General features: G+C 48.7%; 48 protein-coding genes (1 of these 48 running past the window's edge). 26 read left to right on the top strand and 22 right to left on the bottom strand.

Annotation, left to right across the window (positions count from 1 at the left end; genetic code table 11):
- Nucleotides 1-248 precede the first annotated feature (248 nt).
- Nucleotides 249-863: an RHS repeat-associated core domain-containing protein gene (locus NJR55_RS03410; protein WP_253617854.1), complete on the top strand. Its 615-nt coding sequence runs from the start codon at nucleotides 249-251 to the stop codon at nucleotides 861-863.
- A 353-nt stretch (nucleotides 864-1,216) separates the two neighbouring features.
- On the opposite strand, the gene NJR55_RS03405 is transcribed toward NJR55_RS03410, so the two are convergent.
- The gene (locus NJR55_RS03405) at nucleotides 1,217-1,516 is read right to left on the bottom strand and encodes a hypothetical protein (RefSeq protein ID WP_253617853.1); all 300 of its coding nucleotides are present in this window, start codon (nucleotides 1,514-1,516) and stop codon (nucleotides 1,217-1,219) included.
- Nucleotides 1,517-1,786: 270 nt separating this feature from the next.
- On the opposite strand from NJR55_RS03405, the gene pdhR reads away from it, so the two are divergent.
- The 8 genes from pdhR to NJR55_RS03365 all read left to right on the top strand — a co-directional run bounded on the left by pdhR (nucleotide 1,787) and on the right by NJR55_RS03365 (nucleotide 15,594).
- Nucleotides 1,787-2,533: a pyruvate dehydrogenase complex transcriptional repressor PdhR gene (gene pdhR, locus NJR55_RS03400; RefSeq protein ID WP_110013587.1), complete on the top strand. Its 747-nt coding sequence runs from the start codon at nucleotides 1,787-1,789 to the stop codon at nucleotides 2,531-2,533.
- Nucleotides 2,534-2,558: 25 nt separating this feature from the next.
- Nucleotides 2,559-5,231, top strand: coding sequence for a pyruvate dehydrogenase (acetyl-transferring), homodimeric type (aceE, locus tag NJR55_RS03395; RefSeq protein WP_253617851.1), 2,673 nt, complete (start codon nucleotides 2,559-2,561; stop codon nucleotides 5,229-5,231).
- A gap of 12 nt (nucleotides 5,232-5,243) precedes the next feature.
- Entirely contained in the window at nucleotides 5,244-7,028 is a 1,785-nt protein-coding gene (gene aceF, locus NJR55_RS03390; RefSeq protein WP_253617850.1) for a dihydrolipoyllysine-residue acetyltransferase, read from the top strand.
- Nucleotides 7,029-7,139: 111 nt separating this feature from the next.
- Complete coding sequence (gene lpdA, locus NJR55_RS03385) at nucleotides 7,140-8,567, top strand: dihydrolipoyl dehydrogenase (protein ID WP_253617848.1); 1,428 nt, start codon at nucleotides 7,140-7,142, stop codon at nucleotides 8,565-8,567.
- 134 nt (nucleotides 8,568-8,701) lie between these two features.
- On the top strand, nucleotides 8,702-10,771 hold the full coding sequence (locus NJR55_RS03380) for a M13 family metallopeptidase (RefSeq protein WP_253617845.1): 2,070 nt from the start codon (nucleotides 8,702-8,704) through the stop codon (nucleotides 10,769-10,771).
- A 77-nt stretch (nucleotides 10,772-10,848) separates the two neighbouring features.
- Complete coding sequence (locus NJR55_RS03375) at nucleotides 10,849-11,202, top strand: hypothetical protein (protein WP_253617843.1); 354 nt, start codon at nucleotides 10,849-10,851, stop codon at nucleotides 11,200-11,202.
- 43 nt (nucleotides 11,203-11,245) lie between these two features.
- Nucleotides 11,246-12,484: an efflux RND transporter periplasmic adaptor subunit gene (locus tag NJR55_RS03370; RefSeq protein WP_253617841.1), complete on the top strand. Its 1,239-nt coding sequence runs from the start codon at nucleotides 11,246-11,248 to the stop codon at nucleotides 12,482-12,484.
- An 8-nt stretch (nucleotides 12,485-12,492) separates the two neighbouring features.
- Nucleotides 12,493-15,594: an efflux RND transporter permease subunit gene (locus NJR55_RS03365; protein ID WP_253617839.1), complete on the top strand. Its 3,102-nt coding sequence runs from the start codon at nucleotides 12,493-12,495 to the stop codon at nucleotides 15,592-15,594.
- Between the two features lie 355 nt (nucleotides 15,595-15,949).
- Here NJR55_RS03365 and NJR55_RS03360 read toward each other — a convergent pair whose 3' ends face one another.
- On the bottom strand, nucleotides 15,950-16,828 hold the full coding sequence (locus NJR55_RS03360; RefSeq protein ID WP_253617836.1) for a LysR family transcriptional regulator: 879 nt from the start codon (nucleotides 16,826-16,828) through the stop codon (nucleotides 15,950-15,952).
- Between the two features lie 106 nt (nucleotides 16,829-16,934).
- Here NJR55_RS03360 and NJR55_RS03355 point away from each other — a divergent pair, with 106 nt between their 5' ends.
- From NJR55_RS03355 to acnB, 3 genes are all read left to right on the top strand, one after another.
- Complete coding sequence (locus tag NJR55_RS03355) at nucleotides 16,935-18,002, top strand: efflux RND transporter periplasmic adaptor subunit (protein ID WP_253617834.1); 1,068 nt, start codon at nucleotides 16,935-16,937, stop codon at nucleotides 18,000-18,002.
- Nucleotides 18,002-21,055, top strand: a complete 3,054-nt coding sequence (locus tag NJR55_RS03350) for an efflux RND transporter permease subunit (protein WP_253617832.1) — start codon at nucleotides 18,002-18,004, stop codon at nucleotides 21,053-21,055. Before NJR55_RS03355 ends, NJR55_RS03350 begins: the two co-directional genes overlap by 1 nt.
- A gap of 141 nt (nucleotides 21,056-21,196) precedes the next feature.
- Complete coding sequence (acnB, locus tag NJR55_RS03345; RefSeq protein ID WP_253617830.1) at nucleotides 21,197-23,785, top strand: bifunctional aconitate hydratase 2/2-methylisocitrate dehydratase; 2,589 nt, start codon at nucleotides 21,197-21,199, stop codon at nucleotides 23,783-23,785.
- A gap of 468 nt (nucleotides 23,786-24,253) precedes the next feature.
- Here acnB and NJR55_RS03340 read toward each other — a convergent pair whose 3' ends face one another.
- Entirely contained in the window at nucleotides 24,254-25,996 is a 1,743-nt protein-coding gene (locus NJR55_RS03340; protein WP_253617828.1) for a DUF885 domain-containing protein, read from the bottom strand.
- 116 nt (nucleotides 25,997-26,112) lie between these two features.
- Here NJR55_RS03340 and NJR55_RS03335 point away from each other — a divergent pair, with 116 nt between their 5' ends.
- Complete coding sequence (locus NJR55_RS03335; RefSeq protein WP_253617826.1) at nucleotides 26,113-27,078, top strand: Dyp-type peroxidase; 966 nt, start codon at nucleotides 26,113-26,115, stop codon at nucleotides 27,076-27,078.
- On the opposite strand, the gene argR is transcribed toward NJR55_RS03335, so the two are convergent.
- Complete coding sequence (gene argR, locus NJR55_RS03330) at nucleotides 27,054-27,527, bottom strand: transcriptional regulator ArgR (protein WP_011233732.1); 474 nt, start codon at nucleotides 27,525-27,527, stop codon at nucleotides 27,054-27,056. The genes NJR55_RS03335 and argR overlap by 25 nt on opposite strands.
- Before the next feature lie 187 nt (nucleotides 27,528-27,714).
- Here argR and mdh point away from each other — a divergent pair, with 187 nt between their 5' ends.
- Nucleotides 27,715-28,647 (top strand): malate dehydrogenase, encoded by a 933-nt coding sequence (gene mdh, locus NJR55_RS03325; RefSeq protein WP_253617824.1) that lies wholly within the window; start codon nucleotides 27,715-27,717, stop codon nucleotides 28,645-28,647.
- Nucleotides 28,648-29,240: 593 nt separating this feature from the next.
- On the opposite strand, the gene ispB is transcribed toward mdh, so the two are convergent.
- Nucleotides 29,241-30,212, bottom strand: coding sequence for an octaprenyl diphosphate synthase (gene ispB / locus NJR55_RS03320; protein ID WP_253618057.1), 972 nt, complete (start codon nucleotides 30,210-30,212; stop codon nucleotides 29,241-29,243).
- 192 nt (nucleotides 30,213-30,404) lie between these two features.
- On the opposite strand from ispB, the gene rplU reads away from it, so the two are divergent.
- From rplU to NJR55_RS03280, 8 genes are all read left to right on the top strand, one after another.
- Nucleotides 30,405-30,716 (top strand): 50S ribosomal protein L21, encoded by a 312-nt coding sequence (rplU, locus tag NJR55_RS03315; RefSeq protein WP_253617821.1) that lies wholly within the window; start codon nucleotides 30,405-30,407, stop codon nucleotides 30,714-30,716.
- 15 nt (nucleotides 30,717-30,731) lie between these two features.
- Nucleotides 30,732-30,989, top strand: coding sequence for a 50S ribosomal protein L27 (rpmA, locus tag NJR55_RS03310; protein ID WP_011233737.1), 258 nt, complete (start codon nucleotides 30,732-30,734; stop codon nucleotides 30,987-30,989).
- Between the two features lie 116 nt (nucleotides 30,990-31,105).
- A complete protein-coding gene (gene cgtA / locus NJR55_RS03305) occupies nucleotides 31,106-32,263 on the top strand; it encodes an Obg family GTPase CgtA (protein WP_253617819.1) in 1,158 nt (385 codons plus the stop codon).
- Nucleotides 32,264-32,334: 71 nt separating this feature from the next.
- Entirely contained in the window at nucleotides 32,335-32,835 is a 501-nt protein-coding gene (gene folA / locus NJR55_RS03300; RefSeq protein ID WP_253617816.1) for a type 3 dihydrofolate reductase, read from the top strand.
- 110 nt (nucleotides 32,836-32,945) lie between these two features.
- The gene (locus tag NJR55_RS03295) at nucleotides 32,946-33,320 is read left to right on the top strand and encodes a DUF3718 domain-containing protein (RefSeq protein ID WP_011233740.1); all 375 of its coding nucleotides are present in this window, start codon (nucleotides 32,946-32,948) and stop codon (nucleotides 33,318-33,320) included.
- 146 nt (nucleotides 33,321-33,466) lie between these two features.
- Entirely contained in the window at nucleotides 33,467-34,912 is a 1,446-nt protein-coding gene (locus tag NJR55_RS03290) for an alpha/beta hydrolase (protein WP_253617815.1), read from the top strand.
- A gap of 3 nt (nucleotides 34,913-34,915) precedes the next feature.
- Nucleotides 34,916-35,650, top strand: a complete 735-nt coding sequence (locus tag NJR55_RS03285; RefSeq protein WP_253617813.1) for an ATP-binding cassette domain-containing protein — start codon at nucleotides 34,916-34,918, stop codon at nucleotides 35,648-35,650.
- Nucleotides 35,650-36,795: an ABC transporter permease gene (locus NJR55_RS03280; protein WP_253617811.1), complete on the top strand. Its 1,146-nt coding sequence runs from the start codon at nucleotides 35,650-35,652 to the stop codon at nucleotides 36,793-36,795. Before NJR55_RS03285 ends, NJR55_RS03280 begins: the two co-directional genes overlap by 1 nt.
- 121 nt (nucleotides 36,796-36,916) lie before the next feature.
- Here the strand turns inward: NJR55_RS03280 and NJR55_RS03275 are convergent, their stop codons facing one another.
- The 7 genes from NJR55_RS03275 to folE2 all read right to left on the bottom strand — a co-directional run bounded on the left by NJR55_RS03275 (nucleotide 36,917) and on the right by folE2 (nucleotide 43,974).
- Nucleotides 36,917-38,236: an NAD(P)/FAD-dependent oxidoreductase gene (locus NJR55_RS03275; RefSeq protein ID WP_253617809.1), complete on the bottom strand. Its 1,320-nt coding sequence runs from the start codon at nucleotides 38,234-38,236 to the stop codon at nucleotides 36,917-36,919.
- Between the two features lie 130 nt (nucleotides 38,237-38,366).
- Nucleotides 38,367-38,936, bottom strand: coding sequence for a GNAT family N-acetyltransferase (locus NJR55_RS03270; protein ID WP_253617807.1), 570 nt, complete (start codon nucleotides 38,934-38,936; stop codon nucleotides 38,367-38,369).
- Entirely contained in the window at nucleotides 38,936-40,315 is a 1,380-nt protein-coding gene (gene ahcY, locus NJR55_RS03265) for an adenosylhomocysteinase (RefSeq protein ID WP_253617805.1), read from the bottom strand. Before ahcY ends, NJR55_RS03270 begins: the two co-directional genes overlap by 1 nt.
- A gap of 48 nt (nucleotides 40,316-40,363) precedes the next feature.
- Entirely contained in the window at nucleotides 40,364-41,374 is a 1,011-nt protein-coding gene (locus NJR55_RS03260; RefSeq protein ID WP_253617803.1) for an adenosine kinase, read from the bottom strand.
- A 49-nt stretch (nucleotides 41,375-41,423) separates the two neighbouring features.
- Nucleotides 41,424-42,380, bottom strand: coding sequence for a cobalamin biosynthesis protein CobD/CbiB (locus NJR55_RS03255; protein ID WP_253617802.1), 957 nt, complete (start codon nucleotides 42,378-42,380; stop codon nucleotides 41,424-41,426).
- 24 nt (nucleotides 42,381-42,404) lie between these two features.
- Nucleotides 42,405-42,956, bottom strand: coding sequence for a DUF2726 domain-containing protein (locus NJR55_RS03250; RefSeq protein WP_253617801.1), 552 nt, complete (start codon nucleotides 42,954-42,956; stop codon nucleotides 42,405-42,407).
- Nucleotides 42,957-43,047: 91 nt separating this feature from the next.
- Nucleotides 43,048-43,974, bottom strand: coding sequence for a GTP cyclohydrolase FolE2 (gene folE2 / locus NJR55_RS03245; protein WP_011233750.1), 927 nt, complete (start codon nucleotides 43,972-43,974; stop codon nucleotides 43,048-43,050).
- 199 nt (nucleotides 43,975-44,173) lie between these two features.
- Here folE2 and NJR55_RS03240 point away from each other — a divergent pair, with 199 nt between their 5' ends.
- Entirely contained in the window at nucleotides 44,174-44,524 is a 351-nt protein-coding gene (locus NJR55_RS03240) for an Hpt domain-containing protein (RefSeq protein ID WP_253617800.1), read from the top strand.
- Here NJR55_RS03240 and arcA read toward each other — a convergent pair.
- From arcA to NJR55_RS03200, 8 genes are all read right to left on the bottom strand, one after another.
- Nucleotides 44,518-45,240 (bottom strand): two-component system response regulator ArcA, encoded by a 723-nt coding sequence (gene arcA / locus NJR55_RS03235; protein WP_034818483.1) that lies wholly within the window; start codon nucleotides 45,238-45,240, stop codon nucleotides 44,518-44,520. The two genes, NJR55_RS03240 and arcA, sit on opposite strands and share 7 nt — an antisense overlap.
- A gap of 100 nt (nucleotides 45,241-45,340) precedes the next feature.
- Nucleotides 45,341-46,960, bottom strand: coding sequence for an ATP-binding protein (locus NJR55_RS03230; protein ID WP_253617799.1), 1,620 nt, complete (start codon nucleotides 46,958-46,960; stop codon nucleotides 45,341-45,343).
- 95 nt (nucleotides 46,961-47,055) lie between these two features.
- Nucleotides 47,056-48,060, bottom strand: coding sequence for a class I SAM-dependent methyltransferase (locus NJR55_RS03225; protein WP_253617798.1), 1,005 nt, complete (start codon nucleotides 48,058-48,060; stop codon nucleotides 47,056-47,058).
- 16 nt (nucleotides 48,061-48,076) lie between these two features.
- Nucleotides 48,077-49,783 carry a DUF342 domain-containing protein gene (locus NJR55_RS03220; protein ID WP_253617796.1) on the bottom strand — a complete coding sequence of 569 codons (1,707 nt, stop codon included), beginning with the start codon at nucleotides 49,781-49,783 and terminating at the stop codon, nucleotides 48,077-48,079.
- Nucleotides 49,784-49,861: 78 nt separating this feature from the next.
- Nucleotides 49,862-50,218 (bottom strand): Hpt domain-containing protein, encoded by a 357-nt coding sequence (locus tag NJR55_RS03215; protein ID WP_253617794.1) that lies wholly within the window; start codon nucleotides 50,216-50,218, stop codon nucleotides 49,862-49,864.
- The gene (locus NJR55_RS03210) at nucleotides 50,208-51,230 is read right to left on the bottom strand and encodes a succinylglutamate desuccinylase/aspartoacylase family protein (RefSeq protein ID WP_253617792.1); all 1,023 of its coding nucleotides are present in this window, start codon (nucleotides 51,228-51,230) and stop codon (nucleotides 50,208-50,210) included. The genes NJR55_RS03215 and NJR55_RS03210 overlap by 11 nt, the downstream gene beginning before the upstream one ends.
- 1 nt (nucleotide 51,231) lies before the next feature.
- Nucleotides 51,232-52,137, bottom strand: coding sequence for a 30S ribosomal protein S6--L-glutamate ligase (gene rimK / locus NJR55_RS03205; protein WP_253617789.1), 906 nt, complete (start codon nucleotides 52,135-52,137; stop codon nucleotides 51,232-51,234).
- Nucleotides 52,134-52,556, bottom strand: a complete 423-nt coding sequence (locus NJR55_RS03200; protein ID WP_253617787.1) for an ATP-dependent zinc protease family protein — start codon at nucleotides 52,554-52,556, stop codon at nucleotides 52,134-52,136. Before NJR55_RS03200 ends, rimK begins: the two co-directional genes overlap by 4 nt.
- A 153-nt stretch (nucleotides 52,557-52,709) precedes the next feature.
- Between NJR55_RS03200 and NJR55_RS03195 the strand changes: the two genes are divergently transcribed.
- Nucleotides 52,710-53,444 (top strand): EAL domain-containing protein, encoded by a 735-nt coding sequence (locus tag NJR55_RS03195; protein ID WP_253617785.1) that lies wholly within the window; start codon nucleotides 52,710-52,712, stop codon nucleotides 53,442-53,444.
- A gap of 48 nt (nucleotides 53,445-53,492) precedes the next feature.
- On the opposite strand, the gene NJR55_RS03190 is transcribed toward NJR55_RS03195, so the two are convergent.
- Both NJR55_RS03190 and mutH read right to left on the bottom strand, forming a co-directional pair.
- Nucleotides 53,493-54,155 (bottom strand): DUF2982 domain-containing protein, encoded by a 663-nt coding sequence (locus NJR55_RS03190; RefSeq protein WP_253617783.1) that lies wholly within the window; start codon nucleotides 54,153-54,155, stop codon nucleotides 53,493-53,495.
- A 145-nt stretch (nucleotides 54,156-54,300) separates the two neighbouring features.
- Nucleotides 54,301-54,975 carry a DNA mismatch repair endonuclease MutH gene (mutH, locus tag NJR55_RS03185; protein WP_253617781.1) on the bottom strand — a complete coding sequence of 225 codons (675 nt, stop codon included), beginning with the start codon at nucleotides 54,973-54,975 and terminating at the stop codon, nucleotides 54,301-54,303.
- Nucleotides 54,976-55,069: 94 nt separating this feature from the next.
- Here mutH and rppH point away from each other — a divergent pair, with 94 nt between their 5' ends.
- Entirely contained in the window at nucleotides 55,070-55,582 is a 513-nt protein-coding gene (gene rppH / locus NJR55_RS03180) for an RNA pyrophosphohydrolase (RefSeq protein ID WP_011233763.1), read from the top strand.
- 5 nt (nucleotides 55,583-55,587) lie between these two features.
- A protein-coding gene (gene ptsP, locus NJR55_RS03175; RefSeq protein WP_253618055.1) for a phosphoenolpyruvate--protein phosphotransferase crosses the window boundary here: on the top strand, nucleotides 55,588-57,671 show its 5' portion. Its footprint extends 187 nt past the window's final position; the window shows 2,084 of its 2,271 coding nt (coding positions 1-2,084); its start codon is at nucleotides 55,588-55,590; its stop codon lies beyond the right edge, outside the window.

The following is a 57,671-nucleotide window of genomic DNA, read 5'->3' as shown; positions in this document are numbered from 1 at the left end:
GTCAGAAAAACCAAGTAATTCGCTCATTTCTTAGTTATCGACTTCCAAAGGCGGAATGCTACTCTTGCAACTGTAAGTTAGAAAAGGAAAATTAATTCTAGCGTGTCGATTTGAATCCAAAGCCTCGCCCTCGCGGGGCTTTATTTTTTGACATCAACCGTGCGGACTCCAAAGACTCAGCTATACTTTTAAGTTACTGTATCAGTTATATTTTATTGACAATGTACTATGGCTCGTAGTGTCGATTAATGTATATGCAGGCACGATATTATGATCCCGTGATTGGGCGGTTTTATTCGAATGATCCTAAGGGTACAGCATCTTTCCTTTCTGAAGGTAAAATTCAAGGGTTCAATAGATATGCATACGCGGCTAACAATCCTTATAAATATGTTGACCCAGATGGAAGAGACTATGAAGAAACCTTCTTGTCGCTAAAAGTACCGTTCGTAGGAGCTGTAGATGTTGGAACTGTAGGCTTTAAACCTAATGCTAGCGGCCAAGGGAATACTACTTCTGGGTTGTTCGTGCGATTTAGCACGAGTGCTTCAAATGTTGATTCAGATGTCACCAAAGGCGTTATAAAGCAGAAAGGAGCGATTGCTGGATTGACATTTGGCAAGGGAGCTGGAAGTAATACCGATCAGAACTTTGATGATCCGTCAGCTTCTCTTGATGTGGGAGTTGGTGTAGGGACAGTCAGTATTGGGGATGCATCTAGCTCAGAATCTAGCGCCACAGTAGAAATTGGCCCCTCACTAGGCGCTGACGCCACCGTCAGTAAATCTTTTACATTAACAGGAAATGATGTCAAACAGGCGGCTCAGGAAGTAAAGTCAAAAATAGAAGAATTAATTAGGTGATACTATGGCAAGACACAATCAATTTAAAGCGATTTTGATAGCTTTAATAATCTGTATTATTGGTTTTAACTTTGTAAAAATCGGGGGAGAGTTTTTTTTCAATCCCTTTTATATATTGAGCTTTGTATTCGCAATAACACTGATTGTTAAGTCAATAAATTATGTTTGTCCTAACTGTCAGAAAAACCAAGTAATCCGCTCATTTCTAAGTTATCGACTTCCAAAAGCTGAATGCTATTTTTGCAATTGTAAGTTAGAAAAGGAAAATTAACTCTAACTTGATCGATTTGAATCCAAAGCCTCTCATTTGCGGGGCTTTTTTCTTTGATCACATCAAGACAAGTCGTCGCTGTTCAATATTCAGATGAGGCGGTGCAAGGTTTCGTGTCAATGCCATGCTTGGTGGCAAAAGCCATCAGTTTCTTATCGTAAAAGTTCATATCCCGTTGGTAGCGGCAAAAGAATTTCATGACTGCATTCTCTTCATCATAGATAGCCCGAATATCGTTTTCCCCGGCATCAATCGAGAAAGTGACATCGTCTAGCCGATAAGCAACCTGCCCTCCGACAAAGCATTCTCTCGTGAAAGTAGACAGCACGTTTTCAACCTGCTCTGGCTTCACAAGCTTAAATTCGGTGCGGCAATAAGGCATGACTCAGGTCTCTTTTAGTACTTATGCTTGAGTATAGCAGAAGGAAATATTGCTCGGTGGGTATGCGGAGCTTTTGGAACATTCTGTGAGCGAGACGGAACACGCTAATGAGTCTCACCGGAACATTTGAAGAGTTCAGGTGAACGTTTTCATGAGCGTAATCATTAATTTGAGCCATTGAAAAGAGGTTGTACCAGCTGAGAAAAATTTGGGCTCAGCGGGTAAATGATTTAGAATAACCGCATCATTTGGTCTGACCAATTTACCGTTATGCCGGATTTACCCATAAAACAAACGAAGTTATCTGACACTATCGTCGCTCATCTTGAGCAGATGATCGTGGACGGACGGCTTGGTGCCGGGCAAAAACTTCCGTCAGAACGACAGTTGGCTCAGCAGTTCAATGTGTCACGCCCGTCGTTGCGTGAGGCCATTCAAAAATTGGAAGCAAAGGGTGTTTTAGAGCGTCGGCAGGGCGGTGGCACTTATGTTATTAACAGCATGAATGAGCAACTGACCGAACCTTTATTTGAATTACTGGCCAAACACCCAGAGTCGCAATTTGATTTGCTCGAGTTCCGTCATGCACTGGAAGGCATCTCGTCCTTTTATGCGGCATTACGAGGCACCGAGGCCGATCTGGATCGGATTTCCGAGAGTATAAAAGACTTAGAGAATAGCCGGGCTAACAGCATTGATGATCAGGTCAATGCAATAGTGGAATTCTACCACCGTATTGCAGAGGCCTCGCACAACGTTATTTTGTTGCATGTCATTCATGGCATGCAGGAATTACTGGCCGAAAATATTAGGCAGAACCTGGAAATACTGGCGGGTCGTGACGACTTGCTGGGAAAACTGAATCAACACCGTCAGCAGCTGGTTAGTGCCATTGTTGCCGGTAAACCGGAGCAAGCGCGGGATGCGTGTCACCAACATTTGGCCTATATTGAACAGACATTGTTAGACTTAGGCAAAGAACAGTCACGCATTCAACGTTCGCTACGACGTTCCTGAATTGATAAAAAGGTAAGGAATAGCTATGAGTGAAGAATTAAACAAAGATGTCGATCAGCAGGAAACTCAGGAGTGGTTAGACGCTCTTGAGGGTGTGCTTGAGGCCGAAGGCCCGGAAAGAGCACACTACCTGTTAGAACAACTGGTCGACAAAGCTCGTCGCAATGGCGCTTATTTACCCTATAAGCCAACCACCGCATATCTGAATACCATTCCTGCCAGCCAGGAACCCACCATGCCGGGTAACCAGACGCTGGAGTCGCGCATTCGTTCAGCTATTCGCTGGAATGCCGCCATGATGGTGTTGCGGGCATCGAAAAAAGGCGAAGAGCTGGGCGGACACCTTGCCAGTTTTGCCTCTTCAGCCATGTTGTACGATGTAGGCTTTAACCATTTCTTCCGCGCACCAAGTGAAGGTGACGGTGGTGACTTCCTGTTTATTCAGGGCCATGTGTCACCCGGTATTTATGGTCGCGCTTTCATTGAAGGGCGCTTGACTGAAGAGCAACTGAATAACTTCCGTCAGGAAGTCGACGGTAAAGGCTTGCCTTCTTATCCGCACCCGAACTTAATGCCGGACTTCTGGCAGTTCCCGACAGTCTCTATGGGCTTAGGTCCAATTCAGGCTATCTATTTAGCCCGTTTCCTTAAGTATCTGACGGATCGCGGCATTAAAGACTGCTCGAAACAACGCGTTTACTGCTTCTTAGGTGACGGTGAAACCGATGAGCCAGAAAGCTTAGGTGCTATTGGCCTTGCCGCTCGCGAAGAGCTGGACAACCTGACCTTTGTTATTAACTGTAACCTGCAGCGCTTAGACGGTCCGGTACGTGGTAACGGTAAAATCATCCAGGAACTGGAAGGTAACTTCCACGGTGCTGGCTGGGAAGTGATTAAAGTTATCTGGGGTCGCTACTGGGATCCGTTGTTGTACCGCGATACCGAAGGTAAATTACAACAGTTAATGGAAGAAACCGTTGACGGTGATTACCAGAACTTTAAAGCCAAGGGCGGTAAGTTCACCCGTGAAAACTTCTTTGGTAAGTACCCTGAAACCGAAGAAATGGTCGCCAACTTGTCTGACGAAGACATCTGGCGCTTAAACCGTGGTGGTCACGATCCGGTAAAAGTGTACTCGGCTTACCACAAAGCGGTAAATACGAAACGTCGCCCGCAGGTTATTTTAGCGAAAACCGTTAAAGGTTATGGCATGGGCGCCGCGGGTGAAGGCAAAAACATTGCCCACCAGGTTAAGAAAATGGATTTAGACGCGGTTAAGCACATGCGCGACCGTTTCAATATTCCGTTTGAAGACAAAGAGCTGGAAGACCTGCCGTACTACAAATTTGATGACGACAGCGATGAAATGAAGTACCTGAACGAGCGTCGCGAGAAGCTCGGTGGCTATATGCCGGTACGTCGTCCGGAAAGCGATGTAGAACTGGAATTACCTGCATTGAAAGCCTTTGATGCGGTTCTGAAAGGTTCAGGAGATCGTGAAATTTCGTCAACCATGGCCTTTGTTCGTGTACTGACAGCGCTGCTGAAAGACAAGAAAATTGGTAAACGTATTGTGCCAATTATTCCGGATGAAGCTCGTACCTTTGGTATGGAAGGCTTGTTCCGTCAGGTGGGTATTTACTCGCACCATGGCCAGAAATACACGCCGCAGGATAAAGACCAGGTGGCTTATTATCGCGAAGATAAAAAAGGCCAGGTTATTCAGGAAGGCATCAACGAGCTGGGTGCTATGGCATCCTGGGTTGCCGCGGGTACCAGTTACTCGTTAAACAACGAGCCGATGATTCCGTTCTACATTTACTACTCTATGTTCGGCTTCCAGCGTGTCGGTGACTTAGTCTGGGCAGCAGGCGACAGCCAGACCCGAGGCTTCCTGGTCGGTGGTACTGCCGGTCGTACAACGCTTAACGGTGAAGGTCTGCAGCACCAGGACGGACACAGCATGGTTCACTTTGGCACGGTGCCAAACTGCATTAGCTATGACCCGACTTACGGTTATGAAATTGCAGTTATCGTGCACGATGGTCTGAAGCGCATGTTTGGCGATCAGGAAAATGTTTTCTATTACCTCACCGTAATGAACGAAAACTACCATCAACCAGAAATGCCGGAAGGTGTCGAAGAAGGCATCATCAAAGGTATTTACGAACTGGATAAAGTGAAGGCCAAGAACAAAGCTAAAGGCGATGTTCAGTTGTTAGGCAGTGGTACCATTTTGCAGCAAGTACGTGAAGCAGCGACAATCTTGTCTGAAGAGTACGACGTGAACTCAACAGTTTACAGCGTAACTTCATTCAATGAGCTGGCGCGCGATGGTCTGGATACTGACCGTTGGAACATGCTGAACCCTGAGAAGAAAGAAAAAGAAGCTTATATTACGCAAGTAATGAAAAAGGCGAAAGGACCGGCGGTAGCGGCAACTGACTATATCAAGCTGTACGCTGATCAGGTTCGCGCCTGGGTACCAACCTCTTACCGGGTATTAGGTACCGACGGCTTTGGACGCTCAGACAGCCGCGCTAACTTGCGTAAGCACTTTGAAGTGAATCCGCATTATATTGTGGTTGCAGCACTGAAAGAGCTGGCAGACCAAGGTGATATCGATAAGAAAGTGGTAGCTAAAGCTATCAAAGACTACGATATCGACACTGACAAGCTGAACCCGCGTTTAGCATAAGGAGGTACTGAGATGGCCGATCAAATCGAACTCAAAGTCCCCGACGTGGGCGGCGAAGAAGTAGAAGTCATTGAAATTTTGGTCAGTGAAGGCGATACCGTTGAGCAGGAAGACGGTATCGTTACTGTCGAAAGCGACAAAGCTTCCATGGATATTCCGGCATCTTCAGGCGGTAAAATTACCGAGCTGAAAGTAAAAGTTGGCGATACCATTAGCGAAGGCGACGTGCTGGCTATGATCGAAGCTTCCGGAGGAGCCGACGAATCGGATGAGTCTGACAGCGAGGAAGAAGCTGAAGACAAAACCGATGACAAAGTGGACGAAGAAGAAAGCGACGATAAAGAAGCCGATGACAAAGCTGAAGAATCGGAAGATAAACAGGAAGAGGAGAAAGACGAAGATTCTGAGCCTGAGAAAAAATCTTCTGGTGGTGGCAGCAAAGTTATCGACGTAGAAGTACCGGATATTGGTGACGAAGAAGATGTTGAAATCATCGAAATCCTGGTGTCTAAAGGTGATTCAGTCTCTGCTGAAGACGGCTTAATTACGCTGGAAACGGATAAGGCGACTATGGACGTGCCTTGCCCGCAAGACGGCGAAATTGAAGAAATGCTGGTGAAGGTCGGCGACAAGGTGTCGCAGGGCTCAGTTATTGCCAAGCTGAAAGTTTCCGGCGGCGCTGATGACTCTGAAGCTGAAGAGAAAGACTCAGCGAAAGAAGAGAAATCAGAATCTAATAAAGAATCTGATAAGAAGTCCGAAGACAAAGATCAGAAGAAAGATAAAGACAGCGGCAGTAGCGTTAAGCCAAGTAGCGAACGCCAGCCGCCAGTTCCTGATCACCCAAGCCAACGTAGCGATCGTAAAGAAGGCATTCTGCATGCGTCGCCTGCGGTACGCCGTGTGGCTCGTGAATTTGGTGTCGACTTATCGCAAGTGAAAGGCTCGGGCCCTAAAGACCGTATACTGAAAGAAGACGTTCAGGAGTTTGTTAAATACGAACTGTCCCGTCCAAAAGCAGTTGCTGGTGCAACCGGCCAGGGCGGCGGTGGACTGCAGGTGATTGACCCACCTAAGGTTGATTTCAGCAAGTTCGGTGAAGTGGAAGAAGTCCAGTTGTCGCGCATTCAGCGTAAATCTGGACCGAACCTGCACCGTAACTGGGTGACTATCCCTCACGTAACACAGTTCGATGAGGCTGACATTACTGAGCTGGAAAACTTCCGCAAGTCTGAAAACGAAGTGGCTAAGAAGAAAGATTTGGGCTTCAAGATAACGCCGTTAGTGTTTATTTTGAAAGCGTGTGCCAAAGGCCTGCGTGAGTTTCCAACTTTCAATTCGTCCTTGTCAGAATCCGGTGAATCACTGTACATGAAAAAGTACGTGAACATTGGTGTTGCGGTTGATACGCCAAATGGTCTGGTGGTTCCGGTTATTCGTGATGTCGACAAAAAAGGCATTTACGAGCTCTCGGAAGAGCTGGTGGAAATTAGCTCGAAAGCGCGTGACGGTAAGTTGAAAGCAACCGATATGCAAGGCGGGTGTTTCTCAATTTCCAGTCTGGGCGGTATTGGTGGTACAGCCTTTACGCCTATCGTGAATGCTCCTGACGTGGCCATTCTTGGGGTTTCTCGTAACGAGATGAAACCGAAATGGAACGGCAAAGAGTTTGAACCACGTCTGACTCTGCCATTATCGCTGTCCTACGATCACCGTGTTATTGATGGTGCTGAAGCCGCGCGTTTCACTGCCTATTTAAGCGGTGTACTGGGAGATATCCGCAAATTGGTGCTTTAAGCACCAATTGGGGTAGGAAATACGAAAAAATTCGCGCTACAATAGCGCCACATTTAGCGTTGACTGAGCGCAGCCGGTGGCTCAACTGGCTGTGACAAAAAAGGGGTTAACATGAGCGACAAAATTACAACACAGGTAGTGGTGTTAGGTTCGGGCCCGGGCGGATATTCAGCAGCTTTCCGTGCAGCTGACTTGGGTCTGGATGTTGTTTTGATTGAGCGTTACAGCACCTTAGGCGGTGTTTGCCTGAACGTTGGCTGTATCCCGTCAAAAGCATTGCTGCACATGACCAAGCACATTGAAGAAGCTCAGCACCTGGCAGAAGAAGGTATTGAGTTTGGCGAACCGAAAATTGACCTGGATAAACTGCGTAAACACAAAGAAAAAGTGGTTGGACAGTTAACCGGTGGCCTTGGCCAGATGTCAAAAATGCGCAAGGTAAAAATCGTTAACGGTTACGGCAAATTTACCGGCAGCAACACCATTAAAGTTGAAGGTGACGACGGCGAAACTGAAGTTAAATTCGATAACGCCATTATTGCTGCAGGTTCTCAAGCCATTAAATTGCCGTTCATTCCACATGACGACGACCGCGTATGGGATTCCACCGACGCGCTGGAACTGAAAGAAATTCCTAAGAAAATGTTGTTGTTAGGTGGTGGTATCATCGCTCTGGAAATGGGTCAGGTATACGGCTCATTAGGTTCTAAAGTTGATGTGGTTGAAATGACCGACCAATTAGTGCCTCCAGCAGACGCTGACATCATTAAGAGCTTCAACAAGCAAATTAAAGGTCGCTTCGAAAACGTTATGCTAAGCACCAAAGCAACCAACGTTGAAGCGAAAAAAGACGGTATTTACGTTACTTTTGAAGGCAAGAACGCGCCTGAAAAACCGGTTAAATACGACGTGGTTCTGGTTGCTGTTGGTCGTGCACCAAATGGTAACAAAATTGACGCCGACAAAGCTGGCGTGAACGTTGACGACCGTGGCTTTATCAAAGTTGATAGCCAGATGCGCACTAACGTAGACCACATTTTCGCTATCGGTGATATCGTTGGTCAACCTATGCTGGCGCACAAAGCGGTACATGAATCGCACGTTGCGGCAGAGGTTATTGCCGGTAAGAAGCACTTCTTCGAACCTAAAGTGATTCCTTCTATCATGTATACCAACCCGGAAGTTGCATGGGCAGGTGTTACTGAGAAAGAAGCGAAAGAACAGGGCATCGAATACGATGCAGTGACTTTCCCCTGGTCAGCTTCAGGCCGTGCTATTGCTTCAAACGCACAGCAAGGCATGACGAAGCTTATCTTTGATAAGAGCAACCGTATTATCGGTGGTGCCATGTGTGGTACTAACGCCGGTGAGTTGCTGGGCGAAGTTTGCCTTGCCATTGAAATGGGCTGTGATGCAGAAGACATCGCTCTGACTGTTCATGCACACCCAACCTTGCATGAATCAGTTGGTTTAGCTGCTGAAATTCAGGAAGGCTCTATTACCGATATGCCGAATCCTAAGGCGAAAAAGAAGAAGTAACATTTTGTTACGATAAATCATCGGTAAAACGGCTGCATTCATCGCGAATGCAGCCGTTTTTTTTGCGCTGAATTTAACAATGCGCTAGTTTAGTGGGGTTAAAATAATGAACACTAAAGAAAAGGTAACAACCGATGAAAAAATTAACCGCTGTAGCGTTTGGCGTATCTATGGCTTTAACTCTGGGCGCCTGTTCTCCGCAGCAGGAAGAATCAAAACAACAAACCCAGCAGGCCGAAGAAGCAAAACAAGAACTGAGCTCGGGTGTTGTACTTGAGAACTTTGATCACAGTGTTAAACCGCAGAACGACTTATTCCGTTATGTAAACGGTACCTGGATTGATAAAACAGAAATCCCTTCTGACCGTTCATCGGTAGGTTCGTTTTTCGATTTACGTGAACAAAACCAAAAGCGTTTACGCGATATCATTGAATCAGCAGCCTCTTCTAACCCTGAACCAGGCACAAACGAGCGTAAAATTGGCGACTTCTTCAATGCCTTTATGGACGTTGAAACGTTGAATGAGCTAGGTGCAAAACCAATTGCGAGTGACTTAGACGCTATTCAGGCACTGGAAGATTACGACTCAGTTGCTGAACATATGGCTCGTATGTTCCGTGGTGGCGTTTCAATTCCATTTGGTTTTTATGTGTACCCTGATGCGAAAGACCCGCAAATTAACGCAATGTATATTTCTCAGTCGGGTTTAGGTCTGCCTGATCGTGACTACTACCTGAAAGACGACGAAAAGTTCGAAGAGTTCCGTAACGCTTACGTCGAGTACGCGGAAGACATTCTGGGTATGGTTGGGGTCGAAGACGCAGCAGGCGCTGCAGAGCGTATTCTGAAATTAGAAACTCAACTGGCAGAAATTCAGTGGAGCCGCGTAGAAAGCCGCGATGCGAATAAAACCTACAATAAAAAATCAGCCGACGAAGTTGCTGATATGCTTAACAACTTCGATTTCAAAAAGTTTATCGAGACTTCTGAGTTATCTGATGTAAAAGAAATGGTTATTCGTCAGCCATCTTACTTTGAAGAATTTGGTGAACTGTTTAACGAAGTGGACTTACAGGCGTGGAAAGACTACTTGAGCTTCCGTCTGGTTAACGAATACGCTTCTGCATTGAGTGAAGACATAAGCCAGCGTCGCTTTGATTTTTACGGCACAACCTTACGTGGTACACCTGAGCAGGAACCTCGCTGGAAGCGAGCGGTTGATGCAACAAACAGCGTGTTAGGTGAAGTGCTGGGTCAGGTCTACGTAAAAGAGTACTTCCCGCCAGAAGCTAAAGAAAAAATGGAAGGTTTGATTGAAAACCTTCGTGACGCTTATGGTCAGTCTATTCGTAACCTGGAATGGATGACGGACGAAACCAAAGAAAAAGCTTTGGAAAAACTGAAGAAATTTGACCCTAAAGTAGGTTATCCAAGCAAATGGCGTGACTACAGCGAACTGGAAATTTCGTCAACTGACTTAGTTGCTAACTACAAAGCTTACGCTGAGTTCAACTATCAGGAAGAAATTGCCAAAATTGGTGGTCCTGTTGATGAAGAAGACTGGGGTATGACTCCGCAAACAGTCAACGCGTACTACAGCCCGGTACGTAACGAAATCGTTTTCCCGGCCGGTATTCTGCAGCCTCCATTCTTTGATATGGACGCTGAAATGGCGGTGAACTATGGTGGTATCGGTGCGGTAATCGGCCACGAAATGGGGCACGGTTTTGACGACCAGGGCGCTAAATATGATGGTGACGGCAACCTGCAAAGCTGGTGGACCGATGCTGATAAAAAGGCATTCGAGGAACGTACTCAGCAACTGTCTGAACAATATAGCCAGTACGAGCCAATTGAAGGTCTGAATGTTAACGGCGACCTGACTCTGGGCGAAAATATTGGCGACTTAGCCGGCCTGACGATAGCGTACGAAGCCTATAAAATGTCATTAGACGGCGAAGAAGCCCCTGTGCTTGATGGTTTTACTGGCGAACAGCGAGTATTCATTGGCTGGGCTCAGGTATGGCGCGGTAAGTATCGTGAAGACGCGATTCGTGAGCAGGTTATGAGTGACCCGCATTCGCCGGCGGAGTATCGAGTAAACGGTACTGTTGTTAACGTTCCTGCATTCTACGAAGCCTTTAATGTTGAAGAAGGTGACGAATTGTACGTTGCACCTGAAAACCGCGTTACTATCTGGTAAGATGCCGATATGAGGCAAGTAGCCTGATGTTTACATCAGGAGCAATATGGGACCTGACATAGATGTCAGGCTACGATATGAAAACATTAACGGTTGTCTGGATATTGGTTACAGCACTGCTGGTGGGGAGTTTCTCCTCACCAGCAGTGCATGCTATGCCGATGTCAGACACCGTTAGTGCTTCGTCATCTCACGATATGACACAGCATGACTGTTGTGATGAGTCCGACATATCAATGGAACAATCAAACTGCGACAGTGAAAGCTCCTTTTGCCAGCAGTGTGAACAACATTGTGCCGGTCAACTGGCGCTGTTGAACCCATTCAAACAACTTTCGCCAGCAGCATCCACGCACGCTGTTCATCCCCTTTATTCAAACCTTCCGGTTATTACTGAAACGCTGATACGTCCGCCGAAACACGCAGTTTAAGCTCAGTTTTTACGTCTTAAACCTTTGTTTTCGAGGAAATATCATGCGTTATTGGATAGCTATATTCATCCTGATCCCATTTTTAACTTTGGCTCAGGAACACAATCATTCAGAAGATCAAAACCCGTTCGGGCAGAGCACGGAATACGTGTGCCCTATGCATAGTCAGGTGGTTCGGAACGAGCCGGGAACTTGCCCAATTTGTGGTATGGATCTGGTTAAGAAAGAGCCTAAACAGGACTATTCTGAGCCTGGAGCTGAGAAAAGTTTCACCGTGCCAGAGTCCAGTCAGCAGGCCATTCGGGTAACCACCGCAAAAGCGGTTCGCAAAAATCTTCAGCCGCAGCTTATAGCACAGGCACAAGTTCGTTGGCAGGAGTCAGCTCAGCGGCATATCCATAGCCGTGCAGAAGGCTGGGTAGAAGAACTACACGCAGACGTTGAAGGTCAGTGGGTGGAGAAGGGCGACAAACTCTACAGCCTGTATGCGCCAGACTTAGTTGTGGCTCAGGACGACTACCTGCAGTTACTTGATTCACTCTCCGATATCCGAAACGGTGACAGTCAGCAAAGTTTTAAACGTCGCGGGCAGCAGCGTCTGAGGTTGCTAGGTATGACCGAAGCGCAGATTAAAGCTCTGGAACAAGGCGGCGAAACCGAATATGTGGTGGACTATTACGCACCTGAGTCCGGTTATATTACCAGCCTGGATATTCAGGAAGGCATGTACGTGTCTCCCGGGCTTAAATTACTGACTCTGACACAGGACAATCAGCTGTGGTTCTTTGCTGATGTTCCGGCGCGTTACAGTAAACAGTTAAAGACCGGGCAAATGGCACATATTTCCTCGTCGCATTTCCCAGGCGGCCACTGGATGAACACCATTGACTATATTTATCCGCAAGTTGACCCGGTAACCCAGACCATCAAAGTCCGTATTCCGGTTAACGACTCTATTGATCGGTTGCGCGAAGGCCTATGGGCAACAGCGCATATTGAACTGGAGCCAGTAAATGATGCTGTGGTTGTGCCGGTTGCCAGCTTAATTGTTACGGGCATGAATAACCGTGTGGTGGTTAAATCCGGTGAGCGCAAGTTTGAAGTTCGCGAAGTAACTACCGGGTTGCGTGTAGGTAACGAAATAGCCATTGCAGAGGGGCTGGAGGAAGGTGAGTTAGTGGTCACTTCGGGCCAGTTTCTGCTGGATTCCGAGGCCAGCTTGCAAGGCTTGGGCTTAGATAGCAGCAATGACAACGCTGCTGCGCCACAACACAACCACTAGGAGGTTTTATGTTAGCTCGTATTATCGAAACCTCCATACGTAATTCGTGGATGGTGTTACTGCTATTCTTAGGTCTGGCTTTCTGGGCCTGGCAGTCGCTGCAGCAGACCAAACTGGATGCAATACCGGACTTATCGGAAGTACAGGTTATCGTCAAAACCAGTTACCAGGGACAAGCGCCGGCGGTAGTCGAAGAGCAGGTGACCTATCCGCTTTCCAGCGTGATGCTGTCCGTACCTAAAGCCACCTCAGTACGTGGGTTTTCGTTTTTTGGCGACTCTTACGTTTACGTTATTTTTGAAGATGGCACCGACCCTTACTGGGCCCGTAGCCGGGTGAACGAATACCTGGATCAGGCGCAAAGCCAGCTACCTGAGCAAGTTCGTCCGGAGTTAGGCCCCGATGCATCCGGCATTGGCTGGGTGTATCAATACGCATTGGTTGACGAAACCAATCGGCTCAATTTAGGGGAACTGACTCGTCTGCAGAACTGGTTTTTAAAACAGGAACTGCAAAGTGTGCAGGGGGTAGCAGAAATTGCCACGGTTGGCGGCATGGTTGAAACCTACCAGGTGGTGGTTCAGCCGGAAGCTTTGCACCGTTATAACCTGACTCTGAATCAGGTAAAGCAGAGCATTCAGCAGGCCAATAACGAGGTAGGTGGTTCTGTGGTTGAAATGGGCGAAGCTGAATACATGGTGCGCGGACTTGGGTATTTGAAAAGTATCGAAGACATTCGGCAAATTCCTTTGCCGCTATTGTCAGAACAACAGGGCACGGTGCTTTTGCAAGAAGTCGCTGATGTGCGCATTGGACCGCAGGTACGCCGCGGCATTACCGAGCTGAACGGCGACGGCGAAGTGGTGGGCGGCATTGTGGTCATGCGCCATGGTGAGAACGCCCTACAAACTATTGCCGCCGTTAAAGACAAATTGGAAGAGTTGAAGCAGGGCTTGCCTGAGGGCGTTAAGGTAGTTCCGACCTATGACCGCTCAAGCCTAATCCAGGCATCGACAGATAACCTCACCACCAAGCTCATAGAAGAAATGTTCTTTGTTGCAGTGGTGTGTATCTTGTTTCTATGGCACGCGCGTTCGGCGGTAGTGGCTATTATCAGTTTACCGCTGTCGGTGCTGTTCGCGGTGTGGATAATGAACATGCTGGGTATCAGCGCCAACATTATGAGCCTGGGAGGAATCGCCATTGCTATTGGCGCGCTGGTAGATGCCGCCATTGTCATGATTGAGAATACCCATAAGCATCTGCAGAACTATCAGGAGCAGCATCAGGTAGTGGCTAAGGGCGCTGCAAGGCTGAAAATCGTCAACGAAGCCTGTCGCGAGGTGGGCCCGTCCCTGTTCTTCTCGTTGTTGGTCATTACCGTCAGCTTTGTTCCGGTGTTTGTGCTGCAAGGCCAGCAAGGGCGTCTGTTTGAACCCTTAGCCTATACCAAAACTTTGGCCATGGCCGCCGCCGCAATTATTGCAGTAACGCTGATACCGGTACTTATTGCGTTATTGGTGCGCGGAAAAATACCTGCCGAAGAAAAGAACTGGCTGTCGCGCGGCTTAATTGCGCTTTACCGGCCACTGCTGGCTTTCACACTTAAGTTTCCTAAAACCATTATTGTGCTGGCTCTTCTGATCACTGCATCTGCCTGGCACCCGTATAAGCAGCTTAATTACGAGCTGATGCCGCCGCTACATGAGGGTGACCTAATGTACATGCCCACCACACTGCCGGGTATCAGTGTTGAAAGTGCCGGTGAGTTGCTACAGCAAACCGATAAGCTCATTGCTGCACAGCCCGAGGTTGAGCGCGTGTTTGGTAAAGTCGGTCGTGCTGACACCGCCACCGATCCAGCACCAATGACGATGATAGAAACCAGCATTACCCTCAAGCATGAAAGTGAATGGCGTGAAGAGATAACGGTAGATGACATCATTGCTGAGCTGGACGAGCGGGTGCAGATACCCGGCGTGACTAATGCCTGGGTACAGCCCATTCGCACCCGCATTGAAATGCTCGCGACCGGTGTTAAAACTCCGTTAGCCATTAAAGTGAGCGGTAGTGACTTTCGTGAAATAGAAAAACTGGCCACCCGTATTGAAGATACGCTTTCTGAGCAGGATGCAACGGGTTCGGTCATTGCAGAGCGTTCCGGCGGAGGTCGTTATATTGAGATAGAGCCGAAATTGCGACAAGCGGCTCGTTACGGCCTGACCCAGGCAGATATCCACGAGCATATTCAGTACGCCATTGGTGGAGCGAATATTGCGACATCGGTACAGGGCAATGAGCGTTTTCCTATTAACCTGCGTTATCCGCGAGAGCAGCGCGACCATATCGAGAAGCTGAAAACCCTGCCAGTTAAATCGGCTTCCGGGCAGTGGCTGACTCTGTCCGATGTCGCCGATATAAGGGTAACTCAGGGGCCGGCCATGCTGAAAAGCGAAGATGCCCGTTTAAGCAGCTGGGTCTTTATTGAACCGGCTAAAGGCGTCACGGTTGGTGACTATATTACCCAGGTTAGTGGCGTTATGGATAAGTTGGAAATACCGGTAGGTTACAACTGGAGCTGGACTGGGCAATATAAAGCCATGCAACAGGTGGAAAGTGACTTGAAAGAGATCATTCCGCTGACGCTGTTGGTTATTTTATTGTTGCTGTACATGACCTTCCGTTCTCTACCGCAGGCTTTACTGGTGATAGGTACCTTGCCGCTGGCATTAACCGGTAGCTTATGGCTGATTTATCTGCTGGACTACAACCTGTCATTGGCCGTTATTGTCGGCATTATAGCCCTGGCTGGTGTCGCTGCAGAATTCGGCGTGGTTATGTTGTTGTACCTGAACAACGCCTGGAAAGCCGTGGCATACGACAAAAATCAGCTAAAAGCAGCAGTAGAAGAAGGCGCGTTGCTGCGGGTAAGACCCAAGGCCATGACCGTGCTGACCATTATCGTTGGCTTGTTGCCGATAATGCTAGGTGGCGGTGTCGGTAACGAAGTCATGCAGCGCATCGCCGCCCCCATGGTTGGCGGCATGGTATTAGCTCCGCTGATCTCTATGCTGGTTATCCCCGCCGTGTTCTACCTCGCCCGGAAATAACGCGTAGCCTGACGTTCACGTCAGGTGAGCTGGCGAAAAAGGAGCACGTAGCCTGACATTTATGTCAGGTGAGGTGGAATATAGCGAGCGCTGGAGGTTGCAGGAACCATTGAGGAGGATGCCCGTGAATACATCCCTGTAGGGCTTGGGCAGCGCCATCCATGGGGCTGCACACCTCCTCAATGGTTCGCCGCAACCGTCAGGCGCGCCCACTATCTGCCACCGCACCTGACGCAATTTTGCATTTCGCTTCCCGCCAAGCACCCCACCTGATGTGAACATCAGGCTACGACCTGACATAAATGTCAGGCTACGTGCTGTGATCGTCACGCGCGCAATTCCCCCAAAATTAATGTCAGGCGAAGCTTTCCCAGATGGCATTGGCGGCCGGGCCTAAGGTACGGTTTGCTGAGCGTACTAAGTGAATCTCCAAACGCACTTGCTGGACGAATCCCGGAATGTTGATTTCAACCAGCTTGCCCTGCTCAAGGGCGTCCAGGGCAATGTGTTTGGGAATAATGCCCCAGCCAAAACCAGCCATCAGCAATTCAAACTGAGTGTTAACTTCATTCACTCTTATACGTTGCTGACTGGGCAGGCGTAATACTGCATCCAGATTAATACCAACTTCCAGGTTTTGCGGTACCAACATTGGCAGTTCTAATAAATCCTGGCGGCTTTGTGGCATACGCCCAAACTCTTTCATCAGCGCAGCTGACATCACAACCGTTAATTCAAACGGCGCCACCGGCAGGGTTTCAAAGTCGCCGTATTGACGAAATAAAGGCAGCCAGGGGCAGAGCGCCAGGTCGGCAGTGCCTTTATCTATGCGTTTTAGCGCGCGCAACTGTGATTCACCGTCTACGTGCAGTTCGGTTGCCGGGTATTGTTGCTGTACGTGCTGGATGCTGGGTACCCAGAGTTTGCTGTCACAGGTATGGTCATAACATAGCGTCAGCAGAGGCTCTGCTCCATGTTTCAGTTGGTTAGCCAGTGACTGCAGACGTTGTTGCTGGCGCACGACCTCTTCTGCTTGCCGCAGAAAGTGCTGGCCTTGTTCGGTAAGTTCTAAGCGGTAACCGTCACGGTTAAATAGGGCGAAACCTGCGTTCTCTTCCAGCTTTTTTAACGCCATACTAACAGCTGACTGAGTGCGACCGAGTTGCTCAGCCGTTTTCTGCAGACTACCAAGCTTGGCAACGGTGATCATCATGTGAAGGTGAGATAAATTCATTAAGTTTAACTGATGGTCTTTTTAATTTTAATTCAATATAACTGTAACTATACTTGCGGTAAACTTATTCTAATTAAATTTCCCTGAAAATATCGGAACTGAATTCATGCGCTGGCTGAAACCTCTTTCTATCGCTCTGGCTGCTGTTGTTATAGCGGCATGCAGCGAACAAACAAAAGTTAATGATACTCAACAGGCGCGCCCGGCGCGGCTTATGCAAGTGACTGAAGCCGACGGGCCACGGTTACGTGAATTCCCTGCTGTGGTAGAGGCGGCCAAAGTGGCTCAACTGACGTTTCGTGTCGCAGGTGAGATTACTGAGTTACCAGCTCGCCCGGGTACCGAAGTAAAGCAGGGCGATCTCATCGCGCAGTTGGATCCAACCGACTACCAACTGGCTGCTGATCAGGCAAAAGCACAATATGAGCTGGCATCATCTCAATACGACCGAAACAAAGTTTTGGTTAATGAAGGAGTCATGTCGGAAGGGCAGTTTGATCAGATAGAGTCAGAGCTTGCGGTGGCAAAATCAAACTACGAAACCGCCAAAGCGAATTTAGGCTATACCAAGCTCACTGCGCCTTTCGACGGCGTTGTGGCGAACCTGGCCGTGGAAGCTTATGAAAACGTTCAGGCTAAGCAGCCTATTGTTACCTTACAAATCAGCAACGCTATTGATGTCAGCATTAATGTACCGGAAAAACTGTTTGCCAAGGTCAAAAAACAAATCGATTACCAGCCAGAAGTACGCTTTGATGCCGCACCGGAATTCACTTATCCGGCTCACTTAAAAGAGTGGGACTCACAATCGGACGGCGCGACGAATACTTATGAAGTCGTGTTCACTTTACCGAAACCGCAGAATATCAACGTTCTGCCGGGTATGACGGCAACGGTCATTGTCGACATTAATGAAGTGCTGCGCTCCTCTCAAATAGGCATGGTGGTACCGGCAAAAGCGGTGTTTAGTGAAACAAACGATGCTTCCTATGTCTGGGTTGTTAACGACGATATGCGCGTGCAAAAACGTAAAGTGAATGTCGGGCCAATGACCAACGATGGCTTAACGGTACTCGACGGACTGAAAGAGGGCGAAACTATAGTTATAGCCGGCGTTCATCAGCTGAAAGAGAATCAGCAGGTTCGTGAATGGCAACGTGAACGGGGTCTGTAATGAATATAGCTCAATACAGCATGGAGCGAAAAACCACGAGTTGGATGTTATTCCTTATCCTGCTGATTGGTGGTTTGGTTGCCCTGACTCAGCTTGGCCGCCTGGAAGATCCCAAGTTCACCATTAAGCAGGCCATGGTCATTACGCCATACCCGGGAGCATCAGCTCAACAGGTAGAAGAAGAGGTAACCTATAAGCTGGAAAATGCCATTCAGGAGTTAAGTTACGTCGACCACGTAAAATCGATTTCCAAGCCCGGGTTGTCGCAAATAACGGTTGAGATGAAAAGCATTTACCGTGAAGAGCACTTGCACCAAATATGGGACGAATTGCGGCGTAAAATTAACGACACCAAAGGGCAGCTTCCTCCGGGCACCAGTGAACCCATTATTCGCGATGATTTTGCCGATGTGTATGGCGTTATGATGGCCATTACCGGGCCGGATTATTCCTATAAAGATATTGAGCATTATGCTGACTTTTTGCGTCGTGAACTGGTTTTAGTTGATGGTGTAGGCAAAGTGACTCTTGCAGGAGAGCAGCAAGAGCAGGTGGTGGTGGAAGTATCGCGCTCACGTCTGGCAAATTTTGGTATCCCTCCCAGTCGTATTGCCGGGCTGCTGCAAACTCAGAATGCTGTAGCAAACGCCGGACGAGTAACCGTTGACCAGGAAGCCTTGCGCATTGCCACCAGTGGTGAATTTGCCGATGTTGAAGACATGGAAGAACTGGTTATCAGTAATCCCGGAGCCGCTGAAAGAATCTATCTACGTGATGTAGCGACCATTTACCGCGAAACCAAAGACATTCCGGATCATGTGGTGCGCTATAACGGAAAGGCTTCCTTGTGGTTGGCACTGTCGTTTGCGGATAACGTGAATGTTGTGGAAGTGGGTGAGCGTCTGCAACAGCGAATGGATGAGCTGGAGTATGCCAAACCGGTAGGAATGTCGGTTGACCGCATTTACGATCAACCGCATCAGGTCGAAAACTCAGTTAATGATTTTCTGCTGAACTTGGTAGAGGCTGTGGCCATCGTTATTATTGCGCTACTGCTCACCATGGGGTTCCGCAGTGGCTTGCTTATTGGCACGGTTTTGTTGCTAACCGTGTTGGGCACCTTCATTTTTATGCGCCTAGGAGATATTAACCTGCAACGAGTTTCCCTCGGTGCGTTGATTATTGCGCTGGGCATGCTGGTGGATAACGCGATAGTTATTGCCGACGGTATTATGGTCGGTATGCGACGCGGTATGAGTAAAGTGGATGCCGCGGTTAGTGTGGTCAAGCAAAACCAGTGGCCACTACTGGGAGCGACTGTTATCGGCATTATTGCCTTCGCTCCAATTGGCTTGTCGTCAGACGCCACCGGTGAATTTGCCGGAAGTTTGTTCTGGGTGTTGCTCATCTCCTTGCTGCTGAGCTGGGTGACTGCGTTGACGCTTATACCGTTTCTGGCTGACCGCCTATATTCCGCGAAGGACATTGGTAGTGGTGATGAGCAGGACGATGTTTTCTCTCACCCGGTGTACCGTGGTTATAAGACAATGCTATCGGTGTGTCTGCGCCATCGTATTATCAGTATGCTCGTAATGCTAGTGATGTTGGTATCTGCGGTTGTTGGGTTTGGTCAGGTGAAACAGGCATTTTTCCCACCATCGACAACGCCGTTATTTTATGTCGATCTCTGGTATCCACAGGGTACGGATATTCGTCATACCGAACAAGATTCTAAACGGCTGGAAGACTACCTGCTGGAGAAAAGTGAAGTGATCTCGGTGGCCACGACCATAGGCCAGGGAGCACCGAGGTTCACCCTAACTTATCTGGTGGAGAAAAGTTACGAGAGTTATGCGCAGTTGCTGGTGCGAGTCGAAGATAAAGACGTAATGGATGCGTTAATGCGCGACATTCGTCAGCGAATTCGCGAAGAGCACCCGGACGTTGAGGACAAACTGATTCGGGTTGAAATTGGCCCGGCTACTCCGGCAAAAATTGAAGCACGTTTTTCCGGCCCGGATATTGATACCCTCCGTCAGCTAAGTAAAAAGGCCCAGGCCATTCTTGCCGAAGATTCGGGTGCGGTAAATATTCGCTCTGACTGGCGCACGCCAACCAAACTGTTGCGCCCAGAATACGACGAAGCGGCAGGCCGACGTGCAGGTATTACGAAAGAAGACGTGAATAATCTGCTATTGGCCAACTTTGTGGGTCGACAAATTGGTATCTACCGCGATGGCACCGATTTATTACCGATAGTGCAGCGTGCGCCGGCAGCTGAGCGGGTCGATTTGGATAATTGGCAGGAACTGCAAATTTACAGTCCGGCGTTCGACCGTTTTGTACCTTTGGCTCAAGTTGCGCGTTCAATTGACGTCGTTTGGGAAGACCCTTTAATACTCCGCCGTGACCGTAAGCGAACACTCACCGTTATGGCCGACCACGACTTGCTGGGCGAGGAAACTGCTGCACAAGTATTTGAACGTGTCCGGCCTAAGCTTGAGGCTATCGACTTACCGCTAGGCTACGAATTAACCTGGGGCGGCGAGCACGAAGCCGCCGGCAAAGCCGAAAAAGCGTTGTTTGGCGCCTTGCCTCTGGGCTTCCTGGTCATGTTTATTATTACCGTGCTGCTGTTTAACAGCATTCGTCAGGCCGCTGTGCTTTGGACGACAGTGCCACTTTCCATTATTGGAGTCACTGTTGGACTCTTACTACTGGATAAACCCTTTGGCTTTATGGCGTTACTCGGCTTCCTCAGCCTTTCCGGCATGCTGATTAAAAACGGTGTAGTGTTGCTGGAGCAGGTTAATGCTGAGCTGGACGCGGGTAAAGAGGCGGCTCAGGCGTTAAGCGATGCTGCGGTTAGCCGTGTTCGTCCGGTAGGAATGGCGGCAGCCACCACCATTTTGGGCATGATACCGCTGCTGTTTGACGACTTCTTTGCCAGCATGGCAACGGTCATTATGTTTGGTCTTGGTTTTGCCACTTTGCTGACCTTGTTTGTTGTGCCTGTTATGTATGCCATAGTGCAACGAGTACCGCGCCCGTAACCCGGGCGCATTCACCCCGTTTATACCCTGAATTATCTGTTTTATAGCCCCGTGTCATGGGAATTTAACAGTAAAATCCGTATAATGCGCCGCACTAGTGAACCGTCTAGAATTCATGCAAGCAAATGAGAGGTACTATAAGTGCTTAAAGAATATCGTCAGCACGTAGAAGAGCGCGCCGTAGAAGGCATCCCTCCGAAGCCATTAAACGCCGAGCAAGTAGCCGATTTAGTGGAGTTACTGAAAAATCCTCCAGCAGGCGAGGAAGACTTTCTGGTCGAGCTTTTAGCAGAGCGTGTACCACCTGGTGTGGATGAAGCGGCTTATGTTAAAGCAGGCTTCTTAAGCGCCGTTGTTAAGGGCGAAATTGAAAGCCCGGTTGTGAGTAAAGAATACGCAGTGAAACTGTTGGGCAATATGCACGGCGGTTACAATATCGTTACTTTGGTGGAATTACTGGACGACTCTCAGCTGGCTGAACTGGCCGCTAAAGAGCTGAAAGAAACCATCTTAATGTTCGACGCCTTCCACGACGTGGAAGAGAAAATGAAAGCTGGTAATGCGCTGGCTAAAGAAGTAATTGAATCCTGGGCCAATGCTGAATGGTTCACCAACAGCGACGAGCTGGCTAAGTCAATTAAAGCGACCGTCTTTAAAGTGACTGGCGAAACCAATACCGATGACCTGTCTCCGGCACCAGATGCCTGGTCTCGCCCGGACATTCCTTTGCATGCTAAAGCTATGTATAAAATGCCACGTGAAGGCATTACCGATGCAGGCAAGCAAATTGAAGAATTGAAAGAAAAAGGTCACCCGGTTGCTTTCGTTGGCGACGTAGTGGGTACCGGTTCTTCACGTAAGTCGGCAACTAACTCAGTATTGTGGAACATTGGCGAAGACATGCCTGGCACACCGAATAAACGCGCCGGTGGTATCTGCATTGGTTCTAAAGTCGCGCCTATTTTCTTCAACACTATGAAAGACGCAGGCGCGTTGGTGTTTGAAGCCGACGTTGAAAAAATGAACATGGGTGATGTCATCACTATCTACCCATACGAAGGAAAAATCGAAAACGAAGCTGGCGAAATTATTGCCGAGTACGATTATGCGTCTCGCGTCATTTTAGATGAAGTACGCGCCGGTGGCCGTATTAACCTGATCATTGGTCGTGGCCTGACAGAAAAAGCACGCGAATCTCTGGGCATGGGGCCGTCAGACTTGTTCCGCAAGCCAGAGCAACCAGCCGACAGCGGCAAAGGTTTCTCGCTGGCGCAAAAATTGGTCGGCAAAGCTTGTGGTATGGAAGGTGTTCGTCCAGGCGCTTACTGCGAACCTAAGATGACCACTGTAGGCTCTCAGGATACCACTGGCCCTATGACTCGTGACGAGCTAAAAGACCTGGCATGCCTTGGCTTTAACTCAGACTTAGTTATGCAGTCGTTCTGCCACACCGCCGCTTATCCTAAGCCGGTTGACGTTGAAACTCAGCACACCTTGCCTGACTTCATCATGAACCGTGGCGGTGTAAGTTTACGTCCTGGCGACGGTATCATCCACAGCTGGTTAAACCGTATGTTGTTGCCAGACACTGTTGGTACCGGTGGTGACTCACATACTCGCTTCCCTCTGGGTATTTCATTCCCGGCAGGCTCTGGTCTGGTTGCCTTCGCTGCAGCTACCGGTGTTATGCCACTGGATATGCCTGAATCTGTATTGGTGCGTTTCAAAGGTGAAATGCAGCCGGGTATTACTTTACGTGACCTGGTTCACGCCATTCCGGCTTTCGCTATCAAAGAAGGTCACCTGACCGTTGATAAGCGCGGCAAGAAAAACATCTTCTCGGGCCGTATCCTGGAAATTGAAGGTCTTGACCACTTAACCGTAGAGCAGGCGTTTGAATTGTCGGATGCTTCTGCTGAGCGTTCAGCTGCCGGTTGTACTATCGACCTGTCAGAAGAGTCGGTTGCCGAGTACCTGCGTTCTAACATCACCATGCTGCGCTGGATGATCAACGAAGGCTACGGCGACGCGCGTACGCTGGAACGTCGTGCCCGTAAGATGGAAGAGTGGTTAGAAAACCCAGAGCTGACTCGTGCGGACAAAGACGCCGACTACGCAACGGTTATCGAAATTGACCTGAACGACATTAAAGAGCCTATCGTTTGTTGTCCGAACGACCCGGACGACGCGAAGTTCCTGAGCGAAGTTGCAGGCAACAACGTGGATGAAGTTTTCATTGGTTCGTGCATGACGAACATTGGTCACTTCCGCGCTGCAGGCAAATTGTTAGAGAAAAACTCTGACCCATTAAATACCCGTTTGTGGATTGCACCACCAACGAAAATGGACAAAGCTCAGCTGGAAGTTGAAGGCTACTACGACATTTACGAGCGTAACGGTGTTCGTACTGAAATGCCGGGTTGTTCACTGTGTATGGGTAACCAGGCACGGGTAGAACCAGGCGCAACGGTACTGTCTACCTCAACGCGTAACTTCCCGAACCGCTTGGGTGACGGCGCAAACGTTTACCTGACTTCTGCAGAGCTCGCAGCTGTCGGTGCTATCGTTGGTCGACTGCCAACTCCGGAAGAGTATCTGGAGTACGCACAGGACATCAACTCAATGGCTGGCGAAGTTTATAAGTACCTGAACTTCGATCAGATGGATGCCTTCCGCGACGCAGAAAAAGCGGCCAAGGAAAACATCATCCCAACCATCAACGTGGCTTAATGAGTGCTTAGGTTGCAAGGACGTATGTAGCCTGACATTCATGTCAGGTGGGATATCTCACCTGACGTAAACGTCAGGCTACTTCTTGCTACCGGCCATAATGTGTTTTCATTCCCAAATAAGTCTCCCTAAAACCGCTTCGGCGGTTTTTTTGTGCCTAATTTTCGGGTCGTTTCTTAATGGGCTATACGTAAGTTGTTCAGGCAGGAGCTAATTATGCAGATAAAAACTATCAGTCACATTAAGCAAAAGAAAGGGGAAGGTTCTTCACTTGTGAGCGTTGTGAGCGTTGTGAGTGTTGAGTACTTCTGTGGCGGAGTGTCGAAGGCCATGGAAGGCCTTCGTCAAGCCCTCATGGATGAGCTCGTAGCGTCTCCGTCACAGAAGTACTCAATGCTCAAGCGAAATAAGTGAGTAACCTACCCATCGAACCTGACGTGAACGTCAGGCTACGCGGTGGGAGCTGTTCTATTTCTGCTCGGCTATCCAGTCGTTGATGTGTTGCTCGAGTACTTTCAGTGGCACGCTGCCGTTTTCCAGTACCGCATCGTGGAACTCACGAATATCGAACTTATCACCTAACTGTTGTTCTGCCTCGGTTCGCAAACGCTTAATGGTCAGTTCGCCCAGCTTGTACGAAAGTGCCTGTGCAGGCCAGGTAATGTAACGGTCAATTTCGGTTTTCACATTATGCAGTGACAACGCGGTATTACTCGCCATAAAGTCCATCGCACGTTCACGACTCCAGCCTTTCGCATGCATACCGGTATCAACCACTAAGCGCGCCGCACGCCACATTTCGTAGCTTAAACGACCAAAGTTGCTGTAAGGGTCTTCATAGAAACCGGCTTCCAGCCCTAAGTACTCAGAGTACAAGCCCCAACCTTCACCAAAAGCTGAAATATAAGTTTGCTGACGGTACTCCGGTAAGTTTTCTAACTCGCCCGCCAGAGCGTTTTGCAAATGGTGACCAGGCACAGCTTCGTGCAATGTCAACGCTTCCATCTGATACAACGGACGGCGATCCAGAGCGTAGGTATTTACCCAATAAAAACCGGCGCGGTCGTCGCGATTCGTTCCCGAATAGCGGCCCGTGGTGTATTTTGGAGCTATCTCCTCAGGAACTGGGGCAATGCCGTATGGCTTACGCGGTAGGGTTTTGAACAGCTTGGGTAATTCGCCATCCATTTTTTTTGCTATCCAGGCAGCATATTGCAGGAGCTCTTCTGCCGTTTCAGGGTAAAACTGGTCGTCAGTACGTAGAAATTCGACGAACTCATCAAAGCTGCCATCAAACCCGCTTGCTTCAATAGCTTCCAGCATTTCACCACGAATACGCGCCACTTCCTGGAGACCAATTTGGTGAATTTCATCCGCGGTTAAATCTAACGTCGTGTAATGTTTAATACGATTTTGATAAAAAGCGTCGCCATTAGGCAGCTCGCTGGCACCAATGGTTTCACGCGCATTTGGAAGATATTCGGTGACCATAAAGTTAAAATAGTCGTCATACGCCGGCATGACTTGCTGGTCAATGGCTGTTAAGGCATCTTCTTTTAGTTGCTTCCATTGCTCGTCATTAATAAAGCCCGGTTGTTTGGAAAACGGCGAGAAATAAACGCTTTGATCAGCGTCCTGCACAATGTAGGCCAGTATGCTCTCTTCAAAGCCCGCCATGGCGGCAGCTGGCTGGGTATAACCTTCTTCTATCGCCTTACGCAACCAATGCGTTTGTTGTTCCATGTAACGAGGAATGGAACGCAGTTTCGCAATGTAATTCTGATAATCTTCAGCCGAAGAGAACGAGGTGTACGATGGCATAAAAGCAAGAGAACTATGGAAACTACCCTCTGCTGTCAATGGCATGTAGTGTGCTTTAAAACGATACTCATCCACTTTATTTTTTAACGTATAATGGATCATCGCATGATTAATTTGGTCATCCCGGCTAAGCGCGTTAAGGTTAACGGCGTTAAGCTGTTCGAGCCACTCTGAGCGTTGTTGATAGCGTTCTTCTAACGCCTCTGGTGACATATCGGTCAGCTCAGTATCGCTGGACTTATTCAGTTCTTCCCAGATGGTGTCAGCAAGCTGATGAAACTCGGCAGCGGGGCTCTGTTGCTGTGTGCTGCTACGCTGGGTTTGGTTATCAGCTGTGGTGGTGCAGGCTGTAACGCCCAGCAAACCAAAAATAAGTATCAGATTACGCATGATTTTTCCTTGCGGTGTCATAACGAATACAGGCATTCTATAATGCCTCTTACGCTAATTAATGTAAAAGCGAATAGAACGAACCCACAAAAATAACAGTTAAATGGGAGAATAGGGTGGATAAAGCTCAGTCAGGAGTCTACGCGGAACCTAATCTGCATGGTCTGACGTTGTTTTGTCACGTCATGAGCGACGACGTTGAAAGTTTACGTCGCAAGTTAGCTCGTTTTCCAGCAATTTTACGCGATCTTGACGCCCGTTTCTCTGAAGGCATGTTAACAGGCTTTGTGGGTATTGGCGCTGACTACTGGGATATTCTCTATCCGCATAAGCGACCACTGCACTTGCAGGCTTTTCCCGAGCTCAGCGATGGTGACCGTGAAGCGCCAAGACACCCCTATGATCTTGTTATACAGATTCGTTGTGACCGTTTTGACGCCAATTATCTGGCGGGACGCACGTTAATGGAATGGTTTGGCTACGACATTGAAGTGGCTGAGCAAATCCGTTCCTTCCGTTACCTGGACGGCCGCGATTTAACCGGCTTTATCGATGCTCCGGATAATCCGCGGGGTATGCGTAAGCGTAAAGTCGCATTAGTTGAGGCGCAGGACGATGCGGACTTTGTTGACGGCAGCTACTTATTCGTACAGAAGTTTCGGCATGACTTGCGTCGTTGGGACTACCTGGGCCCTGAAAAGCAGGAACTGCTAATGGGACGCGAGAAAGTATCCGGTGAACGTTTATCGGAAGCTAAAATAGAAGGTATCACTCACGCCGCGAAAAGTCGCTTAATTGACAGTAACGAACAGCCTATTCCGCTATTACGGCAGAATATGCCCTGGGGCGACTTGCGTGAACAGGGGCTACTGGCCATGTACTTTAGCCATTCGCCGAAAATGGTTGTCCAGTGGCTAAAGAACCGTTATTACGCCGATGAACAGGGAGCTTACGACCCCTTACTCGATTACTCACAAGCCGTTTCCAGCGCCGGTTTCTTTGTTCCTTCAATGCGCTTTATGGAAGCCAACAAAGAAGTCGCCGACGACATAGCGGACTATGAAGAGGGCAGTACCGCCTGATTCGCAAACAGCTCGCGTACTTTTCGCAAAGTGAATTCAATATCAGCAACTTTAAGCGGTGCAATAAAAATAGTGTCGTCACCGGCAATAGTACCAAGTACGCCTTCTTTTTTACCGACCGAATCCAGCAGTCGCGCAATTAACTGAGCGGCGCCCGGGCTTGTGCGAATAATGACCATCACATCATTATGCTGAATATCCAGTACAAGCTGGCTTAATGGTGCCCGGGTGGAAGGTACTGCTAAATCAGGCGGTAAACAGTAAACCATTTCCTGTTTTGCATTGCGGGTACGAACCGCTCCCTGCTTACTCAGCATGCGCGACACTTTAGACTGGCTAATGTTATCAAAGCCCTCGGCTTTTAAGGCGTTAACAATTTCCCCTTGAGAGCCATAACGCTCTTCGCGGAGCAAAGTTTTAAAAGCTTCGAGTAACGTGTCCTGCACCATGTGAGTGTCAAATTCCTATGCTGTTTACGTGCTATAATTATGAACAGTGTACTGCATAAAGATGCGCTATTCGAGTGCTGAATGTGGATCGCGCAAAGTTGTATTTTTATTGATATAGGAGTACAGTTTTGCCCCAAATTCTGCATTTTTAAGCAGTTTAAATTGACCAACAAAAACGGAGTCTGAGATGAAAGTAGCCGTATTAGGTGCGGCCGGTGGTATCGGCCAGGCATTGTCATTACTTCTGAAAACCCAATTACCAGCAGGTTCAGAATTATCGTTGTATGACGTTGCGCCAGTAGTTCCAGGTGTGGCGGTTGACTTAAGTCATATCCCTACCGACGTGAAAGTAACAGGCTTCGGTAAAGACGACTTAGCATCAGCATTAGTTGGCAGCGATATCGTATTAATTCCTGCCGGCGTGCCGCGTAAGCCGGGTATGGATCGCTCTGACCTGTTCAACATGAACGCAGGCATCGTTAAAAACTTAGTGCAAGGCGTTGCAGACAACTGTCCTAACGCTTGTGTGGGCATTATTACTAACCCAGTAAACACTACCGTTCCAATTGCAGCAGAAGTACTGAAGCAAGCTGGTTGTTACGACAAGCGTAAACTGTTCGGTGTCACTACACTGGACGTTATTCGTTCAGAAGCCTTTGTAGGTGAACTGCGTGGTCTGAACCCAGAAAACGTACAAGTTCCGGTAATTGGCGGTCACAGTGGTACGACTATTCTGCCATTGCTGTCTCAGGTTGAAGGTGTTGAGTTTACAGAGCAAGAAATCAAAGACTTAACTCACCGTATCCAGAACGCAGGTACCGAAGTAGTTGAAGCCAAAGCCGGCGGCGGTTCAGCAACCCTTTCTATGGGTCAGGCTGCAGCACGTTTTGCATTGTCACTGCTGAAAGGCCTGCAAGGTCAGGACACTATTGAGTGCACCTACGTAGAAGGCCCTGGCGACAACGCTAAGTTCTTCGCGCAGCCAGTACGCTTAGGCAAAAACGGCGCAGAAGAAATCCTGTCTTACGGCAAGCTAAGTGCATTCGAACAAAAATGCATGGACGACATGCTAGACGGCCTGAAAGGCGACATCAAAACTGGCATCGACTTCGCCAGCTAAGCTGAAACATTGGGGCGGCTATTACAGGAGACGCGTAGCCTGACGTTCACGTCAGGTGCGATGTTCGGATATTTCACCTGATGTAAACATCAGGCTACAGATCTTCGACTCCCGTAATAGCCGCCCCAACATTTCCACGCTACTTGCTGAAAGTCATGTAGCCTGACGTTCACGTCAGGCCCAATGTGCAAATATCCCACCTGATGTGAACATCAGGCTACCTCCAGCAATGACTTTTCGCCAATACTGACACACCCCAATATTTCCGAGCTACTTGCTGAAAGGTATGTAGCCTGACGTTCACGTCAGGTCCAATGTTTAAATATCTCACCTGATGTGAACATCAGGCTACGAAAGCGGTTGAAGGGCAGGTTGCTCACTTTCAAGCGTTACGAGTGTTGAAGGTTTCTCTGGCAGAGTGTCGAAGGCCATGGATGGCGATGCTAATTGGAAATGCCTAAAGCGGGAAGGGTTCTGTTTCGGAGGTGTGTAGCGCCATGGATGGCGCTACCCAAGCCCTACAGGGATGTATTCACGGGCGTCCTCCGAAACAGAGCCCGCTCCCCCAAGGCATTTCTTTTCTCCAAGCCTGCCTAAGCCACTCGGTCGACTGCCAGGTGGGTTAGGGTGAGCAGGGCTTGTTTGTAGTCGGAGTCGGGGAGTTCGCTTAGGGACTGGCGCGCTTGTTCGGCCGCTTCTAAGGCTTTATCGCGGGTATACTGTAATGCTCCCGTTCGTTCCATAGCGGTCAGCACGGTTTGTAAGTGCTCACGCCCGTCGCCTTGTTCAATGGCTTCGCGAATCAGCTTTTGTTCTACTTCGTTGCCGTGCCACATAGCGTATAACAACGGCAGCGTTGGCTTGCCTTCCGCCAGGTCGTCACCGGCATTCTTGCCCATAGATTCGCTATCAGCGGTGTAATCCATTAAATCATCTACTAGCTGAAACGCGGTGCCCAAGTAACGACCGTAATCAGCCAGTTGCTGAGTCACCTTCGCATCCTGTTCGGTTAGTACACCGGCTAATTCCGTAGCGGCCTCAAACAGCTTGGCGGTTTTACCGTAAATAACATTAAAGTAGCTGGCTTCTGAGGTATCCGGGTCGTTACAGTTCATTAACTGCAACACCTCACCTTCAGATATGACGTTGGTGGCGTCCGCTAAAATGCGCAGTATCCGCAGGGAGTCTAAATCAACCATTAACTGAAAAGCGCGGGTATAAAGGAAGTCGCCAACCAATACGCTGGCTTCATTACCAAACACCGCGTTGGCGGTTTTGCGTCCGCGGCGCAGTTCAGATTCATCAACGACGTCGTCATGAAGCAGAGTCGCGGTATGAATAAACTCGATAATCGTAGCAAGTTTGCGGTGATCGTTACCTTCATAACCCAGGGCCCGACAAGCTAATATGGCAAGCAGTGGGCGTAAGCGTTTACCGCCACTGTTGACAATATAAAGGCCTAACTGGTTAATTAAGGCAACATCCGATTGAAGTTGTTCACCTATTAATGCATTAACACCAAGCATGTCGTCTCTGGCTAATGCGTTAATGGACTGCATATCCATCATAGATATCTGTTTATTTACAAAATTTAACGGAAAACAGATGGTACACTATTTATAGCGGAGCGGAAACTCAATCCGCGGTAAGCGGCGCTGCTTTTAAGTTCAAATTAAGGGTTGCGATCGCTGGCGGGATTACGTACAATTCGCGCCCTGATTTGAATTTGGATGCCCAATAGGGTTGTGGAGAATAATATGTACGCAGTATTCCAAAGTGGCGGTAAGCAGCACCGTGTGTCTGAAGGCCAAATCGTCCGCCTGGAAAAACTGGAAGCAGCTACCGGTGATGTAGTTGAATTCGACCAGGTTTTGATGGTTTCAGACGGCAGCGATGTAAACATCGGTGCTCCGTTCGTGTCCGGTGGTAAAGTGAAAGCGGAAGTGATTGATCACGGTCGTGGCGATAAAATTAAAATCGTCAAGTTCCGTCGTCGTAAGCATTCTCGCCGTCAACAAGGCCATCGTCAGTGGTTCACGGAAGTGAAAATCACTGGTATCAACAGCTAATTAAGGGGTAACGACATGGCACATAAAAAGGCTGGTGGTTCTACTAAAAACGGTCGCGACTCAGAGAGTAAACGTCTCGGTGTTAAGCGCTTCGGTGGTGAGTCTGTATTAGCAGGCAACATCCTGGTTCGTCAACGTGGTACTAAGTTCCACGCTGGTGCGAACGTCGGTATTGGTAAAGACCACACATTATTTGCAACCTCAGAAGGCAAAGTGTCTTTTGATGTGAAGGGCAGCAAAAACCGTAAATTTGTGAGCGTTATTACTGACTAATAATGTGAACATAAACTGAAAAGTTTCGGTTCTGAAAGCCCTGCCTTACGGCGGGGCTTTTTCATATGTGCTAGAATTTTGCACAGTATTCTATAAGTGATAAGTAGCAGATTGCGATGAAATTCGTTGATGAAGTAGAAATCCGCGTAGACGCGGGTGACGGTGGTAATGGTTGTATCAGTTTCCGTCGCGAAAAATATATCCCCAAAGGCGGCCCTGACGGCGGCGATGGTGGCGACGGCGGTGATGTTTATCTAGAAGCAGATGAGAACCTGAATACCCTTATCGACTACCGGTTTGAACGTTTTCACAAAGCCGAGCGCGGTAAAAACGGCATGGGTAAAAACTGCACGGGCAGACGCGGTAACGATATTGTGTTGCCAGTTCCTCCGGGTACCCGAGCTACCGATATGGATACCGGCGAAGTTCTTGGCGATTTGACGAAACACGGTCAGCGTTTAATGGTAGCCAAAGGCGGTTTCCATGGTCTGGGTAATACGCGGTTTAAAAGCAGTATAAACCGTGCGCCACGACAAAAAACCGATGGCACTCCCGGTGAAGTACGTCCGCTAAAGCTGGAACTGATGCTGCTGGCCGACGTCGGCTTGCTGGGTATGCCAAATGCCGGTAAATCTACTTTTATTCGTTCAGTTTCTGCAGCACGACCTAAAGTGGCCGACTACCCCTTTACCACGTTAATACCTAATTTGGGTGTTGTGCGTCCCGCTCCGCATCAGAGTTTTGTTATTGCCGATATTCCGGGGCTTATTGAAGGCGCGGCTGAAGGTGCAGGGTTGGGTATACAATTCCTGAAACATTTAGAGCGTTGCCGCTTATTGCTGCACCTGGTTGATTTAGCGCCGTTTGATGAAACCGACCCTGCCGAGCAGGCGCGTATTATTATCAACGAGCTGGAAAAATACAGCCCGAAACTGGCAGAAAAGCCACGCTGGCTGGTCATCAATAAAGTTGACTTGCTGCTGGACGAAGAGGTTCAGGAAAAAGTAGATGAGCTGGTTAAATCTCTGAACTGGGACGGCCCGGTGTTCCAAATTGCAGCGCTGGAAGGGCGTGGCAGTGATGCACTTTGTCGTGAGGTGATGTCTTACCTTGAAACATTGCCAGCACCTGACACCGAGCAGCATGAAGAAGCCGATCCGGTCGAGTTTATGTGGGACACATACCACGAAGAAGTTCTTGAAGAAGAGATGGATGACGAAGATGACGACGACGATGATGATGATCACGACGTCGAAGTCATTTATCAAAAGTAGCCTGACATTCATGTCAGGTGAGATATTGGTCCTGACGTAAACGTCAGGCTACGCATTAAGGGTATCGTCGAATGAAAATATCACTCGTGGTTGCTATGGCCGATAATCGGGTTATCGGAAAAGATAACAAAATGCCGTGGCACCTGCCGGACGAGTTGCAATATTTCAAAAAAATTACCTTAGGTAAGCCAATTGTTATGGGGCGCCGGACTTTCGAGTCAATTGGTCGTCCTTTGCCTGGGCGCAAAAATATCGTTCTAAGTCGTCGAACGGATCGTTCGGAAAATCAGGACAGTCAGGTGGTTTGGGTGTCCGGGGTACAACAGGCAATAGCTGCTGCAGGTCCGGTTGATGAGCTGATGGTGATTGGCGGAGGAAAAATTTATGAAAAATTTTTACCCCTCGCAGACCGACTATATGTTACTAAAATAGAACTAAATGTTGAGGGTGATACTTACTTTCCTGATTATCATCAAGTCGCCGACTGGCAAGAGGTAGAGCGGCAAAACTTTGCCGCTGATGAGCGCAATTCTCATAACTTTAGTACTCTTATTTTCGACAGAGTAAGTTAATAAGAAGTTATAAATTCAGTAACTTACATGCATTTTAAGCCATTGCAGCAAGCTTGAGTTCGTAGTATCATCCTGATGAATTTTTGAACAATCTTGTGATGGGGTTTTAGATGAAAGCAATTGTATTAGGCACCATGATGGCTGCCGTTGCGGCAACTGGCGTAACGTTTTCAAAGAGCGCAGAGGCAAATGAATTGGCTTTAAGCTTGTGCACATACGTACAGGGTGATGACACCATGCGTATGCGTAAAAAATTACGTGATGCTCGTGTACGCGTGCGCGATATTTACAGTGGTATTCAGTGTAATGGTCAGAGCTTATTGCAATTTGCCATGTCAAATGGTTCACAAGACATTGGTGAGTTCATTGTTGGCCGTTTGTCAGTAGATGAATTAAAAGCTTCAGGCGACTACGAATGGGCGCAGTCTAACGGCCACGGCAGCAGTGCAATTGCAGTAGCAATTAAAGATCGCGCTGGCCTGTAAGTTAAGCACCGACAACGCTATTTTCTAAAAGCCTGCAAATTTGCGGGCTTTTTTACATCTTCTAACAAATCAATCAGTGACTTACCTTGTAATTCTCCCCTGTTCTCTACGACAATAGATCCGTTGCATATATAAACGGAACCGCTATGAAACAATGGATGGCATTATCGCTACTGTTACTGGGACTGATACCGCATAGCGGTCAGGCACAGACAAAAATAAATGAAGCTTCGAGCTGTTATTTACCCGGCGTGCAGGAGAAACTGCACTGTGGCACGGTTTCAGTTCCTGAAAATTACGAACAACCCGACGGCAAGCATATTGGTATTTACTACGCAATTCTTCCCGCTATTCAGGAAGGAGCGCAAGCCGATCCTATGCTCATTCTGGCCGGAGGGCCGGGGCAGGCCGCCACCGAATTAACCCCAATGATAGCGCGCATGTTCGAAGCGGTGCGTCAAAAGCGCGATATCCTTCTAATTGATCAGCGTGGAACGGGTAAAAGTCATCCGCTTGAATGTGATATTAAACGCCCGGACGAATTGATACGTGCTGACGATGAGCAGGATCTTAGAGCCTTGAGCCGTGAATGTCAGGAACAGTACCCTGATACAGATACAACGCAATATCATACGGTTAACGCCGTTAAAGACTTTGAACGAGTACGTGAACATTTAGGTATAGAGCAACTGAACCTTTATGGCGGCTCTTATGGAACGCGCGTTGGACTAACCTATTTACGTGAAGCACCGAGCTCAGTTCGTACGGCTACCCTCGATGCCGTAGCTCCGCCTCAGGTAATCATCGGGCCTTTCGGTCAACACGGAGCCAATGCATTTGAAGAAATGCTCAAAGACTGTTCCGAACAAAGCCCGTGTCATGAGAAGTTCCCTAACCTGGATCAAGAATACTATGAGGTGATGAGTGAGCTTGAAGCTGAGAATATATTGCTGGAAACTCGTGACCCTCTCTCTTTTGAGCCGCTGGAAATAAAACTGACTCCCGGGCGTTTTAGTTCAATTATTCGTGTTGCTTTATATCACCCCAGTACTCGTCAGCTATTGCCTTACGCTATTCATTCCGCAGCGGAAGGAAACTACCATGCAATACTGGGGTTGATGGGCGGTACTATGTCACAAAACAGTATTTACCTGGGGCTTATGCTCTCGGTTGTGTGTGGTGAAGATTTGCCAAGGGCGACTCCTGAGCTTTTCGCGCAGGACGGCAACAATGAGTTTATTGGCAGCCGTACCGGTGATGCCTTTGTCGACATGTGTGCGGGTTGGCAATCATCGAGTGTGCCATCTTATTGGTCCGATCCGGTCGTTAGTGATAAGCCGATTTTGCTGTTATCGGGAGAGCTGGACCCGGTGACGCCTCCGGAATGGGGCGAAATTGCGCACAGAACCTTACCTAACAGTAAACATCTGGTTGCACCTAACGCAGGGCATACCATAGCCAGCCATACCTGCGCTAATAAGCTTATTGCAGATTTTATCGAGCAAGGTTCTATCGAAAATATTGACGGCAGCTGCTTAAAAGAACAAAGACTTAAGCCATTTGTGCTGAACCAGAATGCAGCGGGGCTATAAATAATGATAAACGTAGATGCACTGACAAAAACATTCAAAAATGTGCAAGCGCTGGACTCTCTCTCATTTCAGGCAAAAGATGGTGAAATTACCGGGCTTCTTGGGCCAAACGGAGCCGGGAAAACGACTTGTCTGCGTATTATTTACGGGTTGTTGCAGGCTGATACCGGCAAAGCTGAGATTGAAGGTGTTGATGCCAACCAGAACCCGATTGGTGCACGCCGTAACCTTGGTATATTCCCTGATAAGTTTGGCTTATACGAACGCCTGACCGTACGCGAGCAAGTAGCTTATTTCGCCGGACTGCACGGGCTAAAAAGCACAGAGCAAAGGCAGGCAGTAGAGAAGGTGATAGAGACGCTGGATATTAAAGAGCTTGCAGACCGTCGTACTGCCGGGTTTTCACAAGGGCAGCGGATGAAAGTAGCGTTGGCTCAGGCTTTAGTACACAGCCCGAAACACTTGATTCTGGATGAACCCAGCCGCGGGCTGGACGTTATGAGTACCCGAATTTTAAGAGATGTGCTGCGCGAACAACGCGCTCAGGGCACCTGTATCTTGTTTTCCAGCCACGTTATGCAGGAAGTTGCCGCTCTATGTGACCGAGTGGTGGTGATGGCAAAAGGCAAAGTTGCAGCTGAGGGAACACCACAGGAGCTGTGCGATATGACCGGCGAGCAACAGCTGGAAGACGCCTTCGTTAAAATTATCGGTACCGACGAGGGGATAGCAGCCTAATGAGTGCATTAACTTCTGTATGGAAAAAAGAGTTCCGGGACGCTATCCGTGATAAACGTTCTGTTTTAGCGGCAATGTCCTATGCGTTTTTCGGCCCCTTATTAATGGCTGTGGCGTTCTTTTTCCTGATAACACAGCTGACCGATAAAGCCGACGTTGAAATAACGATTAAAGGTCAGGAGAACGCCCCTCAGCTAGTCGAGTTCTTAAATGAACAAGGTGTAGTGGCTAAACAGGATGACTGGGCCAAAACACAGACACCTATCGTATTAACTTTGCCGGAAAAATGGCAGGAAAGCGTTAGTAAAGCAGAACCGGTAGAAGTCATTTTACGTGCCGACTGGTCAGCACAAAAGCAGCAGACCGACATAAAACGAGTAGAGCAGGCGATACAGGCTTATTCGAGCCAAATATCCGCTTATCGTCTGACATTGCGGGGCGTGGATCCGCGTGTCGTGCAACCAATACAATTGCAAAAGCAAGACTTAGCAACCCGGGGTTCAAAAGCGGCCTTGATTATGGGCAGTGTACTGGTATTTATTATCTTGTCTGTATTCTGGTCTGGTATGAACGTTGCTATTGATATCAGTGCTGGCGAACGCGAGCGCAACTCACTGGAGTTTTTGCTGAGTCAGCCGCTAAGTACCTGGGACATTGTTACCGGTAAAGCACTGACAGCAACAACCTTTTCATTGTTCGGCGCAATATTGTCACTGGTACTCATACCCATTATATTTGCCTACGTTCCGTTACACGAAATTGGCATGAACGTGAACTTTAGCGTCGGCATGATGGTGCTGATGTTTATTTTGCTGGTGCCGTTGGCATTGTTTGCAACTGCGCTGCAATTGTTCGTGTCCTTCCGGGCGAAAAACTTCAAAGAAGCACAGACCTACATCAGCTTCTTGCTGATCATTCCAATGGCAGCGTCATTCGGAGTCGAATTTGCGCGACTTAAAAATCCAATTCTCTACTACTTGCCATTAACCGGGCAGCATCAGGCATTTCTGTCACTGATACGCGGTGAGAACGTAAACGTCATGGGAACGGTCATCAGCGCAGTAGCCACTCTGGCTGCCGCACTGCTACTCATGAAATACATAGCCCGAATGCTCAAAAGCGAAAAAATCGTTTTCGGCCTGTAGCCTGATGTTTACATCAGGCGCAATATCTCACCTGACATAAATGTCAGGCTACAGGGTGCACGTAGCCTGATGTTTACATCAGGTCGTATATCTAACCTGACATAAATGTCAGGCTACGCGATCAGTCGCGCAGGCGGCCGTAGTGGTAGTATAGCCATTGACCCAGGCGCCGGAAGCGGGGTAGTGGGAAGGGTTTGAGTTGAGACTGGTAGTAAGGCAGTTCTGGCAGGGGCTGATCCATGGCGGCTTCTGCCAGTCGTTGACCGGCTAGGGCGGTAAAGCTGACACCGGCCCCGCAGTAGCCCATGCTGGCGTAGATATTATCTTTCACTTTGCCTACTCGCGGGTAATCGTCCAGTGACACACTGACCCAGCCACTCCAGAAATGCTCCCACTTGTTCACTCCCCGCAGTTGCGGAAAGGTTTGGTGCAAGGCCTGCAATAAGCGTTTAGCATAAACCGGGTCGGCGGCATTTTTCCCCTGAATGGCACCACGACCACCAAACAACAACCGGTTATCCGGCAGTAAGCGGAAGTAATACTTCAGAATACGTGTATCCATTATGGCGTATTGAGGAGATAGCTTAATGCTCGCAACTTGTTCTTTACTCAGAGGTGGGGTGGTAATAATGCTAGAAAGTACAGGCAGCGAGCGGCTGGCAAGCTCCGGCAACAAATGCCCTGAGGTATAGCCATTAGAGCAAACCAACAGCTTACGAGCGCGTACAGCGCCTTTCGCGGTTTTCAGGTACACGCCTTTGCCGCCAAGCGACACAGCCTGCGTTACCGGGCAGTGTTCAACTAATTGCGCACCAGCGGCAGAAGCCCGTCGGGCCGTGGCGGCAGCCAGTAACATAGGGTTTAGAGCAAAGCAGTCGGTGAAGTGTAATGCTGCATGGGCCTGTGGGCTTGAAATAAGTCCTGAAAGTTGATTTTGGGTCAGCCATTCAACGGGTTGGTTAAACTTTTTAAGCTGCGCATATTGTTGTTTCAATGGTGCAACGGCGCTGTTACGGTGCGCTATTTTCAGGTAACCGCCATTTTGGCGCTGACATTGCTGAGGACATTCTTTTATGGTTTCTTCAACCAGTTGCAGTGCTTTTTCATGTTCACCGGCAATGCCTTGCGCAATGTCAGTGCCCAGACGTTCAGCCCAGGCAGACAAGCCCAGTCGGCCAGTACTTTTCATCACAAAACCGGCATTACGCGACGAACACCCCCAGGCCAGCTGGTTGGCTTCAAACACCGCAACAGAGTGCCCGTTTTCAGCCAGAACCCGAGCCGCGTTTAAACCCGTGTAACCTGCACCAATAACAGCAAATTCGATTTCCTCCGGCGCATCAACACACTCCGGAAAATCGGCCTGCGTATGCTGCTGCCAATAACTAGGCTCAGGAGCATCATGAGGCCCCGGAGGCGCATTAACCAAAGGATCATACATAATCATCCCACCAGTAGCCTGATGTTTACATCAGGAGCAATGTCTCACCTGACATAAATGTCAGGCTACAGGGTGCACGTAGCCTGATGTTTACATCAGGAGCAATGTCTCACCTGACATAAATGTCAGGCTACAAATCAAATCGGAGCAGCATTTCGCCGGCGTCGCAGTAGCAGGTGCCGTCGCATACTGGGCAGTAGTAGCCGTCTTCTACTGAGGCTTTGTACCAGCGCTTTTCATGTTGCTTAATCATTTCACCGCCGCAGCGGGTGAAATATTCATAGGCGCTGTTATTAGGGCTTTGCATCCAAATATGCGCTAAACCACCGCGGCAGCCCAGCTCTTTGGCGGCTTCAATACTACGGAACAACAGTTCCTTGCCTATACCCAGGCCGCGCGCTTTTTCCGACACGGCTGCGCACTTAAAGTAGCACAGCTTCTCGGCTGGAATTGGCCAGGCGTCAGGGGTGCAAAAATCATCAATTGGCCATTGTCCGGGCGCCAGGGTAATGCGCACGCCCAACGGGGTCTCGCCGCGCAGAGCTATCCAGTTCAACTGCACATCACCAAGGGTTCCGCCGGCCAGATACTGCTGAAAACTGTCTTCGTTCAGGTAGTTGTTACCATGAACTTCATTGGCCAGATCAATAACGGCCGCCATATCGGCAGCCGTTATCTCACGATAAATAATATCGCTCATTAGTAGCGGTACTCGTCTGTCTTAAACGGACCTTCCACATCAACGTGAATGTAGTTAGCCTGATCCGCTGTCAGTTTAGTGATAACACCGCCAAAGCCCTGCACCATGTAACGTGCAACTTCTTCGTCCAGTTGCTTGGGCAGAACCTCTACACGCAGGTACTCTTCCTGCTGTTTAATTTCCATGTCGGCAAATTTCTGCTCGAACAAGTGAATTTGAGCAAGTACCTGGTTAGCAAAAGAGCCATCCATAATACGGCTGGGGTGACCGGTTGCGTTACCTAAGTTCACCAGACGGCCTTCGGCTAACAGAATCAGGTAGTCGTTGTCGTCGTCTGAACGGTAAATTTTATGAACCTGTGGCTTAATTTCTTCCCAGCGCCAGTTTTTGCGCATAAAGGCCGTATCAATTTCGTTGTCAAAGTGGCCAATGTTACAAACCAGGGCAGTAGGCTTAAGCGCAGCCAGCATGTAACGGTCACACACGTCCATATTACCGGTTGTGGTCACAATCAGGTCGGTATTTTCTAGCAAGGCTTTGTTAATGTTCTCGCCGTTACCGGTATTTTTACCTTCAAGGTAAGGAGAAACTACTTCAAAGCCATCCATGCAAGCCTGCATAGCGCAAATTGGATCAATTTCGCTGATCTTAACAATCATGCCTTCCTGACGCAGGCTGGCGGCAGAACCTTTACCCACATCACCGTAACCAACTACCAGAGCTTTCTTACCTGACAATAAGTGGTCAGTAGAACGCTTAATGGCATCGTTTAGTGAATGACGGCAGCCGTACTTGTTGTCATTTTTTGACTTAGTTACAGCATCGTTCACGTTAATGGCCGGTACTTTCAGAGTGCCTTTTTCCAGCATGTCCAGCAAACGGTGAACACCCGTGGTGGTCTCTTCAGTGATGCCGTGAACTTTTTCCAGCATCTGCGGGAATTCATCGTGGATCATCAGGGTTAAATCACCGCCGTCGTCCAGAATCATGTTGGCATCCCACAACTCGCCATCTTTATGACAAGTTTGCTTTAAGCACCAGTCGTACTCTTCTTCGGTTTCACCTTTCCAGGCAAATACCGGGACACCGGCAGCAGCCATAGCGGCAGCAGCGTGATCCTGAGTAGAGAAAATATTGCACGAAGACCAACGCACTTCGGCGCCCAGTTCAAGCAAGGTTTCAATCAACACCGCTGTTTGAATAGTCATGTGAATACAGCCAATAATGCGGGCACCAGCCAGCGGCTTGCTGTCAGCGTATTTACGGCGGATAGTCATCAACGCCGGCATTTCAGATTCAGCAATCGCAATTTCCTTGCGGCCCCATTCGGCTAAGCTAATATCTGCTACTTTGTAGTCTTGCGAATTTTCTGCACTCATAACGACTCTCTTTTTCAGTGATTTCTGTCAGTGAATTTTTAACTAAATTCAAGCAGTTTGAGCGTCCATAACACGCTCAATTAATTGCTGCTGTCTGTCTTTATCCAGTCGGGGACCAAATTCGGTGACCAACTCTGCCGCCGCATGGCTGGCCAAACGGCCAGCGTCTTCCAGCGACATATTACGCGTTAAACCATAAAGCATAGCACCTGCAAACATATCGCCAGCACCATTGGTATCAATTGCTTTAACCGGCACGCCCGGAATATGTACCTGACGTTCACGGTTAGCAATTACAGCACCGTCTTTACCTAAGGTAATAGCAACCGTGTCGGCCTGCTTTAGTAATACGGATAAAGCCGCCTGAGGATCGTCTTGACCTGTTAATAATTCTGCTTCTTCACGGTTGCAGAACATTAAATCGACACCACCATCCAGAATTTCATCAATGCCGCTGCGGAAAAACTTAACCATGGCAGGGTCAGAGCAAGTCATAACCAGCTTTGTATTGTTTTCCCGTGCCACTTTTTTTGCATGCTGAATCGCGCCACGCGCAATTTCCGAGGTAATTAAATAACCCTCAATATAAAGGTAGTCCGCCGCGGCAATGGCATGGTCGTCAATTTCCGCGCTAGATAAATCGGCCGTTATGCCCAAATGAGTACGCATGGTGCGTTCGGCGTCAGGAGTCACCATAACCAGACAGCGCCCAGTAGTACCCGGGTTCTTCTGTTGGTGAAGGCTGGTTTCTATGCCTATTTTTTCTAAATCCTGACGGTAAAACATGCCGGCTTCGTCGTCAGCAACTTTACAGCAGTAGTAGGCTTTGCCGCCGAATTGAGCGAAAGCTACCAACGAGTTAGCTGCTGAGCCACCGCCGCTTTGCTTTTTCAATTCGCCCAGTTGGCTAAGTTCTGCAATCAGAGTGTTTTGAGCGTCTTCATCAATCAGCTCCATCATGCCTTTTTTTAAATCGTGCTTCTGCAGGAAGTCTTCAGAGACTTCAAACTCCTGATCCACCAGCGCATTGCCAATGCCGACTACATCAATGGTTTTCATAATATTAAACGGTTGCTTATTAGGGCGCGTAGTATACCCGATGAGTCACTCAGGGTCGATAAATGAACAAGGCAAAAAGTGCAATAACCAGACAAGCAACGAAAAAAACCTGCCATTGCCTTTGCCAGCGGGGCGCTCTAGGTATTAACAACTCGGCGGGGCGTCCTTCAAAACGCTGTCTCGCGATACGAATTCCCTGCACTTGTATAGGCCCGCCCAAACTTACTCGGTGGCAATAGCTGAAGCTTTGCAGCCAGCTGAGCAAAATAGTAGAGAACAAAGGATTACGCTTTAACGGCTGCAGCCTGAATTTATTACGCTGAAATAGCGCCATAAACCGGGCTGCCAGGGCCAGTAAAAATGAAGGTAAGAAATGAGTTATGGTGTGAAGCCAGTGTGTTGCCAGACCAAAATGTCGGTACCGCGCCTGTGCAACCGGCCAAACCTGAGTCAGTTCAGAAAGCGTTCGTATCCCAAGTGCCGCCAGTGGCCCACCAACAAACCAGAAGAGCAAAGGCGTAAAGCGATGCTCCAGAATGCTGGTTGCGCGCAGTTCGATGCTGGTCTTGGCAATGCCGTGTTCACTCAGTAAATCGCAGTCACGCCAGGTTATGCGGCTTAGCCAGGCGCGGGCCGCGTTCTTACGGCCACGTTGCAAATGGCTATCGGCCAGTTTGATGGCATGGCTGACGGGTTGTTGACGCAGGCTAACCAGTAAAATTAACCAGCCAATAGCCAAAGAAACCTCAGCACCGGCAAATACAATGGCTGCAGGCAGTAATACCAGCAGTGACATGGTTAGCCAGGCCAAAAAACCTGCAAGGCGCTGCTGGCCGACCGGGCGCCTGGGTTTGTTAACCTTGCCGCTCATGTAGGCGGCCATTAGCCGCAAAACGGCAAAGGGGTGCCACTGCTCTGGCCAGGGAAACCAGCGCTCTGCCAGCAAAGCCAGCAGAGCCAGAGCAACAGGTGATAATAAAATGTCGGTTAAAAGTTCCGTGTTCATGCAGCTATACTGCCACGGAGCAAGTTAAGCGGCAATCGGCTGGTTATTCTTATCTTTATTCGTTGGTACCGCGGCGCGTACATGTTCAGCCTGACGGATTTTACCGTGAATGTAGTCGTGCAGCTCAGCCACGCGATAGCCGGGTTTTGCTTTAAAGCGCAGGAACGGCAGTCCGGCTGCGGCTAAGGTGTTTTTCAGGAATAAGTTACGTTTCTGCTGGTTCATTGACGACTGACCTGGTTCCAGCTCGATAGCCGCTTTAACCTGCATGGTGTGAATATCACACAACACATAGTCAAGAATACGCTGGCTGGCTTTGTTGTGGGCATCTTTGCGTGCGGTTGAAGATAACCCTGAGCGCACGGTAACAATGTCGCTTAAACGAACTTTAGTGAATATGCGGAAGTTGTCGCCTACCGACTTTTCCAATAGCGTTAAAAACTGATCTTCCTGTGCAGTGCACAAGGAAACGTCTTTTAGCTTATAAGGGTAGGGCACATAGTTTTCAGACATTCGGCTGGCAATAATAGCCACCGCAATTAACACCACAACAAACAACAACAGGATAATTTCCATTTTTCACACCTCATCAGAAAATTGACGCTCTGTGAGGTGTGAAGCAAAAGCTGTGCCAGCTATGGCTGCTTATGGAATTTACTTAACCCGGTTATGCCGAGTAACCACCGGGAACGCCTTTGGTCGTGACACTCACTGCGTCGTGCGCGTGCAGTGACTCATAGTGGTTAACCCGCAACCAGAAATCACGGAAATTCGACATCTGGTTTAACTGGTGTTGCAAGCGACGCGATGCGTCTTCACAGAACATCAGGTTCTGGCCATTTAAGCGCGCAAACTCTTGCTCGTCTTCACGTTTAACGGCGGCTTGTACTGGTGTTTTAAGAGCCCCTTCAATGGCATCAATGAGTTCCACAATGGGAAAGTCATTAACACTGTCACTTAAGGCAACTTTAACCTCAGCAACTGAACGCTGGCTGTGCGGTGTTGCAACAATACCTTCGGTGGAACCTAGCCATTCATGCATGATGCTGGCATCCACCTGTTCCTGACCGGCAAACTTCTCACTAAAGGCGTCCTGAATTAACTGGCGCGCTAAAGCCGCAGAGCAAGGGCAAGTCGATGAATAAGGGACATCGACAGACAACTCCAGTTTTAACTGACCCGCATCGTAGCGGCCGGTTAAACTGACTGGGTAAGCTTTCCAGCCCTGCTTTTTGCTAATCAACGATTTGCGGCGCAGGTGATAGTCAAAATCAAACTTAATAAAGGCCTGATCACTGATGTCTTTATGACTTTCAATAAAGTCATTCAGCAGTTGCTTCAAAGTATCGTGACTGAGCTCGCCTTCGGTCGACATTTTGTCCAGCAACAAATACAAGCGAGACATGTGAATACCCTTGGTTTTCGGGTTTTTCAGATTGACAAAAGCTTCCACTTTAGCTGCTACCGGGCGTTCTGGTACGCCGGCTGCTGCCACCATCAAGGGAACTTCAATATTGCTCATGCCAACCCAATCGAGAGCTCCCTCTGTCTGGGCCTGGGTTTGGTTGGCTACGTCGGGCATAACTGTTGGCATTCGTTGTGAACTCCAAGTGTCGTGAATATTGTCCGGCCTGTTTGATCTTGATCAATGAGGCTCAGTCTAAAGGTGGGCATTATATCGCAGAATTTCACCAGGTGACACCGATTGCCCTAATCGATTCTGTCTGCACAGTGGTTGACTCAAAACAGGAATACGCCGAGGATAGGGTTTTGGATTGATGGAGCACACAAAGATGGCAGAAAAATCGGCGATAGATACCGAGCTATTACAACAATACGTCGATACCTTAGGTGTTGAAGGCGTGAATTCAACGCTGGCGACTTTTGACGGTATTATTCAAAGCTATGCGCAATTACTGCATCAGGCTGCTAAAAGTCGTAACGAAGACGAGCTGCGCAAACAGGCGCACAAAGTCAAAGGAGCTTGCGGTTCAGTCGGTTTAACTGCGTTATCTGAGCTAATGGAAAAAGTTGAGAAAGACGAGTGGGAGTGGCCGGTAGCTGAGCGTTTATTAATTGAATGGGCCGATGCGGTCATCCCGCACCGACGCCAAATTGATGCCTGGTTAGCTGAGCATCACTGAGCTTGCTGATCAACCTCGCCGATAAAGCGATAGCCTTCACCATGGATGGTGGTTATTAAGTTCGGCGTTTCCGGGTGAGACTCGAAATGCCGACGAATGCGGCGAATGGCAACGTCAACGGTACGGTCATTCGGACGCAGTTCGCGATCGAGCATGCGTTTAACCAGAGTTTCACGATCAAGTATGCGACCCGGGTTAGATAAAAATAACTCCAACGCACGATACTCACTTTTCGGCAAACGAAACATTTGGTTTTCCGGTGAGTACAGGCAGCGGCTGTCACTGTTCAGGCGCCAGCCATGGAACTGGAATTCAACGCTGTTATTTTCAACCGGGCTGCCTGAGCGCGATGCTTCAATGCGGCGGCACAGGTTGCGTACACGAATTGTTAGCTCTTTTGGGTTATAAGGTTTGATGAGATAGTCATCTGCCCCTAATTCCAGTGCCAACAGGCGGTCATCTTCGCTGTCACGACCGGTTAAGAAAATTAACCCAATGTTGTCGCTTTCACGTAATGATTCCGCAAGTTCCAGACCATTTTTACCTGGCAAATTGACGTCCATAATTACGACGTCAACACGTTCCTGACGCATGATGTTTTCCATTTGCAGGCCATCAGCAGCATCAAAAACTTCGTAGCCTTCTTGTTGGAATAGACGTGTGAGGGTCTGGCGCGTAACAACTTCGTCTTCAACAATCAGTATTCTGGCATTCATAAGCGTTGATTTTCCCGGAAAGTTCGTCGCTGTGCGTACGGTGTTGAACTTATATTTATAAAAGTTATGACGTTACATTATGACTTTTGTTTGAGATTTTTCAAGCATTGCTGACCAAAGTGACAGGAAAACGGACAATAAACTCCACGCCGTTCTTTTCTTCACTGAAAAAGTGAATGTTCCCGCCCAGTACCTGAGTCACCAGATTATACACCAAATGCAGGCCCAGCCCACTGCCGCCGGAACCTCGTTTGGTGGTCACAAAGGGGTCAAATATTTTGCGATTAATATCACTGGGAACACCTTTACCATTGTCGGTATAAACCATTTCCAGCTTGTCATCACCTACCATAGTAAAACTAATGTCCACTCGTCCGCTGCTATACCCCTCAAAAGCATGGATCATAGAATTGACAATAAGGTTAATCAGCACCTGATTTAAAGGCCCGGCTTTAGCGCGTACCGTCAGCCCCTCAGGGCATGAAATGCGGATAGGGAACTTCTCCGGGTCCAGACGTCGGGGCTTAACCGAAATAAGAACATCATTCATGAACGACGGAATATGAATATCCCGGTCAATTTCGGATGACTGATCAACCGCCACCTGCTTGAAGCTGGTCACCAGGTCCGCCGCGCGTCCCAAATTACGGTAAATAATTTGCAGGTTTTCATCGCAATCACTTAAAAAGCGTTCGAACTCTGAGGTTGAAATTCGTTTCTCGTCGAACTTCTCCTGCATTATCGTTAGCTTGTCTTGCAATAGGGTGGAAGCGGTAACTGACAGACCTATCGGTGTATTAACCTCGTGAGCAATACCGGCCACCATGTCACCCAGTGACGCCATTTTTTCCGACTCAACCAGTTGCCCCTGATACTGGTGCAATTGTTCCAGTGTTTTAAGCAGCTCGCTGTTGGATTCCTTTAGTGCCTGAGTGCGCTGGGTAACCTGGCGCTCCAGCTCGGTATTTAATTGACTGGCTTCTTCTTCGGCTCTGCGCTGGCGGCTAATGTGTTGCTGCACGCGATCGAGCATGGTGTTAAATGCGTGCGCCATCATATCAAATTCAACCAGCTTTGACGGTGCCAGGCGCAATGAATAATTTTTGTCCCGGGCAACCTGAGAAATCACATCAACGACGCTGTCCAATGGTGTAACAATGGTCTTTCGCAAGCGCAGGGTTATTAACCAGCAAAGTAACAGTGTCAGTACAAAAACCACGCTGGCAATGGCAATTGAGCGCCACATGAATAAGCGGGCCTGTTCCAGTGAACCACGCAAATACACGTAGCCAATAACTTCATCGTCCAGTACTACGGGTTGAGAAACTTCAATGTAGTTGTCGTTAGTTTGCGGTGTTGTCAGTTTATCCAGTTTAGCGAACCGCGCCGGAATAGGGGGCAGACCCTTTTTATTATAACTTGAGAAAAAGGTCAGTTCGTTACTGGTTTCATCCATTTTGTAGACATGAACATGCTGAATAAACGAGGTGTTCTCTAACGAACTCAGCCGCTGTTTTTCGTTAGCGTTGTCATTAAAAACTAAGCTGCTGGCAGCGTTGCCGGCCACAATGCGGGAATAAGACAAAGCCTGGTCACGCAATGACTCCTGATACTGTGCGACCTGACTCACAATATTAACCGTAAAACCGACGAGAAGCGCGAAGCTGGTGACCAACAACACGATATAAATCAGTATGCGCTTCAGTGAAATGGTATGCATTCAGTCTACGGCTCAGTCTCTGAAAAATTGTATGTTTACTAATGTTAGCAAAGCGTTAACAAAAAAGGCATCAGTTAAACAAAAAAACGGCTTATTTATCGACAAGTTGCATGGTAAACGCGATAACGGCCATCATCGGCTATAACACTGCAGTTACCAAATACCGATTCAATTGCTTCTGGCCAGGGCAGAAAACGGTTCGCAACGACTCTAAAAACACCTTTTTTATTAAGGTGTTGCCGGGCATTGCTAATAAATTTACGAGCAATTTCATAGTCGGTTTTCTGTCCAGTATGAAACGGAGGGTTACTGACAATGAAATCAAACTGTCCGGCATTGTCCGGTATGCCATCGGCTAAACGCAACTCGGTTGTTACTGGTTCATTGGCCAGTGTTATCTCACTGGCGGCAATGGCAATAGGACTCACATCACAGGCCATAAGTTCAGTGGCCTGTGGTACGAGTTGCTTGGCAATAACTCCCGCACCGCAGGCAAAATCCATGCCCCGGCCTTTGGGTAAATCCTTAATATGCTGCAGTAACAGTAAGGTCGCCGGGTCAATATGCTCACGGCTGAATACGCCCGGCAAAGTAACAAAGGATTCCCGTTGCTGGTTTAACTCGAAAGTAATGGTTTTAGCGTAACTGTCTATTGAGGCGCTTTGATGATCATGCTCATTGCGTTCACTGGCAAAAAGCAGGCAATGGTTTGCCGAAGCAAGTTTCTGCGGCGGCCTTAACCAGGCAGGTAAGTGTCTCATTAAAGGTTGAATACCAGAGCGTTTTTCGCCGGCAAACCATACCGGAGTGCCGGCCGGCAATGAAGCTAACTGTTCCAGTAAATACTGATTCAGCTCTTTTTCCTTCGCTACCAGAAATAAAACACCGTCGTAGCTATTAAGGTTCGGGGGCTGAATTTGGCAAAAAACCGGACGCCCGGCAGCTTCCCAATAGGCCGCGTGACCTGCATGAAAGCTCCAGGCCGAGGCATTAGTTAAGGCAGCTAACTCGCCACCACCCGGATGTATAACCAATAATGAGCCATTAGCCCAGGGTTGCTCGGACTGGCGTCCAAGCATAGATAAAATTGCAGCTGACATAGTGATACTTAACGGCTTAGAGCAAGCTATCTACTCGTAGTTGTTTGTCCTGAAGTAAGAACATTGTACCATTTCGATGTTCTTTTATGCGCAGACTTTTCTCTTTAAAAATAAACAAAATACCAGGGAAGACTTCTTTGCTGACCATAGTGCGCAAAACCGGGTGGTTTTCGAAAGCTTCCAGTATTGAATCTATGCTGGTTCGGGTATTAACAATGCGAGCCTTAAGTTTGCGTAACTCAATTTTTAGTTTTTTCTGGTATTCCAGCTTTTTCACACCATCTTCCAGCTTGTCGCAACGGTTTAACCCTTGTTGTACCACTTTTACCCGGGCCAGAGTTTTTGCCAGCAGAGCACGCATACTGTTTAAGTGCTCAAGCGACTGAGGGTCAGCGGGCGGTAGCGACCAGTAAATACGGGTTTTAGTACCCGCCGGAGCGCCCAATTGGCCACAATAGACATGATCACAGGTTTCAATAGTGCCACCAATTAGCTTGCCGCGGGCATTACGGCCTTCACCACCAATGGCCAGTGGCCCTTTCGTTATGACATGGCAATGGGTTAACTGTTTGTCCGTATTCACACCGGTTTGAGCTTCAAAGTAGGAATACTGGGCATAAGCACACCAGATGGAACCACCTGCAACTAGTTTGGTGGACACGTCCGGTATCCATTCATCGGCATCCTCGTCGTGCTCGGTATTCTCGCCTGAGTGAATTAGGTGGCCAATACAGCCTTTACGCACAGTGATATTGCCATCGGCGTGCAGCTCGGCAGAATCGACATAGCCTCCAACCGTAATGTCGCCTGTACAAGTGACCTTCATTCCTTCACTGACATTGCCGGTGACTATCACGCTGCCCTTAAACTTAACGTGACCAGTTGATACATCGACGTTGTTTAACTGCATAACGTCATCAACCTGCACGCTGTTTTCGTTAAAACTGGGCATGCCGGTCCGGTCAGAAACAATTAAATTGGCATCAGTATCGCTGACGCGTGTCCCTTCTCCGGGTTTAAAGTCGCGGTCCTCACCGTCGCGGGCTTCCAGTTCCTGTCCAAAAACGGTGAAACCAACACGACCTTTGCTGGGAGGTATTTTCTGCAATAGCGGATGGCCAGGATCAACCGTGACTTCAGCGCCTAAATCGCGCATGTCTGCGGTACCGTCTTCACGCAACTGAGGGCGTAATACGCGTTTTCGGGCATCGTCTGTCAGGGGTTTAAATTTGGCATTGCTGCCATTGATAGGGTATTTGCCCTTTGCTACTGTAACCGACAGTTCTGCGCCCGGTGGAGCTTCTTTAGTATGTTCAACCAAGGCGTCAATAGCCTTGCGCTGAATACCTGAGGTAATTTTCTTTTCCCTTAGCTTGGCAATGATGACTTCCTGCGTCAGAGGGCTACCGCCATAACCGACAATACCGCTGGCAGTGACTTTCATATTATCTTCGCTTACTTGCAAACTTAAATCCGCATCAAAAATCTCGGCAATAGCGACTTGAAAGGGAATGCTGCTGTTAGAGTCTTTACTGTAATGCTGGGCGTACTTTGTTGCGGTTTGTAGCAGCATTTGTGGATCAAGTAATTTTGCAGCCGAAAACTTAGAAGCTTGCCACGCTTGCTGTAGTTTATCTGCTTTGACCTCTGAGGGAGGGGTGCCGGCATCAATGCTGATGTACACATCTCTTTCAGAAACCCGGAAACTGACCGGACTGGACATAGGGCGCCTGTACTCTAACTGTTGTTATAATTTTTATCGGGCTATTTTAACGAATGTTTACCCTTTTTTGTATTAATTTTAATCGTCCGGGACAACTTCATTACAGTAGCTTGCTATTTTTTTGTTCACTGCGGCTAATTTAGTGTTAACTTGTGTAAGTGCTGCAAGGCGTTGTTCATAAGTCTTCTGTTGCCAGTTTTTGAAAAGTTGTGCAGCCAAAAGGCTCAGCTCAGTGGCGCCAATAGTAGCACTTAAACTTTTTAACGTATGTAACTGTAAGCGGGCTGCTTCAACATCTTCTAACAAGTCATCTTTATTCAGCAAAGGACTGAACTGCTCCAAATAACAGTTCAGTACCTCTCGGTAAAGGTTGTGCTGATTATCACAGTGGCGCAGACCGCGGTTAAAATCAATCGGTGCTGAATTACTGCTCATAAGGTTTGTTCTCGTAAACCTCGGTAAAAGAATCAACGCTTTCGGTAGCGTCCGACATGACGTCCTTATCAAACTGTGCAACATTGAATAAGGCTTCGCCTTCGTTGGCCACCGGAATATTACTGCAGCCTATAATAATGCCGCGTACCGGAGATTCAACCGCATCGCCTTCGCCACCATGTGGGTTAACACTTAAGGCTAATACTTGTTGCTTCTGAATAGTTTGTCCCAGCTCAACTTTGGGAATAATAAGGCCGTCGCGTTCTGCGCGAACCCAGGTAGAACGGCGGGCAATAACCGGTGTAATACGGCGACCACGACGGCGGCCTTTCATCATTTTTAAATGCTTCATGACATTCTGTACGCCAATAACACCGGCACTTATCGAAGCCTCGTCAAAGCGCAGTCCTTCACCCGCCTCATACAAAATTAAGGGAATGCCTAATTCATTGGCTAAGGCCCGTAAGGAACCGTCGCGCTCTTTAGAATGCAGAATAACCGGCGTACTGAAAACTTTCGCCATGGCCAGTGCTTTTTCGTTTTCAACATCGACCCGAATTTGCGGCAGGTTACTGCGATGAATAGCACCCGTGTGCAAGTCCACAATATGGGTCGATTTTTTGACCAGCTCTTCACTGAACAAATAAGCCATACGACTTCCCAGAGCACCGCGTTCCGAGCCGGGAAAGCAACGGTTTAAATCACGCCGGTCGGGCAAATAGCGAGACTGCTGAATAAAACCAAATAAGTTAACAATAGGCACAACCACTAGGGTGCCGCTGAGCGTGCGGGCATCGGTGATATTAATTAAGCGACGGCAAACTTCAATGCCGTTGAGCTCATCACCATGAATAGCCGCACAAACCAGCAATACCGGGCCGGGCTTGGTGCCATGAAACACATCTATACGTAAGTCCAGCGGTGCGTCGTTATACAAACGCAAAGCGGGCAGAGTAATATGCTGATGCGACCCCGGTTCTACCCATTGCCCGGCCAGTTCAAAACCGTTCATTTTATCCTTGCCCTTTGGTACGGGTTTTATGCGCTTTGGCGTTTTTCTCAAGGAAGGCGATTATTTGTGACGCCACGTCTTTTTCAGTTGCCTGCTCAATACCCTCCAGCCCCGGCGAGGAGTTAACCTCCATAACTAATGGGCCATGGTTAGAGCGTAAGATATCCACACCCGCTACATTAAGCCCCATGGTTTTAGCGGCTTTAACCGCCGTGGCTCGCTCGGCCGGAGTCAGCTTAACTAACGATGCGCTGCCACCACGATGAAGGTTGGAACGGAATTCTCCGGCCTTAGCCTGGCGCTTCATCGCCGCAATGACTTTATCACCAATAACCAAACAGCGAATGTCCGCACCACCGGCTTCTTTAATGTATTCCTGAACCATAAAGTTGGAGTGCAGACCCATAAAGGCTTCAATAACACTTTCAGCGGCCTGACGGGTTTCGGCTAATACCACACCAATGCCCTGAGTACCTTCCAGCAATTTAATAACCAACGGTGCGCCGCCAACCATGTCAATCAGGTCAGGAATGTCCTGCGGCTGACTGGCAAAACCGGTGGTAGGCAGGCCTATACCTTTTCGCGAAAGCAATTGCAGCGAGCGCAACTTGTCGCGGCTACGTGAAATAGCGACTGACTCATTGAGCGGGTAGCTGCCTATCATTTCGAACTGGCGTAAAACAGCCGTACCGTAAAAGGTGATCGACGCACCAATACGCGGAATAACGCAGTCGTAGTGTGGCAGTTCCTTGCCGTGCTTATGAATGGACGACTCGCGGGCATTAATGTTCATGTAACATCTTAGCGGATTCAGTACGTCAACTTCGTGCCCACGTTCTTCAGCGGCTTCCACTAAGCGGCGAGTTGAATAAAGTGAGGCGTTACGCGATAAAATCGCAATTCTCATTGCTCTTCTCCTAATAAGTGAGAGGCTTGTGGATCTACGATAAAGTTTCCGCGCATGGCTTGTCGACCCAATAACATACGGAACTTCATGGTGTCTCTGTTAGTTAATGTCAGTTCGACCGGCTGGTCAAACTTACCCAGTTGTAACCGGGTTCGGATCACATAACGGATTTCGGTATGACCGCCGGAATCGGTCACCTCACGTTTATCAAATATTGGCGCTTCGCAAACTTGTTCGCGCAAAGATTCTTGTTCCGGGTGCATAAAAATACGCAGCCATTCCTGCCCGTCGCGTTCAAAAGGTTCAAGTTTGAACGCGTGCAGACATGAAGTTTTCGCGCCAGTATCGACTTTCATATGAATGAGATTAATATTGAGTTCAGGAAGTGCTCCCCACTCTTGCCAGCCAATTGTTGTCATTGTGCTACCTTGTTGTAAATCTTGAATGCTTAATACAGTATTTTTGGTAAAACGCAATTTTTATTGATCAACACTGTTCATTTTTACGTTTGTTTTGAAAACTGCTAGGTTTAATAAGATACTTAGTAATTAGACTCAACTTAAGGATAGCCTATGTCTGTTTGCCCATCTTGTGATTGTCGAAAACCTTTGGGGTTTGGCATTAAAATGGCCTTTCAGCCCATTGTCGACATTTCAAAGAAAAGCGTATTCGCACACGAAGCTCTGGTTCGTGGAGAAAACGGCGAGGGCGCTGGGCGAATATTGGGGCAAGTGACTGAAGACAACAAGTACACTTTTGATCAAACTTGTCGGGTTAAGGCAATAGAAACCGCTTCTCGTATTCAATTACCGGGCAGTTTGAGCATTAACTTTATGCCTAACGCCATATATGAACCGGAAACTTGTCTGGCAACCACTCTATCGACAGCCCGCAAAACCGGATTCGACCGGAATAAAATTATTTTTGAGGTGACTGAGCAGGAACAGGTTGTGAGTCAGGAGTTTCTGGTGGAAGTGTTTGAAGCTTATCGTAAAGAGGGTTTCAGAACCGCCATCGATGACTTTGGTGCCGGATACGCCGGGTTGAATTTACTGGCTGACTTTCAGCCGGATATTCTGAAAATTGATATGAAGCTTATTCGTGATATTAACCAGAATAAGGTGAAGCAAACTCTGGTTCGGTCCATTCAGCAAATTGGCGAAGAGCTGGGGATTCAGCTTGTAGCCGAGGGCATTGAAACCGAAGACGAATACAAATACCTGCGCGACAGTGGCATTACCCTAATGCAAGGCTACTTCTTCCAGAAACCCATGCTGGAAGCCTTTCAGGACATTAATTTTCCGTAGCCTGACATTTATGTCAGGTGAGGTATCGTTCCTGACGTAAACGTCAGGCTACGTACGCGATGTCTGCAACTTCTGCAAATGGGCTTTAAAATCGTAAATGTCGCGGTCCAGCGCATTGGAACTTACGTAAAGGTCGTAGCCAAGTAATTCCCGCATTTGTTCCATGCGCTTACCAAACACACCAATTAGCCCCTTATAAACAGTACCATTGGGGCTAATGTAACTGTCCGGAATATCAAAATAAGGTGTATAATCCTCGCGCTCGGGTGCCTGATGCCTCAACGCCATGGTCAGCAACTGGCGTTGTTCAAACAGCAGGGCAGAGGCTAAACGCGGCGAAATGTCATCCAGCACTTCTTCAACCTGATACAGTCGGAACCCCAAAAAGGGGGCATCTTCAAGCTCCAGCACCCGATTCACGCGGGGAACGTCGTAGCGGATAATATTCTCCCAGCGAATCTGCCATTGTCCACGGCGGTGCAAATAACGAATGCCTTCTTCGGTGATCACCAGCGACACCGGAGGCTCTATCACTTTACCAACGCCTAACAGCAAAAATATGCCGGACGTTGCGCCAAGCACCACAGTAACACCAACCGGAATGTCGTCCCGCACCAGGTGAAGGAAAACCAGTAGTGCAAACAACAATACCGCCAACCCACAAAAGGTTAACGCGTTGCGCTTAGCTTGAGGACTGACATTAAATTGCATAGTTTCTCCTACGTACTGGATAACCCGCCGACATTGCCCGTAATACTGATTCTGTGCTCCGTAGCCTGACGTTTACGTCAGGAGCGATACCTTACCTGACATAAATGTCAGGCTACATTATGGGTTGAGCAGGCAACACCACGTATTACATAAACATTCGCTGCAATATCTGCCGGGTGAAGTCCTTCTTAAGATAAAAGCCCCGTGGGCGCACTTCAATTATAGTACCGTCCGGACCAATGGCCTCGGTCAGCGCCGAGCCATCTGCGGCTTTAGGCCGAATTTGCATAGCTTCACCCTGGCGCGCGGTAATACTCTCAACCTGGCCCAAAGCAATGCGATCCATGTGTTCTTCCCAGTCGCTGCGCAGCAAGGCTTCCTCCTGCTCGCTGGGGATCCACAAAAACGCACTGCCAACCACTCGTTCCGCCAAAGGCACTTCACGGCGGCCATCAATAGGCAGCCACAACACCTGTTGTAATTTATTTCGTACGTTACAAGTCGCCCATTGGACTCCCTGAATATTCACTAAAGGAGCGGTACAAACAAAAGTGGTTTCCAGCGGTTCACCTTCAGGCGTTACCGGAAGAGTTTTCAGCTCAACACCTAGCTCGGGGAAGTCCTGCGTCGGCTTAGAGCCCGCAGTGGCACCCAGTTGCAGCTCCAGTAGTTGCCCTACCCAGCCTTTATCGCGGCGCAAATCTTTGGGTACCTGTAATCCGGTTTCAGCGGCCAGGTCAGCAAATGTACGGCCGGCTAAAGCCGCCGCGCGTTGAAACAATTCATCAATGGACTGAGGGCGTTGTGGCTTGTCGGTCATGACTTAAATCTTCGTAAATAGTGAATCAGCATTTGCCCGCAACCGGGCTTTATGGAAGAATCCACTGTAACAGAGAATAATTGAGGATGCTCGCGTGATAGATGCAGAAGGGTTCCGGGCAAACGTAGGAATCGTCATCTGTAACGGGCATGGGCAGGTATTTTGGGCTCGTCGAATTAACCAGCAAAGCTGGCAATTTCCGCAAGGAGGAATTCACGAAGGCGAGACCCCTGAGCAGGCAATGTACCGCGAACTCTACGAAGAGGTCGGGTTAAAGCCAGAGCAGGTTGAAATTCTGTACACCAGCCGTCAGTGGTTGCGTTATCGCTTGCCAAAGCGCTTAATTCGACGTGAACAGCGGCCCATGTGTGTTGGACAAAAGCAAAAGTGGTTTTTGTTACGGCTAAAATGTCGTGAAGAAGACGTAGATGTTTTACATTCAGGCCACCCTGAATTTGATGGCTGGCGCTGGGTCAGTTATTGGTACCCGGTGCGGCAGGTCGTATCCTTCAAGCGCGATGTTTACCGTCGGGTGATGAAAGAGTTTGCCACGCAGGCGATGCCATTTCGAGCTTCGGGAGGGCGTCAGCACAGGCGCAAACGTTAAATATGATGTTGGTTACATTGCAAAGGATAGTCCAGGGCGTCAATAAAGCGCCTGATTTCAACATGGCTTTAAGTACCATGGTGGGTCAGGTGCGCGAAGCCTTAGAAACCGACAGTTGCAGTGTGTTTTTAGCCGACAACGATCAGCGTCAGTTTGTTATGGCGGCCAGCGATGGCCTGCGCGCCGAAGACGGAAAACCCGTTCGGGTCGACTTCGGCGAAGGCATTATCAGTTTAGCGGCACAACGAGAAGAGCCTTTAAACATTGCCGATGCCAGTATGCATCCCGCCAACAAAAAGCTCAGCGACACCAACGAGAATATTTATAAGGGCTTATTAGCCGCTCCTATTATCCATCGGCGTAAAGTGTTGGGTATTGTGGTGGTGCATCAAAGTGTTGCGCGGCACTTTAGCCGCGAAGAAGAAGCCTTTATTGTTACCCTGGCGGCGCAGTTGGCGGCGGTTATTGCACATGCCGATGCCAAAGGCTTGCTGGTCAGTGAGCACTCACCCTGGATACACAGTTTAAGAGGTCTGCCCGGTTCTCCCGGTGTGGCGGTGGGTGAGGCTTATGTGTCGCGACCAGAAGCGCGCCTGGATGAAGTCACTCCACGACGTTCCGACAAACCCATCCATGAAATTCGCAAGTTCCGACAGGCGGTTGCACGTACCCGGGCCGACTTAAAAGAACTGTCCAGGCGTATGGCGGGGCAGGTGCCGGACGATACGCTGGCAATTTTCGATGTGTACCAGGGGATGCTGGACGCGGCGAGTATGGGCGACGCCGTTGAAAATATGATTAAGGAAGGCTGGCGCGCGCAAACGGCATTAAAATATGTGGTTGAACAGTTCGTTGCTCAGTTTGAAGCACTGGAAGACTCATACCTGCAAGAACGAGCCACCGATGTCCGCGACATAGGCCAGCGGGTTCTGTTGCACTTGCAAAACCGTCAGCGTAAACGCAAGCCTTTGCCGGACAGCTTCATTCTTATAGCGGACGAAGTCACGGCTTCCATGTTGGCCGAACTGCCGCGGGAACGCATTGCCGGTATTATTTCGTTAAACGGCTCCAGCAACTCGCATGCGGCCATTATGGCGCGCAGCATGAACATTCCGGCGGTGCTGGGTGTCGACGACATCGAGCTGCATTTCTTCTCCGACCGGTTGCTGGCGGTGGATGGTTACACCGGCGAAATTTATGTGGACCCGCCAGCGCAAGTATTAGCTCAGTTCCATCAGTTAGCCGAAGAAGAACAAGAACTGCGTGACATTGTTACTGAGCACAGCCATTTGCCGGCAGAAACGCAGGATGGTCAGCGCATCAGTCTGCACCTGAACCTCGGGCTGGATGTTACTCACGACTACCTAAAAACGCTGAACATCGATGGCGTGGGTCTGTATCGCTCAGAAATACCTTTCATGATGCGCGACCAATTGCCCACAGAAGACGAACAAACCGAAATGTATCAGGAAGTGCTGGAGCAGTTTCCTGATCAGCCAGTGGTTATGCGTACGCTGGATGTTGGCGGCGACAAGCCCCTACCTTACTTTCCTTTAAAAGAAGACAACCCCTTTCTGGGCTGGCGAGGCATTCGGTTAACGCTGGACCATCCGGAAATTTTTCTGATTCAAATTCGCGCTATGTTGCGAGCCAGTATTGGTAAAAGCAATTTACGTATTTTGCTACCCATGATAACCAGCACCAGCGAAGTGGATGAAGCGTCGCGACTGATTAAGCAAGCATATTTTGAGGTAGCCGAAGAGCAGGGCTGTGAAGTGGGCGTTAACCTGTTTCAGCCGCAGTTGGGCGTGATGATAGAAGTGCCTGCGGCCATTTATCAGTTACCCGCTATGGCCAGCAAGGTCGACTTTTTCTCAGTCGGCAGTAATGACCTCACACAGTACTTGCTGGCCGTTGACCGCAACAACCGTCGCGTCGCCAGCCTTTATGATGCATACCACCCGGCAGTATTAGCCAGCCTGGATGAAATAGCCCGGCGCTGCGAAGAAATTGGTAAGCCCGTTAGTGTCTGTGGCGAGTTAGCCGGTGACCCGGGCGGTGCTCTATTATTGGTTGCCATGGGGTATCG

The sequence above is a fragment of the Idiomarina rhizosphaerae genome (genome assembly GCF_024159085.1).
Classification (GTDB): domain Bacteria; phylum Pseudomonadota; class Gammaproteobacteria; order Enterobacterales; family Alteromonadaceae; genus Idiomarina; species Idiomarina rhizosphaerae.
Note: the sequence above shows the minus strand (reverse complement) of the source record. Positions and strands in the feature narration are given on the sequence as shown.

Excerpts from the sequence above, each read along its gene's own strand:
- NJR55_RS03195 (WP_253617785.1), top strand. The coding sequence starts at position 52,710 with ATGTCTGTTTGCCCATCTTGTGATTGTCGAAAACCTTTGGGGTTTGGC.
- NJR55_RS03360 (WP_253617836.1), bottom strand. The coding sequence starts at position 16,828 with ATGAATTTATCTCACCTTCACATGATGATCACCGTTGCCAAGCTTGGT.
- aceE (WP_253617851.1), top strand. The coding sequence starts at position 2,559 with ATGAGTGAAGAATTAAACAAAGATGTCGATCAGCAGGAAACTCAGGAG.
- NJR55_RS03285 (WP_253617813.1), top strand. The coding sequence starts at position 34,916 with ATGATAAACGTAGATGCACTGACAAAAACATTCAAAAATGTGCAAGCG.
- pdhR (WP_110013587.1), top strand. The coding sequence starts at position 1,787 with ATGCCGGATTTACCCATAAAACAAACGAAGTTATCTGACACTATCGTC.
- mutH (WP_253617781.1), bottom strand. The coding sequence starts at position 54,975 with ATGACCGACAAGCCACAACGCCCTCAGTCCATTGATGAATTGTTTCAA.
- rpmA (WP_011233737.1), top strand. The coding sequence starts at position 30,732 with ATGGCACATAAAAAGGCTGGTGGTTCTACTAAAAACGGTCGCGACTCA.
- NJR55_RS03260 (WP_253617803.1), bottom strand. The coding sequence starts at position 41,374 with ATGAAAACCATTGATGTAGTCGGCATTGGCAATGCGCTGGTGGATCAG.
- NJR55_RS03355 (WP_253617834.1), top strand. The coding sequence starts at position 16,935 with ATGCGCTGGCTGAAACCTCTTTCTATCGCTCTGGCTGCTGTTGTTATA.
- NJR55_RS03370 (WP_253617841.1), top strand. The coding sequence starts at position 11,246 with ATGCGTTATTGGATAGCTATATTCATCCTGATCCCATTTTTAACTTTG.
- NJR55_RS03210 (WP_253617792.1), bottom strand. The coding sequence starts at position 51,230 with ATGAACGGTTTTGAACTGGCCGGGCAATGGGTAGAACCGGGGTCGCAT.
- folA (WP_253617816.1), top strand. The coding sequence starts at position 32,335 with ATGAAAATATCACTCGTGGTTGCTATGGCCGATAATCGGGTTATCGGA.
- ahcY (WP_253617805.1), bottom strand. The coding sequence starts at position 40,315 with ATGAGTGCAGAAAATTCGCAAGACTACAAAGTAGCAGATATTAGCTTA.
- NJR55_RS03365 (WP_253617839.1), top strand. The coding sequence starts at position 12,493 with ATGTTAGCTCGTATTATCGAAACCTCCATACGTAATTCGTGGATGGTG.
- argR (WP_011233732.1), bottom strand. The coding sequence starts at position 27,527 with ATGGTGCAGGACACGTTACTCGAAGCTTTTAAAACTTTGCTCCGCGAA.
- NJR55_RS03220 (WP_253617796.1), bottom strand. The coding sequence starts at position 49,783 with ATGTCCAGTCCGGTCAGTTTCCGGGTTTCTGAAAGAGATGTGTACATC.
- NJR55_RS03405 (WP_253617853.1), bottom strand. The coding sequence starts at position 1,516 with ATGCCTTATTGCCGCACCGAATTTAAGCTTGTGAAGCCAGAGCAGGTT.
- mdh (WP_253617824.1), top strand. The coding sequence starts at position 27,715 with ATGAAAGTAGCCGTATTAGGTGCGGCCGGTGGTATCGGCCAGGCATTG.
- ispB (WP_253618057.1), bottom strand. The coding sequence starts at position 30,212 with ATGGATATGCAGTCCATTAACGCATTAGCCAGAGACGACATGCTTGGT.
- NJR55_RS03255 (WP_253617802.1), bottom strand. The coding sequence starts at position 42,380 with ATGAACACGGAACTTTTAACCGACATTTTATTATCACCTGTTGCTCTG.
- NJR55_RS03200 (WP_253617787.1), bottom strand. The coding sequence starts at position 52,556 with ATGACAACAATTGGCTGGCAAGAGTGGGGAGCACTTCCTGAACTCAAT.
- rplU (WP_253617821.1), top strand. The coding sequence starts at position 30,405 with ATGTACGCAGTATTCCAAAGTGGCGGTAAGCAGCACCGTGTGTCTGAA.
- NJR55_RS03295 (WP_011233740.1), top strand. The coding sequence starts at position 32,946 with ATGAAAGCAATTGTATTAGGCACCATGATGGCTGCCGTTGCGGCAACT.
- folE2 (WP_011233750.1), bottom strand. The coding sequence starts at position 43,974 with ATGCCAACAGTTATGCCCGACGTAGCCAACCAAACCCAGGCCCAGACA.
- NJR55_RS03270 (WP_253617807.1), bottom strand. The coding sequence starts at position 38,936 with ATGAGCGATATTATTTATCGTGAGATAACGGCTGCCGATATGGCGGCC.
- arcA (WP_034818483.1), bottom strand. The coding sequence starts at position 45,240 with ATGAATGCCAGAATACTGATTGTTGAAGACGAAGTTGTTACGCGCCAG.
- NJR55_RS03240 (WP_253617800.1), top strand. The coding sequence starts at position 44,174 with ATGGCAGAAAAATCGGCGATAGATACCGAGCTATTACAACAATACGTC.
- NJR55_RS03225 (WP_253617798.1), bottom strand. The coding sequence starts at position 48,060 with ATGTCAGCTGCAATTTTATCTATGCTTGGACGCCAGTCCGAGCAACCC.
- NJR55_RS03340 (WP_253617828.1), bottom strand. The coding sequence starts at position 25,996 with ATGCGTAATCTGATACTTATTTTTGGTTTGCTGGGCGTTACAGCCTGC.
- NJR55_RS03280 (WP_253617811.1), top strand. The coding sequence starts at position 35,650 with ATGAGTGCATTAACTTCTGTATGGAAAAAAGAGTTCCGGGACGCTATC.
- NJR55_RS03350 (WP_253617832.1), top strand. The coding sequence starts at position 18,002 with ATGAATATAGCTCAATACAGCATGGAGCGAAAAACCACGAGTTGGATG.
- NJR55_RS03410 (WP_253617854.1), top strand. The coding sequence starts at position 249 with ATGTATATGCAGGCACGATATTATGATCCCGTGATTGGGCGGTTTTAT.
- NJR55_RS03290 (WP_253617815.1), top strand. The coding sequence starts at position 33,467 with ATGAAACAATGGATGGCATTATCGCTACTGTTACTGGGACTGATACCG.
- lpdA (WP_253617848.1), top strand. The coding sequence starts at position 7,140 with ATGAGCGACAAAATTACAACACAGGTAGTGGTGTTAGGTTCGGGCCCG.
- NJR55_RS03275 (WP_253617809.1), bottom strand. The coding sequence starts at position 38,236 with ATGTATGATCCTTTGGTTAATGCGCCTCCGGGGCCTCATGATGCTCCT.
- NJR55_RS03250 (WP_253617801.1), bottom strand. The coding sequence starts at position 42,956 with ATGGAAATTATCCTGTTGTTGTTTGTTGTGGTGTTAATTGCGGTGGCT.
- NJR55_RS03380 (WP_253617845.1), top strand. The coding sequence starts at position 8,702 with ATGAAAAAATTAACCGCTGTAGCGTTTGGCGTATCTATGGCTTTAACT.
- cgtA (WP_253617819.1), top strand. The coding sequence starts at position 31,106 with ATGAAATTCGTTGATGAAGTAGAAATCCGCGTAGACGCGGGTGACGGT.
- NJR55_RS03190 (WP_253617783.1), bottom strand. The coding sequence starts at position 54,155 with ATGCAATTTAATGTCAGTCCTCAAGCTAAGCGCAACGCGTTAACCTTT.
- NJR55_RS03215 (WP_253617794.1), bottom strand. The coding sequence starts at position 50,218 with ATGAGCAGTAATTCAGCACCGATTGATTTTAACCGCGGTCTGCGCCAC.
- aceF (WP_253617850.1), top strand. The coding sequence starts at position 5,244 with ATGGCCGATCAAATCGAACTCAAAGTCCCCGACGTGGGCGGCGAAGAA.
- NJR55_RS03375 (WP_253617843.1), top strand. The coding sequence starts at position 10,849 with ATGAAAACATTAACGGTTGTCTGGATATTGGTTACAGCACTGCTGGTG.
- NJR55_RS03230 (WP_253617799.1), bottom strand. The coding sequence starts at position 46,960 with ATGCATACCATTTCACTGAAGCGCATACTGATTTATATCGTGTTGTTG.
- rimK (WP_253617789.1), bottom strand. The coding sequence starts at position 52,137 with ATGAGAATTGCGATTTTATCGCGTAACGCCTCACTTTATTCAACTCGC.